The sequence below is a fragment of the Synechococcus sp. CCY9201 genome, assembly GCF_034931105.1.
In the GTDB taxonomy this organism is placed as follows: Bacteria; Cyanobacteriota; Cyanobacteriia; order PCC-6307; family Cyanobiaceae; genus CBW1002.
Genome location: NZ_JAYGIC010000082.1, coordinates 1 through 56,634, shown reverse-complemented (window position 1 = coordinate 56,634; position 56,634 = coordinate 1). Strand labels below are relative to the sequence as shown.

Annotated in this window: 51 protein-coding genes, 2 tRNA genes, 1 pseudogene and 1 riboswitch; of the genes and pseudogenes, 29 read left to right on the top strand and 25 right to left on the bottom strand. The window is 65.9% G+C overall.

Features of this window, described 5'->3' with window-relative positions:
• Positions 1–67: 67 nt before the first annotated feature.
• Positions 68–691 (bottom strand): annotated as a pseudogene (locus tag VB716_RS08170) (hypothetical protein); the annotation flags it as partial.
• A gap of 121 nt (positions 692–812) precedes the next feature.
• Between VB716_RS08170 and VB716_RS08165 the strand changes: the two are divergent.
• Positions 813–1,646, top strand: coding sequence for a tetratricopeptide repeat protein (locus tag VB716_RS08165; RefSeq protein WP_322758603.1), 834 nt, complete (start codon positions 813–815; stop codon positions 1,644–1,646).
• On the opposite strand, the gene VB716_RS08160 is transcribed toward VB716_RS08165, so the two are convergent.
• Positions 1,579–1,896, bottom strand: coding sequence for a hypothetical protein (locus VB716_RS08160; RefSeq protein ID WP_197156327.1), 318 nt, complete (start codon positions 1,894–1,896; stop codon positions 1,579–1,581). The two genes, VB716_RS08165 and VB716_RS08160, sit on opposite strands and share 68 nt — an antisense overlap.
• Positions 1,897–2,080: 184 nt before the next feature.
• Between VB716_RS08160 and xth the strand changes: the two genes are divergently transcribed.
• On the top strand, positions 2,081–2,914 hold the full coding sequence (xth, locus tag VB716_RS08155; protein ID WP_197156329.1) for an exodeoxyribonuclease III: 834 nt from the start codon (positions 2,081–2,083) through the stop codon (positions 2,912–2,914).
• Positions 2,915–2,923: 9 nt separating this feature from the next.
• Here xth and VB716_RS08150 read toward each other — a convergent pair whose 3' ends face one another.
• Positions 2,924–4,309 carry a 1-acyl-sn-glycerol-3-phosphate acyltransferase gene (locus tag VB716_RS08150; protein ID WP_322758602.1) on the bottom strand — a complete coding sequence of 462 codons (1,386 nt, stop codon included), beginning with the start codon at positions 4,307–4,309 and terminating at the stop codon, positions 2,924–2,926.
• Positions 4,310–4,373: 64 nt separating this feature from the next.
• Here VB716_RS08150 and kaiC point away from each other — a divergent pair, with 64 nt between their 5' ends.
• The gene (gene kaiC / locus VB716_RS08145; RefSeq protein WP_322758601.1) at positions 4,374–6,125 is read left to right on the top strand and encodes a circadian clock protein KaiC; all 1,752 of its coding nucleotides are present in this window, start codon (positions 4,374–4,376) and stop codon (positions 6,123–6,125) included.
• Positions 6,122–6,460: a circadian clock KaiB family protein gene (locus VB716_RS08140; RefSeq protein WP_197156335.1), complete on the top strand. Its 339-nt coding sequence runs from the start codon at positions 6,122–6,124 to the stop codon at positions 6,458–6,460. Before kaiC ends, VB716_RS08140 begins: the two co-directional genes overlap by 4 nt.
• 8 nt (positions 6,461–6,468) lie before the next feature.
• Here VB716_RS08140 and VB716_RS08135 read toward each other — a convergent pair whose 3' ends face one another.
• The 3 genes from VB716_RS08135 to VB716_RS08125 all read right to left on the bottom strand — a co-directional run bounded on the left by VB716_RS08135 (position 6,469) and on the right by VB716_RS08125 (position 8,072).
• Positions 6,469–6,933 carry a DUF427 domain-containing protein gene (locus tag VB716_RS08135; protein ID WP_197156337.1) on the bottom strand — a complete coding sequence of 155 codons (465 nt, stop codon included), beginning with the start codon at positions 6,931–6,933 and terminating at the stop codon, positions 6,469–6,471.
• 10 nt (positions 6,934–6,943) lie between these two features.
• Positions 6,944–7,105: a hypothetical protein gene (locus tag VB716_RS08130; RefSeq protein WP_197156339.1), complete on the bottom strand. Its 162-nt coding sequence runs from the start codon at positions 7,103–7,105 to the stop codon at positions 6,944–6,946.
• Positions 7,106–7,403: 298 nt separating this feature from the next.
• Positions 7,404–8,072, bottom strand: a complete 669-nt coding sequence (locus VB716_RS08125; protein ID WP_197156341.1) for a TMEM165/GDT1 family protein — start codon at positions 8,070–8,072, stop codon at positions 7,404–7,406.
• A 39-nt stretch (positions 8,073–8,111) separates the two neighbouring features.
• Between VB716_RS08125 and VB716_RS08120 the strand changes: the two genes are divergently transcribed.
• On the top strand, positions 8,112–8,294 hold the full coding sequence (locus VB716_RS08120) for a hypothetical protein (RefSeq protein WP_197156343.1): 183 nt from the start codon (positions 8,112–8,114) through the stop codon (positions 8,292–8,294).
• A 54-nt stretch (positions 8,295–8,348) separates the two neighbouring features.
• On the opposite strand, the gene VB716_RS08115 is transcribed toward VB716_RS08120, so the two are convergent.
• From VB716_RS08115 to VB716_RS08075, 9 genes are all read right to left on the bottom strand, one after another.
• Positions 8,349–9,134, bottom strand: a complete 786-nt coding sequence (locus VB716_RS08115; RefSeq protein WP_323270201.1) for an ABC transporter ATP-binding protein — start codon at positions 9,132–9,134, stop codon at positions 8,349–8,351.
• Between the two features lie 27 nt (positions 9,135–9,161).
• A complete protein-coding gene (locus VB716_RS08110; protein WP_197156346.1) occupies positions 9,162–9,941 on the bottom strand; it encodes an ABC transporter permease in 780 nt (259 codons plus the stop codon).
• Positions 9,942–9,970: 29 nt separating this feature from the next.
• Positions 9,971–10,927, bottom strand: coding sequence for an ABC transporter substrate-binding protein (locus VB716_RS08105; protein ID WP_231597957.1), 957 nt, complete (start codon positions 10,925–10,927; stop codon positions 9,971–9,973).
• Between the two features lie 230 nt (positions 10,928–11,157).
• Positions 11,158–12,546, bottom strand: coding sequence for a type III glutamate--ammonia ligase (glnT, locus tag VB716_RS08100; protein WP_323270200.1), 1,389 nt, complete (start codon positions 12,544–12,546; stop codon positions 11,158–11,160).
• The gene (gene hypB, locus VB716_RS08095) at positions 12,546–13,289 is read right to left on the bottom strand and encodes a hydrogenase nickel incorporation protein HypB (RefSeq protein ID WP_323270199.1); all 744 of its coding nucleotides are present in this window, start codon (positions 13,287–13,289) and stop codon (positions 12,546–12,548) included. Before hypB ends, glnT (VB716_RS08100) begins: the two co-directional genes overlap by 1 nt.
• Positions 13,290–13,448: 159 nt before the next feature.
• Complete coding sequence (locus VB716_RS08090) at positions 13,449–13,916, bottom strand: hydrogenase maturation nickel metallochaperone HypA (RefSeq protein ID WP_323270198.1); 468 nt, start codon at positions 13,914–13,916, stop codon at positions 13,449–13,451.
• Positions 13,917–13,919: 3 nt separating this feature from the next.
• Positions 13,920–15,062 carry an agmatinase gene (gene speB, locus VB716_RS08085; protein WP_323270255.1) on the bottom strand — a complete coding sequence of 381 codons (1,143 nt, stop codon included), beginning with the start codon at positions 15,060–15,062 and terminating at the stop codon, positions 13,920–13,922.
• 91 nt (positions 15,063–15,153) lie between these two features.
• Positions 15,154–15,281, bottom strand: a riboswitch (guanidine-I (ykkC/yxkD leader).
• A 411-nt stretch (positions 15,282–15,692) separates the two neighbouring features.
• On the bottom strand, positions 15,693–16,832 hold the full coding sequence (locus tag VB716_RS08080; protein WP_416238093.1) for a DUF4912 domain-containing protein: 1,140 nt from the start codon (positions 16,830–16,832) through the stop codon (positions 15,693–15,695).
• Positions 16,833–16,961: 129 nt separating this feature from the next.
• Positions 16,962–17,534, bottom strand: a complete 573-nt coding sequence (locus tag VB716_RS08075; protein WP_197156359.1) for a rhomboid family intramembrane serine protease — start codon at positions 17,532–17,534, stop codon at positions 16,962–16,964.
• A gap of 189 nt (positions 17,535–17,723) precedes the next feature.
• Between VB716_RS08075 and VB716_RS08070 the strand changes: the two genes are divergently transcribed.
• The 4 genes from VB716_RS08070 to VB716_RS08055 all read left to right on the top strand — a co-directional run bounded on the left by VB716_RS08070 (position 17,724) and on the right by VB716_RS08055 (position 21,830).
• Positions 17,724–18,671, top strand: a complete 948-nt coding sequence (locus VB716_RS08070; protein WP_323270197.1) for a fatty acid desaturase — start codon at positions 17,724–17,726, stop codon at positions 18,669–18,671.
• Positions 18,668–19,708, top strand: coding sequence for an alpha/beta fold hydrolase (locus tag VB716_RS08065; protein WP_197156361.1), 1,041 nt, complete (start codon positions 18,668–18,670; stop codon positions 19,706–19,708). Before VB716_RS08070 ends, VB716_RS08065 begins: the two co-directional genes overlap by 4 nt.
• Before the next feature lie 63 nt (positions 19,709–19,771).
• Positions 19,772–21,013, top strand: a complete 1,242-nt coding sequence (glnT, locus tag VB716_RS08060; RefSeq protein ID WP_323270196.1) for a type III glutamate--ammonia ligase — start codon at positions 19,772–19,774, stop codon at positions 21,011–21,013.
• 70 nt (positions 21,014–21,083) lie between these two features.
• Complete coding sequence (locus VB716_RS08055; protein WP_197156365.1) at positions 21,084–21,830, top strand: hypothetical protein; 747 nt, start codon at positions 21,084–21,086, stop codon at positions 21,828–21,830.
• Between the two features lie 49 nt (positions 21,831–21,879).
• On the opposite strand, the gene polA is transcribed toward VB716_RS08055, so the two are convergent.
• Positions 21,880–24,873: a DNA polymerase I gene (polA, locus tag VB716_RS08050; RefSeq protein WP_323270195.1), complete on the bottom strand. Its 2,994-nt coding sequence runs from the start codon at positions 24,871–24,873 to the stop codon at positions 21,880–21,882.
• 213 nt (positions 24,874–25,086) lie between these two features.
• Between polA and VB716_RS08045 the strand changes: the two genes are divergently transcribed.
• Both VB716_RS08045 and VB716_RS08040 read left to right on the top strand, forming a co-directional pair.
• Positions 25,087–25,329 carry a hypothetical protein gene (locus VB716_RS08045; RefSeq protein WP_197156369.1) on the top strand — a complete coding sequence of 81 codons (243 nt, stop codon included), beginning with the start codon at positions 25,087–25,089 and terminating at the stop codon, positions 25,327–25,329.
• Between the two features lie 21 nt (positions 25,330–25,350).
• On the top strand, positions 25,351–26,631 hold the full coding sequence (locus VB716_RS08040) for a cation:proton antiporter (RefSeq protein WP_197156371.1): 1,281 nt from the start codon (positions 25,351–25,353) through the stop codon (positions 26,629–26,631).
• A 91-nt stretch (positions 26,632–26,722) separates the two neighbouring features.
• Here the strand turns inward: VB716_RS08040 and gltX are convergent, their stop codons facing one another.
• The 5 genes from gltX to VB716_RS08015 all read right to left on the bottom strand — a co-directional run bounded on the left by gltX (position 26,723) and on the right by VB716_RS08015 (position 30,222).
• Positions 26,723–28,240 (bottom strand): glutamate--tRNA ligase, encoded by a 1,518-nt coding sequence (gene gltX / locus VB716_RS08035; RefSeq protein WP_323270194.1) that lies wholly within the window; start codon positions 28,238–28,240, stop codon positions 26,723–26,725.
• Between the two features lie 28 nt (positions 28,241–28,268).
• A tRNA-Asp gene (locus VB716_RS08030) sits at positions 28,269–28,342 on the bottom strand.
• 732 nt (positions 28,343–29,074) lie between these two features.
• Positions 29,075–29,147 (bottom strand) — tRNA-Trp (locus VB716_RS08025).
• A gap of 34 nt (positions 29,148–29,181) precedes the next feature.
• Positions 29,182–29,598: a 50S ribosomal protein L19 gene (gene rplS, locus VB716_RS08020; RefSeq protein WP_197159339.1), complete on the bottom strand. Its 417-nt coding sequence runs from the start codon at positions 29,596–29,598 to the stop codon at positions 29,182–29,184.
• Positions 29,599–29,868: 270 nt separating this feature from the next.
• Positions 29,869–30,222, bottom strand: coding sequence for a peptidase (locus tag VB716_RS08015; RefSeq protein WP_197156376.1), 354 nt, complete (start codon positions 30,220–30,222; stop codon positions 29,869–29,871).
• A 65-nt stretch (positions 30,223–30,287) separates the two neighbouring features.
• On the opposite strand from VB716_RS08015, the gene map reads away from it, so the two are divergent.
• Positions 30,288–31,142 carry a type I methionyl aminopeptidase gene (gene map, locus VB716_RS08010; RefSeq protein ID WP_197156378.1) on the top strand — a complete coding sequence of 285 codons (855 nt, stop codon included), beginning with the start codon at positions 30,288–30,290 and terminating at the stop codon, positions 31,140–31,142.
• Positions 31,143–31,152: 10 nt separating this feature from the next.
• Here map and VB716_RS08005 read toward each other — a convergent pair whose 3' ends face one another.
• Positions 31,153–31,932, bottom strand: coding sequence for an NAD-dependent epimerase/dehydratase family protein (locus VB716_RS08005; protein ID WP_322758592.1), 780 nt, complete (start codon positions 31,930–31,932; stop codon positions 31,153–31,155).
• A 67-nt stretch (positions 31,933–31,999) separates the two neighbouring features.
• Here VB716_RS08005 and ebsA point away from each other — a divergent pair, with 67 nt between their 5' ends.
• From ebsA to VB716_RS07990, 3 genes are all read left to right on the top strand, one after another.
• Positions 32,000–32,380, top strand: coding sequence for a type IV pilus biogenesis protein EbsA (ebsA, locus tag VB716_RS08000; RefSeq protein WP_197170459.1), 381 nt, complete (start codon positions 32,000–32,002; stop codon positions 32,378–32,380).
• Between the two features lie 50 nt (positions 32,381–32,430).
• Positions 32,431–33,507 carry a phosphotransacetylase family protein gene (locus VB716_RS07995; RefSeq protein WP_197170460.1) on the top strand — a complete coding sequence of 359 codons (1,077 nt, stop codon included), beginning with the start codon at positions 32,431–32,433 and terminating at the stop codon, positions 33,505–33,507.
• A gap of 65 nt (positions 33,508–33,572) precedes the next feature.
• Positions 33,573–34,085 carry a DNA recombination-mediator protein A gene (locus VB716_RS07990; protein ID WP_197156386.1) on the top strand — a complete coding sequence of 171 codons (513 nt, stop codon included), beginning with the start codon at positions 33,573–33,575 and terminating at the stop codon, positions 34,083–34,085.
• 13 nt (positions 34,086–34,098) lie between these two features.
• Here VB716_RS07990 and VB716_RS07985 read toward each other — a convergent pair whose 3' ends face one another.
• Entirely contained in the window at positions 34,099–34,518 is a 420-nt protein-coding gene (locus VB716_RS07985; protein WP_231597958.1) for an NfeD family protein, read from the bottom strand.
• A 58-nt stretch (positions 34,519–34,576) separates the two neighbouring features.
• Here VB716_RS07985 and VB716_RS07980 point away from each other — a divergent pair, with 58 nt between their 5' ends.
• Positions 34,577–35,491: an SPFH domain-containing protein gene (locus VB716_RS07980; RefSeq protein ID WP_323270193.1), complete on the top strand. Its 915-nt coding sequence runs from the start codon at positions 34,577–34,579 to the stop codon at positions 35,489–35,491.
• Between the two features lie 27 nt (positions 35,492–35,518).
• Here VB716_RS07980 and VB716_RS07975 read toward each other — a convergent pair whose 3' ends face one another.
• Complete coding sequence (locus VB716_RS07975; protein WP_323270192.1) at positions 35,519–35,992, bottom strand: MAPEG family protein; 474 nt, start codon at positions 35,990–35,992, stop codon at positions 35,519–35,521.
• An 82-nt stretch (positions 35,993–36,074) separates the two neighbouring features.
• Positions 36,075–37,139 carry an AraC family transcriptional regulator gene (locus VB716_RS07970; protein ID WP_323270191.1) on the bottom strand — a complete coding sequence of 355 codons (1,065 nt, stop codon included), beginning with the start codon at positions 37,137–37,139 and terminating at the stop codon, positions 36,075–36,077.
• Between the two features lie 343 nt (positions 37,140–37,482).
• Here VB716_RS07970 and VB716_RS07965 point away from each other — a divergent pair, with 343 nt between their 5' ends.
• The 13 genes from VB716_RS07965 to VB716_RS07905 form a co-directional block, all read left to right on the top strand.
• Positions 37,483–40,380 (top strand): chemotaxis protein CheB, encoded by a 2,898-nt coding sequence (locus VB716_RS07965; RefSeq protein WP_323270190.1) that lies wholly within the window; start codon positions 37,483–37,485, stop codon positions 40,378–40,380.
• A gap of 286 nt (positions 40,381–40,666) precedes the next feature.
• Positions 40,667–41,542 carry a sigma-70 family RNA polymerase sigma factor gene (locus tag VB716_RS07960; protein WP_323270253.1) on the top strand — a complete coding sequence of 292 codons (876 nt, stop codon included), beginning with the start codon at positions 40,667–40,669 and terminating at the stop codon, positions 41,540–41,542.
• 3 nt (positions 41,543–41,545) lie between these two features.
• Positions 41,546–42,898: a diguanylate cyclase domain-containing protein gene (locus VB716_RS07955; protein WP_197156405.1), complete on the top strand. Its 1,353-nt coding sequence runs from the start codon at positions 41,546–41,548 to the stop codon at positions 42,896–42,898.
• Between the two features lie 47 nt (positions 42,899–42,945).
• Positions 42,946–43,434, top strand: a complete 489-nt coding sequence (locus VB716_RS07950; protein WP_197156407.1) for a YajQ family cyclic di-GMP-binding protein — start codon at positions 42,946–42,948, stop codon at positions 43,432–43,434.
• Positions 43,435–43,574: 140 nt separating this feature from the next.
• Positions 43,575–44,846, top strand: a complete 1,272-nt coding sequence (locus VB716_RS07945) for a radical SAM protein (RefSeq protein WP_323270189.1) — start codon at positions 43,575–43,577, stop codon at positions 44,844–44,846.
• Positions 44,837–45,856 (top strand): hypothetical protein, encoded by a 1,020-nt coding sequence (locus VB716_RS07940; RefSeq protein ID WP_323270188.1) that lies wholly within the window; start codon positions 44,837–44,839, stop codon positions 45,854–45,856. Before VB716_RS07945 ends, VB716_RS07940 begins: the two co-directional genes overlap by 10 nt.
• A 16-nt stretch (positions 45,857–45,872) precedes the next feature.
• Positions 45,873–46,370 (top strand): hypothetical protein, encoded by a 498-nt coding sequence (locus VB716_RS07935; RefSeq protein WP_323270187.1) that lies wholly within the window; start codon positions 45,873–45,875, stop codon positions 46,368–46,370.
• The gene (locus VB716_RS07930) at positions 46,367–47,329 is read left to right on the top strand and encodes a hypothetical protein (RefSeq protein WP_323270186.1); all 963 of its coding nucleotides are present in this window, start codon (positions 46,367–46,369) and stop codon (positions 47,327–47,329) included. Before VB716_RS07935 ends, VB716_RS07930 begins: the two co-directional genes overlap by 4 nt.
• Before the next feature lie 2 nt (positions 47,330–47,331).
• On the top strand, positions 47,332–50,091 hold the full coding sequence (locus VB716_RS07925) for a PEP/pyruvate-binding domain-containing protein (RefSeq protein ID WP_323270185.1): 2,760 nt from the start codon (positions 47,332–47,334) through the stop codon (positions 50,089–50,091).
• A gap of 11 nt (positions 50,092–50,102) precedes the next feature.
• Complete coding sequence (locus VB716_RS07920) at positions 50,103–51,293, top strand: DUF3419 family protein (protein ID WP_323270184.1); 1,191 nt, start codon at positions 50,103–50,105, stop codon at positions 51,291–51,293.
• Between the two features lie 76 nt (positions 51,294–51,369).
• The gene (locus tag VB716_RS07915; protein ID WP_323270183.1) at positions 51,370–52,344 is read left to right on the top strand and encodes a GNAT family N-acetyltransferase; all 975 of its coding nucleotides are present in this window, start codon (positions 51,370–51,372) and stop codon (positions 52,342–52,344) included.
• 5 nt (positions 52,345–52,349) lie between these two features.
• The gene (locus VB716_RS07910) at positions 52,350–56,345 is read left to right on the top strand and encodes a hydantoinase B/oxoprolinase family protein (RefSeq protein WP_323270182.1); all 3,996 of its coding nucleotides are present in this window, start codon (positions 52,350–52,352) and stop codon (positions 56,343–56,345) included.
• Positions 56,345–56,634: hypothetical protein (locus VB716_RS07905; protein ID WP_323270181.1), on the top strand; the 290-nt coding region annotated here is incomplete at its 3' end. The genes VB716_RS07910 and VB716_RS07905, both read left to right, overlap by 1 nt.

Below are 56,634 nucleotides of genomic sequence, written 5' to 3'. Positions count from 1 at the left end.
GGCCGCCGCGGCCTGTCTCGTTGCGTGCGGGCTCCTTGCGGGCAGCATCCTTACGGCCTCGTTCACCGCTGCCAGCTCCGCCACCACGACGCCCCTTGCCACCGCGGTTGCCACGCTGGTTCACCGGCCCGATCACCTCGATCTGCTCCACATGCAACTCCTGGCCACGCCGGCGCCCATCCAGGGACACGAAGTGCCGCAGATGCTGCAGGGGGACATCACCCTTGAGCTGGACCTTGAACGGGGTAGGGCGGCTGCCGTCCGGCTTGGGCAACACCCGAACCTTGACCACCAGATCGTTGGATTCGGGCTTGGTGAAGATCAGTTCACCGCGGATCGAGAAGTAGTCATCCCCCTCCGGCAGGCTGTCGGACAGAGGCTCATCAGCGGAGTGGGCCTCGCTGTCCAGGGTGCTCGGCTCCCACACCCCCACCAGTTGCAGGTGCAGGGTGCCTTCATCACGGGTGCGCGGGTAAACCACCCAGAGGTGGGGTTCGGCCAGATCGAGGTGGCGCCGCATCAGCGTCAGCAGCCGTCCGAGTACCACGGCCTCGAGTTCGCCACCATCATCGGTGAGCAGCCGGCCGCGGGTGAGCTGTTCAGGATCTTCCGGTTGGTAGACGCCCCGCACCACACCGATGGCCCGGTACTGCAAGGGCTCGGTGACCGGGGAAATGGGGTGTTGGCGCATCAGGGTTCGGGTGGGGGCCGGCCCGTGAGGGCCACCCGGTGCGGGTCAATGTAGCCAGCCAGTCCTGGCCCAGCCCGTTCCGGGCCAGGGCAGACTCGGAGTCGCTGCCACCAACGCGACGATGTCAAGCCGCAGCCAGGTTCTGCGCCCTAAAGGCCTGCTGGTGCTGCTGCTGGCCGTTCTGGCCGTGGCCGGAGGCTGGAGCATGGGGACGTGGCAGGCCAGGCGGCAGGGTGACGATCAGCCCCGCGATGCCTTGCTGCAGCAACTCAGCACCCTGGAGAATCGCCATGCCAAGGGGCAGTCCAGCGAAGCGGACCAGCAGCGGCTGCTGGAGCTGCTGGTCGCTCTGGATCGCCGGCCCGAGGCAATCGCCCTGCTCGAACCCATGGCCGATCGCCAGCCGGAGCGCTGGAGCCTGAGGCTGCTGCTGGCGGAACTGCGCCGCAACCAGAACGATCGGCCCGGCGCCGAGCGGGAGGTGCGTCAACTGCTGAACCTCAAGCCTGATCGAATCGAAGCCCTGCAGCTGATGACCCTGCTGCAGCTTGAGCAGGGTCAGGGCGATCAGGCCCAGGCCCAGCTGCAGGCCACCCTCGAACGCCTCAGCAAGCCCCAGGTGCGCCCCGAGGCGATGGGGGTGGGGCTGCTGCTGGCCGATCTGCTGCAGAAGCGAGGGAAGCCAGGCCAGGCCAGGGCCATCTATCTGCGGCTTGGAGCTGCCTTCCCCAGGGATGTGAGGCCCCTGCTGGCCCAGGCCCTGCTGCTGCAGGAAAAGGGTGAGACCAAGGGGGCCCAGGAGCTGCTCGCCCAGGCCCGACAGCTGCAGCCAGAGACGGTGGACCGGCGCCTCGACAAGGTTGCAGCCGCCTGGGGCCTGGCGCCCCTCAGGGGCTCGTCACCATCTGGCTCGCCCCAGAAGTCGGCGGACGCTGCTGAGCGTCAAAGTCCCTGAGGGCCTGATCCACCGCGTCTCCGGGCGGTGTGGCGTTGTCCATGGCCGTGCCCTTGCGGATCTTGTTCATCAGATCCAATGGGTTCGTGGTGTCGAGGATCGAATCGCCCCGGCCGCTGCCCGGGCCGTAATCGAGCAGATCCTTCTCCTGTCTGCTCATGCCGTAGGGCTGGTTCCAGCTCTGCTGCTGAGACTGGGCCAGGGCCGGGATGGACGGCGCCAGACTGAACAGCAGAGTGAGCAGGGCCAACCCGTTGCGGCAGACCGGAAGCCCAAGCCGGTTCAGGGAGGCCGGCGCAGCCGTGGTCCGATCTGGGAACGACCCGGCGATCCGTCGTGGGATCAGTTGGGTGCACATCGCCACGCTCCTCTCATGGCAGTTCATGTTAACGGCGATCTGCTAGTCCTCCGGTGGTCTTCGCTGTCGGCTCCCGATGCGCATCGCCACCTGGAACGTCAATTCGGTGCGCACCCGGCTGGACCAGGTGCTGGCCTGGCTGGAACAGGAGCGGCCTGAGGTGTTGTGCCTGCAGGAAACCAAGGTGGCCGACGATCTCTTCCCGCTGGCGGCCTTCGAAGAGCTTGGCTATGCCGTGGCGATCAGCGGGCAGAAGGCCTACAACGGCGTCGCCATCCTCAGCACCCTGCCGATCGAGGACGTTCAGGTGGGCTTCACCGCCCTGCTCCCCGACGATCCCGAAGCACGGGCACTGAGTGAGCAGAAGCGGATGATCAGCGCCTGGATCGATGGCGTGCGGATCCTCAACCTCTACGTCCCCAACGGCTCTGCGCTCAAGTCGGAGAAGTACCCCTACAAACTCGCCTGGCTCAGCTGCCTGCAGCGGTATCTGGACGTGCTGGCGCAGCAGGGGGAGCCCCTCTGCATTGTGGGCGACTTCAACATCGGACTGGAAGACCGCGACCTCCACGATCCGGGTCGCCTCACGGGCGGCATCATGGCCAGTGAGCCGGAACGCCAGGCCCTGCGCCGGGTGCTTGCCGAGAGGTTGGTGGATGCCTTTCGGCTGTTCGAACACGAGGCCGGCCACTGGAGCTGGTGGGACTACCGCAGCGGCGGCTGGGAGCGGGACCGGGGCTGGCGCATCGACCACATCTACCTGGACGAAGAGCTGCAAGCCCGCGCCACCGGTTGCGTGATCCACAAACAGCTTCGCGGGAACGTGCAACCCAGCGACCATGCACCCGTGGTGGTGAACCTCGCCTGGCCACCAGATGAGCAAGGGGATGACGACTCAGCTGCGGAATGACGGCTGATCTCAAGACCCTGCACTGCCGATCAGACCCTGAAGGGCTTGCTGCACGGCAGCCGTGAGTTCCTGCACGGCCTGGCGCCGGTCGCGGTGGTAGCTCTCCAGCCGCCCATCCAGGGACAAGGCGTCTCCCACCCTGACGGTCACACGCCGGGGCCCGAAGGAAGGCCGTCGAGGCAGAGGCTGGTCCTCAATCCAGGCGATCGCGTCTTCGAGGATCGTGACGACCTCCGCGAAGCGATCGAAGCAAGGCCGCTCCGCCACGTAGGCGCCACTGACACTGGCGAAGTACTCCACCAGGCGCATGTGCCCCATGCGGAGATCCGCTTCACGGGCTTCCCAGTCCGCCAGGCTGCGCTCCACCGGCAGGAGAGCGGTGAGATCGTCGCGGTAGATCCGCTCCCAGCCGGCCTGCTCGATCCGGCGACACCGTTCCTGCAGGGTGCCTCGAGGTGGCAGGCCGAACAGTGATTCGGCCACCGCCAGGGCCCGCTGACGCAGGGCCTCGATCCTCTCGGCCAGATGATCGGCCGGGGAGGAGGCGGGATCGCTGCCTTGCAACGATGCCGGCGGGACTGCCGGCAGATCATGGCGGCGGGCGTAGAGGCCTTCAAGCACCGCCAGCAACCGTTCCCCCAACCTCTGCAGGCGGTCGTAGCGAACCTCCGCATCCCCACTGCCGGACCCATCCGGCTCCAGCCCCAGATGCTGCATCAGCCGAGCCAGGCGCCGATCCAGAGACTCCCAGTTGGCCTCGACCCAGTGGTAGGCAATGGCCACGGGCACGATCTGCACCGCTTCGGACCGATGCCTGGCCGCCAGATCTCCAGCACACCAGAAGGCCAGCTGGGCCAGACCCGATTCCAGGGGCGCCATCTGGCCGGAGAGGTTGTTGTTGGCCCCCTCGGGAGCGACGGCGAGCGGGTGCGGCCCATCCAGCAGCACCGCCCTGGCTGCAGCCAGGGCAGGGCGATCGACCCGCCCCCGCCGGATCGGGATTCCTCCCAGAAGAGACAACAGCCAGCCCACCCCGGCACCCGCCCAGAGCGGAATGCCGCGGTCGTAGAGGAACTGGCTGTGCACAGGGGCCTGCAGCGACAGCCCCAGTCGCCGGGCGGCTGCCGGAACCGCCTGCCACAGCAGGTGGGCCATCACCAGGGGATCGGTGGTGCTGGGATGGCGAAAGCCGATCAACAGGCGGCAGCGACCGTTCTGCTGGGCCTCGATCAGGTGGGCCAGCGCCTCCACACCCTCGATGCGGCAATGCTGCAGACCACGACCGCGCAGCAGCAGCGGTAGCAGCAGCCCCAGGGCACGACGCAAGCGGGGGCTCTGACGCGGCGGCAGAAACCGAAGGGGCGGCTGAGCCGCCCGGATCGAGGAGCGGGGCATGGCGGAGACCGCGGCTGAACGCCAGCCTCGGGCAGGATTGGGTCCTGCACCGTGCTGGTGGCTCATGGATCCAGCCATAAGGTGCAGAGCACTTCAGCCACCTCCTCTGATTTCCCCCTTCCCCCTCTCCGAAGACGCGACGACGCCAAGGCTCCACAAGGCCCCCACCGGGATCGACGGTGTTGATGCCATCACCCGGGGCGGCCTGCCGCGGGGTCGTCCCACCCTGGTGACCGGAGGGGCCGGATCCGGCAAGACCCTCTTCGCCATGGAGTTCCTGGTGAAGGGTGCACGCGACTACGGCGAAGCAGGCGTGATGCTCAGCTTTGAGGAATCGCGTCAGAACATCCTCGAGAACATGGCCTCGCTGGGATTCGGCCTGCCTGCTCTGATTGAGGCCGGCCAGATCCTGATCGAACCCTGCCTGATCCAACCCTCGGAGATGGTGCAAGCCGGGAGCTTCGATCTCGACGGCCTCTTCCTGAGGCTGGAGCGGGCCGTGGAGCGGATCGGGGCTCAGCGGGTAGCGATTGACACGATCGAACTGCTGCTGGGGGCGTTCGGCGATGATTTCACCGTGCGCAGTGAGCTCGACCGATTGTTCAGTTGGCTCAAGGAGCGTCAGCTCACCACGGTGCTCACCGGGGAGCGGGGCCGGGGCGATTCCCTGACCCGCTTTGGCCTGGAAGAGTATGTGTCCGATTGCGTGGTGGTGCTGGATCACCGTGTCGCGAATCAGATCTCCACCCGCCGTTTGCGCGTAATGAAATATCGGGGCTCGGAACATGGCACGAACGAATACCCATTCCTGATCACGGAACGTGGCTTTCTTGTGCTGCCGATCACCTCCCTGGGACTGGAATATGAGGCCAGCAATGAGCTGGTTTCCAGCGGTGTAGCGCGCCTCGATCACATGCTGGGCGGAGGTATTTACCGTGGCAGCACCGTGCTGATCAGCGGCAGTGCCGGCACCGGCAAGACCACCCTGGCGAATTATTTCCTTGATGCCGCCTGCCGGCGTGGCGAGCGGGCGCTGTTGATGTCGTTTGAGGAATCCCCTGCACAGCTGATCCGCAACATGCGCTCAGTCGGGGTCGATCTACATCCGTGGATCACCGCGGGCCTGCTCAGAATTGCCTGCCATCGTCCCACCAGTTTCGGCCTTGAAGAGCATCTCGGTCGATTGGAGCAGCAACTGGTGGATCACCAGCCCACTGTGGCCGTGATCGATGCCATGGCCAGTGTTGCCCATGTGGGCGCCAACGATGAGGTGGCCGCCATGGTGACCCGGGAGATCGACCTGCTCAAGAGCCGCCAGATCACCTTCATGTTCACCACCCTGATCCAACCCGGTATGGAGGCCTCGAGTGCCATCGGGGTCTCCTCCCTTACCGATACCTGGCTGGAACTGCGCAACGTGGAGCACGATGGCGAACGCAACCGGCTGCTCTATGTGATCAAGAGCCGGGGCATGGCCCACTCCAATCAGGTGCGGGAGTTCCTGCTCACCGATCAGGGCCCGGAGCTGCTGGATGTGGAGGTGGGACCCCTGGGGGTGATCACCGGCTCAGGCCGCCAGATTGAGCAGGCGCGCCGCGCCGCAACCATCGCCAGCCGCGACGCTGATATCGAGCGACGCCGACGAACCCTGTCCAGCCGTCGGGCAGCGGTGGAGGCCCAGATCCTCGCCCTGCAGACAGAGATTGAATCGGAGACAGCTGATTTTGAAGCCGAACTGCGAGATGAGCAGCAACGGGAGAGTGCTTTGCAAGCCAACAATGCTTCGGTGGTGCAGAAGCGGGAGGAGAGGGCATGACAGAGACAGTGCAACGTCATTGGCAACTGACCCTGTATGTGAAGCGAGGTTCACTCCGCTCGAGCCAGGCGATCACCACGATCCGACGCATCTGCACAACAGACCTCGCCGGCCGCGTGGAGCTCAGGGTCGTGGATATCGAGCTTCACCCAGAAGCACTCGAGCAGGATCACATCCTGGCGATTCCCACCCTCGTGAAACGCCTGCCAAAGCCACTGCGCCGGATCGTCGGTGATCTCACCAAGGAAGATGTGGTGCGGGCCGCACTCGACATCACACCCATCGAGAACTTGCTGAGCGAAGAAGACGACTTCCTGAACCAGGCGATCGAATGAGTTCAGGCTCAGATCAGTTCCGGATGCAGCGGATCCCCCTTGAAGGGTCCGATCAGATCCGGTGTGATCCAGCCGCCATAGAAGCCGCCGGGCTGGGGTTGCACGAGCTGACCCTCCACCCAGCACCCATCCATGAGAGCGGGATAGAGGGCGAACCAGCCAGCCAAGGCAGCAAACGCTGCCGTGGGGTTGGCGTAGCACCAGACTGCCCGCTCGAGCCGCGCATCAGAAGCCACCAGATCGAAATAGCGAGCCACCCCCTTCCATTCACAGAAGCTGGAGCCAGGGGCAGGCTGCAGCATCGCGTGATTGACGGCCTCGGGGGGCAGGTAATAGGTGGGTGGATGGAAGGTCTCAAGCACCCGCAGGCTGAGGTGCGTCTCAGCCAGCACCATGCCCAGAGCCTCCACGCGGATGTGCCGCTGACATGGCTCTAGCCGAGGTGGACGAGGGTAGGCGTCAACCCGCTCCATCCAGGCTCACTCAGGTCACGATCAGGGCGATGCCGAGCACGGAAACCATCACGGCAATGGCTCCGACTGCCCAATAGGCATGCATCTGGGCATCGGCGCCGGTTTCGCCGGCCACCATGGCCACCTCATCGGCGTAGAGGTTGTCATGGTTTTCCATGTCATGGGTGTGCATGGCGTTCCCCGTGCGGATATCTGGAACCTAATCAGCCGATTCCGGGTTGTCCACGGACCGCCACATCCCCAGCCAGTACCCGGAAAAGGCGCGCTGTTGGATCCAGGCCAGGTTGCATCCGAGAGAGAAAGAAAAACCACAACGCGTTGGTTTTCCACAAAACGCAGCAGCTTTCCCCAGAAAACGGACTGTTTTCCACAGTTCAGACCGAACATGGGTTGGCTGATCGACTGGCTAGCGCAGGGCCTGTGGAAAACATGAGCCACCGCAACAGTGCACAGAGCAACACCCCCGACCCTCAGCTGTCGGCCATCACTCCGATCGCCTGGCGCAGCGAAACGAGACCGAACGCCAGAAACAGGCCCCCGCTGAGCCGATAGAGCAGTCGCTCCTGAATGCGCTGGCCGATCCACTTGCCGGCCAGGATCGCCAGGGCCGTGACAAGGGCATGGCCCAGCAGAGTGCCGGCCACCAGGCCCACCAAGGTGAAGGCCGGAGCTGCGGCCAGCAGGATGGTGGCAATCTGGGTCCGATCTCCGAGTTCGGCCAGAAACACCAGGCTGAAGGCTTCCCAGATCACACCTCCGGGCTTATCGGCCTCCCCTCGCCCCTCCGCCTGCTGCACGAGAGCGGCCGCTTCCTCCTCCTCGTCCGATCCGTCATCTGCCGGCAGGCGTTGCGCATCCAGCAGGAGCTTGGCGCCGAAGCCCAGAAAGAGCAGGGCAGCCAACCAGGGCATCAACGCAGCCGGCAGCAGTTCGCGCAAGCCGTAGCCCACGCCTAGCGACAGAAGCGTCACAGCACTGAGCGCGGCAAAAGCACCGAGGAACACAGTGCGACCGCTGTGACGCGCCGCCAGCAGCAGGGCGACAAAAAAGGTCTTATCCCCGACTTCTGCCAGGGTGATCGCCGTCAACCCCGATCCAAAAGCCGCCAGGCCGGGATCGCTGAAGAAAGGGGTGCTCATGGCGCCATCTTCCCCCATGGCAATCGATAGGATCGGCTCATGCAAACCCCCGATTCCCCTTCCATCCCGGAGCCTCGTCGTCAGTCCCTGGTGGATTCGTTGCGGCAGCGTTATCAGGCGGCCCTGCAGCATGGCGATGACGCCACCCGGCAGGATCTGTTCCGCGAAGCGGCCTATCTTGGAATTCTGCCGGAACACTTCCAGGACCCCAGCCCTTCCTAGGATTTATCTGGTCAAACCCGTCGCTGACCTGCTGCCTCCAGACTGCGATGGAACTCACGTCGCAGACACCGCTGCGGGCGCTGCGGCGTCCAGTTGTCGCAGGCTGCGAGCCAGCTCTTCGCGCAGCTCCAGGAAGCGCGGCGTGACGCGCAGATGGGCGAGATCCCTGCGGTCCAGATCAGCCTCCACCGTCTGAACAAGCCGTCCGGGTCGGGGCGCCATGATGTGAACCCGCTGGGCCAGCAGCAGGGCCTCTTCCAGATCGTGAGTGATCAGGAGAGCCGTCAGGCCGGTGCGCCGCCAGAGATCGTGCAGGAACTCCTGCATCGACTCACGAATCTGCAGGTCCAGGGCACCGAACGGTTCATCCAGCAAGAGCACCTTGGGGTCTGCCGCCAGGGCCCTGGCAATAGCAACACGCTGCTGCATGCCCCCCGAAAGTTCGCGCGGCAGCCTGCGGGCCGCATCGGCCAGTCCCACCACCTCCAGAAAATATGCGGTGCGCTCCTTGACTTCCGAGGCCGGCAGCCCCTGTAACCGCATGCCGAAAGCCACATTGGCAGCGGCACTCATCCAGGGATAGAGGCTGTACTTCTGGAACACCATGCCGCGGTCGTGACCGGGCCCCCGCACCGGCTGCCCATCCACAAGAATCCTGCCGGTGCTGGCAGGCTCGAGACCTGCCACCAGCCGCATCATGGTGGATTTTCCTGAGCCTGAGCTGCCCACCAGGGCCACGAATTCACCGGAATGAAGATCAAAAGAGATGTTGTCCAGCACAAGCTTGGCGGCTGATCCGTGACCGAACCACTTGCTGACGCCGCAGACCGAGAGATGCATGGGGAAAGAGACGATGCAGCGAAAGGTTCAGTTCGCCCAGGCACAGGAGCGTTTCATGACAAAGCGAAAGCCGAGATCGATTGCAAGACCGATCAGGCCGATGACAATGAGACCAACGAAGATCTCATCCGTTCGCAGAAAGCGCTGGGCCAGGCTAATGCGTTTTCCAAGGCCTTCGTTCGCCGCAACCAATTCGGCCACGATCACGAGGTTCCAGGCTGCCGCCATATTGATGCGATAAGCATCGAGAACCTGAGGTGCAATGCAGGGCGTCACCACCTTCAGAAGGATCTGACTGGATCTTCCCCCCAGGGTGCGCGCCGTTTCAATTAGCTCGATTGGAACGAACTTCACAGCATCCATGATCATCAGGGTATTGAAGAACAGGGTGCCAATAAAGATCAACAGGATTTTGGGTAACTCACCCAGGCCGAAGTAGATAATCAGCAACGGAATGAAGGCCGGCGCCGGCATGTATCGGATCAGTCCCAGCAATGGCTCCAGCAACTGGCAGATCACCCGGCTGCTGCCCATGGCGATCCCCAGGGGCAGGGCCACGATTGCCGAAAGTGCAAATCCGCCGATCACCCGCCCAATACTGGCCATGGCATCGTTGAACAGGATGCCCTCGCGAGCCTGAGCGGAACCGGCCGCCCACACCGCAGCAGGGCTTGGCAGAAACAAGGGATCCACCACGCCGCTGGAAGCGATCAGATACCAAGCCAGCAGAACCACCAGGAGACCGGAGACTCCGAGAAGCCAGGGTTGATCAAGGGCCCGTTGGATGCGGCGCAGTGGGGTGCTCATCGCGTCAGCGGCGGTTGGGGGAGAGGACGTCAGGGAGTGGCGTCGACAAACCTGGAGTCGAGCAGTCCGTCGAGCTTGGGAGGCGTCTTGGCCAAGCCCACCTCCTGGAGGAAGAGGCTGATCTGGTCTGCCGCGAAGGGAAGAGAGGCCATCGTGTTGCCGGGCTTGAAGGCCTCCCGGTTCTGCTCCAGGGTGAGAATCGTGGTTCCGGCGTCGTAGGCCTTGTACTCCTCTTCGCTCACACCGGCACGCTTGGCCAGAATCGCCAGCGTGGGTCCGGGTTCCGCCTTCATCGTGGCAAGCGTGGCAAACCAGGCATCGACGATTTTCTGGACCTTCTCAGGATTTTTTGCCACGAACTCCGTGCGGCAGACCAGATGGTCGCTGATGGCGCCAGGGAAGTCCTTGGAGGAGAACAGGGTGGTGCTGCCCTCACGCTTGAGGGCCTGGGTCGTGAAAGGAGCAAAGACACCGACCGCGTCCACCTGGCCGGCGACAAAGGCTGCGGCGGCGGCACCGGTTTCCAGAGGAACAAAGGTGATGTCGCTGGAGGAAAGGCCCGCCTTCTTGAGGCCGAGAAGCAGCAGATAGTGATCGACGGTGCCCTCCTCCGCGGCTACCTTCCTGCCCTTGAGATCGGCCACGCTGGTGATGCCTGGAGCCACGATGATCTGATCGTTGCCCGTTGAGTTGTCGTTGGTGAGCACCACCTGCAGATCGGCGCCACCAGCGATCGAACTGATCGTGTCACCGAGCGTCTGGCTGTTGCAATCGAGCTGGCCGGCATTCAGCGCGTTGATCGAGTCGAGATACCCGTCGAACCACTGCAGCGTCACGGGCACACCGGCGGCGGTGAACAACCCCTTCTCATCCGTCACCTGCCAGGGAATCCAACCCGGCCAAGCGCTGAAGCCGATCCGAACAGGCACCTCGGTACCGGTGGGCTTCTGGCAAGCCGCCAGCAGGCCGCTGCCAAGCGCAGCCATCAGGATCAAGGACAGACTAAGGAGGCGCCCCCTGCGGGCACCGCGACCAGCAGAGCTGTGGGGGCGAAGTGGGAAACGAAGACGCATGGGGGATCAAATAATCAGGGAACAGGTGACCAGGAGTGGGGTGACGTCAGGAGCTGGCCGGCTCGATCGTCTGGAGATTGACAGGGACGGTGATGTCACAAGTCATTGGGTTCAGCCGGTGTGATGGAAACGTGGAGGAGTGCTCAGAAGAACTCGAGATAGCGCTGCCGTTCCCACTCGGAAATGGAACCGTGATAATCGGCCCATTCCTGACGTTTGTAGGTCACAAAGGCGTCGAACATGGCATCACCGAATACAGAGCGGCATAATGGATCGGCTGCAAAAGAATCAATCGCTTCCTCCAAGGTCCTTGGCAGCAGGGTCAGGCCTCGACGCTGCCGTTCTTCTGGGCTGAGGGTGTAGGCGTTGTCGAGGTTGGGTGGGCCAGGATCGAGCTGCTTTCGGATTCCCTCCAGCCCTGCCGCCAGCATCAGTGCCGATCCCAGATAGGGATTGCAGGAGATATCTGCAGCGCGGCATTCCAGCCGCGATCCCGCCGATGGAATCCGCAGCATATTGGTGCGATTGTTGTTGCCATAGCTGATGAACACCGGCGCCCAGGTGAAGCCCGACATGCTCCCCTGCATCACCAACCGCTTGTAGCTGTTCACAGTGGGGGCGATCACCGCACAGATCGCAGGCGCATGGCGCAGTACGCCGGCGATGAACTGACGGGCCAGCTGGCTGATGCCACCATCCTCACCAGCCTCAGGCGCGAACAGATTGCTGCCGCTGTTCAGATCCGCCAGCGACATATTGTAGTGGGCGCCGCTACCGGTTCGGTTCGCGAACGGCTTCGGCATGAAGCTGGCGATCAGGCCATGGCGCTGGGCGATCTCCTTGGCCATCAGGCGAAAGAAGATCAGCCGATCCGCCATGGTGAGCACATCGGCATAGGCGAAATCCACCTCGAACTGGCCATTGCCATCTTCGTGATCGAAGGAGTACACGCCCCAGCCGAGGCTGTTCATGGCCTGCACCAGCTCATCGAGCCAGTCGAGGTTGTCGAGCAGGCCGATCAGGTCGTAGCAGGGTTTATCGAGGGTGTCTCGGTGGCTGGCAGGTTCCAGGGTGCCGTCCGCACTGCGGCGCAGCACAAAGAACTCCGTTTCAATGCCCAGCTGAAAGCGAAACCCCATCGCCGCAGCCTGCTGACGCACGCGGCCCAGGATCGAACGGCTGCAGGCCTCGAAGGGTTGACCATGCAGATGCAGATCACTGGCCAGCCAGGCCACATCAGGCCGCCAGGGCAACACCGTGGTGCTGGCAGGATCAGGAATGGCAGCCACTTCATCGTCGCTGACGTCCTGAGGCACACCATCCAGGGCGGCTCCGGTGAACAGCTCCGATCCCGCCAGCATGTCGGGGAGATGGTCGATCGGCACCGCCTTGGCCTTGCCGATCCCGTGCAGATCCACGAAGCTCGCCAGGGCGTAGCGAACCCCACGCCGCTGCAGGTGGTCCCGCAGGGCGGCAGGATCGCTGGGAAGCGAGCCAGGGGTGACCTGGGGCTGGGTCAATGACGACACCATCAAGCCCCCATGAGTGCGGCGGCACTGGCCTGATCGGACCGCACCCTGGGAGAGAGGGTTGTGGATGAGGTTGTGGCATCGCGTTGCCGTTGCAGCCAGTCGTGCCAGGCAGCGAAGCCGATGCCACTGATGGCCGAGAGCTGGAAGACGTCCGCGCGGGGATTGACCTGATGGATATGGGCTTCGATCCGCTCCACGTCCACAGGCAGATAGGGCAACAGATCCACCTTGGTGATCAACACACAATCCGCTTCGCGGAACATCACCGGATACTTGAGCGGTTTGTCATCGCCTTCGGTGACACTGAGCAGGGCCACCTTGCGGTGCTCGCCCACCTCGAATTCAGCCGGGCAGACCAGATTGCCCACGTTCTCCACCCAGAGCAGATCCAGATCAGCCGGGTCAAGGCGCTGACGCAGCAGCGTTAAACCTCCACTCACCATCGCCGCATCCAGATGGCAGGCGCGGCCGGTGGTGATCGGCACCACAGGCACACCCACCGCCTCCAGTCGCTCAGCGTCGAGCTGGGTGGTCATGTCACCCTCCAGCACGGCCATCTGCCAGCGGCTGGCCAGATCGGCGAGGCTGCGCTCCAGCAAGGCGGTCTTGCCGGCACCGGGGCTGCTCATCACGTTGAGGCACAGCAGATTCCAGGCGTCAAAATGGGCGCGGTTGTGCTCCGCCTGGTGCTGATTGGCAGCCAACAGGTTGAGTCCAAGGCTGTCCTCAAGGGGCATGTGCATGGGGGTCAGCAAGAATGAAGAACGGGATCGATCAGTGGTCGCCCTGGAAACCGGGAGTTCAGGTTCACCGGGGAGTGCTCACCGGGGAGAGGGCTCCGAGCCGAGCGACAAAAGGCTGGAGCGGAGGATTTCTGCAGACGGCGGGCTCGGACTGAGGCTTCAGGCCACAGGGCAGGGCTCCGGCACGATCGCTTCGGCCTGTTGCCGAGGGCTTGACCGCAGGCTTGGGCTGGCCGTGCCGTCAGGAGCTGATTGGGCTGGATGAGCCGCATCAGGGAAGCCGTAATCGATGGAGCGGATCTTCAGTTCCCGACCACTGAGGATCTCCTCCATCGGGTGGTTGCAGCAGGGGGACTGGTAGGCCTGCTGCGGATTCGGGCTGTAGGTGGCCTGGCAGACCACACAGCGTGCCTGCAGGGGAATGCGCTCGATCCGTAACTCTGAGCCCGCCAACCACGTCGTCTGAACCGCCGCGGCATAGGTGAACCTCAGGGCATCCGGCTCGACGCAGGTGAAATCACCCACCTGAAGATGCACCACCTCCACCACAGGAACGCGGGGAGCGTGCTGAAGCTTCCACTCCTGCAGCGAGAGCAACAGGCACTTGGTCATATCGACTTCATGCATGGCTCACCTCCAGGCCTGATCCACATGCATGTTGCAGTCCGGGGAGATCCAGGTTGGCTTCTCGCGGCGTGGCAACTGACCACTCACCACCAGGTGAGCCATGGTGTCGCAGATCACCCGGGTGGCCATCAGGGAGGTCATGTCGCTGATGTCATAGGGAGGGGAGACTTCAACGATTTCAAGGCCGCAGACCGGCACATTGCGCACGATCAGTTCGAGCAGTTTCAGGGCCTCGCGCGGCAGCAAGCCACCGGGCTCCGGCCAGCCTGTGCCGGGCACGAAGCCGGCATCGATGCAATCAATGTCGAAGGAGATGTAGACACAGTCCGTGCCGTCAGTGGCCCGCTCGATCGCAAACTTGGCCGCCGCCTCGAGCCCCATCTCGGTGATGTCGGTGACGGTGAGCACATTGGTGCCGCGCTCACGGCAGACCTTCACGCCTTCCCGAGGCACCTGCCAGCCACCGATACCGAGCTGCACCAGGTTCCTGGCCGGGGCATTGGCCATGTTGGTGGCATGAAACCAGGGGCAGGTATGCATCCGCTCATCCAGATCGATCTCCTGCGTATCGACATGGCGATCGAAATGGATGATGCCCACTTTCTTGTCGCCCAGATGGCGGCAGACACCACGCACGGTCGGGAAGCCGATTGAATGGTCGCCACCGAGGATGATCGGGAAGGCGCCACTGGCAAAGACGTGGGCAACGCCCTTGGAGATCTGATCGAAGCTTTTCTCGTTGTTGGCGGGAATGGTGAAGATGTCACCCACGTCGCAGAGCTTGATCGACTCGCGCAGATCCACCCCCATTTCGTAGTTGTAGGGGGTGTAGAGGGCCGAGATGCGGCGGATGCCCTGCGGACCGAAGCGGGTTCCGGGGCGGTAGGTGGTGCCCGAGTCGTGCGGCACTCCCACGATCGCCACATCGAACTCACCTACCCGGTGCACGTCCTCCAGGTAAGGAGCCTTCATGAAGGTATTGATGCCCGCAAAATGGGGCAGCTCACCGCGCGAGAAGGTGGAGATGCGCCGATCGACGATGCTCTCGGCCGCCTCAAGACCCCAGGCGTGGGCCTGATCCACTTCCATCTGCCAGCCCGTCAGCGGCAGGGCCGCTTCCTTCTCTAGAGCCTGCCGCCCTTGCATGCCCAAAGATGGATTGCCGCCGGAGCGCCGGTCAAAGGCAGCGCTGGCGCCACTGGAATCAGTCATGGCACGGGAGTGATTGGGCGTTGCGGTCTCCCGGGCTTTTCTCCCTCCGTGCCGCCGCCGGTGGCGTTCTCCCAGGGGACAACAGCACCAGCGGTGAACCCCTCTCGGACCAGTCATCCCTGAAAAGGGATCGGAACCCTAGGGGCATCTTCCGCAGATTCATCGTGACCGAGGTCGTCGACCGGCAAGGTTCGTTTCGCTACCGAGTGGTGTCGATCGTCAAGGATCACGAAGGCTGTGAAATCGGGGTTTTCCCCTGTTCTGGGCAGTTTTCCCCCATTTTCCGGGGTTTTTCCACAGGTTTCCGCGTGAGACGCAGCCATTGATGGCCGATCCGTAGGCGACTTGGGGGAAAGGCCCCACCCCTTGACCGCTGGCCCCTCGGAGCTCCCCATTCGCAGGTCTGGCCAACCGGTGAGGGGCCAGGCGGAAGGTCCCTCTCCATACCGGAGTGCAACGGATGCAAAAAACCCCCAGGACCGGATGGAGGGCCCTGGGGTTGTTGGTCGGAGTCACCGGCTGAAGCGGTGGATCCATCCTGTCATCAGCGGCAACGCTGCGGAATCAGAACCACTCCATAGCAGCCATGTCCTTGGGATTGGTGTGCTCCTCGGGGGTGTTGCGCTCGAACTGCAGGGTGATGTGGCGGCGCTGCTCGCCATCGGCTGCCACGGCTTCGATCGCGTACAGCTGCTGGCCATCGCGGAAGGGAACCTGGAGGCGGAAGGTGCCATCTGCCGAGAGGGGCACCGTTTCGCCTCCAATGCTGAGCGTCGCGGCCGGGTCGGTGGCGCCATAGACGATCAGTTCGGCGTCAGCCACCAGCCAGAAGCTGCGCTGACGCGCCATCACCCCACCCACGCCAGAGGCCTGCCGGCCGCTAGCCCAGGGTCCGGCACCGGAATCGGTTAGGCCAGCGCGACCAGCCCCATGGAGATCATCGGTGCTGTCCTGAAAGATTTCCGATCCCACACGACGCACCTGGCGCATGGACTGCTGATAGAACCGCTCATGCTGGCCCGTTGGTGCTGCCGGCATGCTCGGCTCAACACTCGCATCGGCCATGGGCAGAACCCCGAGCTCGAAGGGGACAAAAGCATCGGCCACCTCCATGCTGGGTTCCGCGGCAGGCATACGTGCCACTGAGGAGAAGGCCAACGAGAGCCAGCCACCAGCGGAGAGACGGGCGCCAAGCTCGACGCGGTAATCACGATCCGGCATCGGCACCGGCAGGAACCACTCGCTGCTCCTGGATTCGACCACCACTTCCTGAAGGGCATGGGGATGGGCGGTGCCGCCGGAGAGACCTGTCACATCAGCCACGCGCAGGCAGAGACTGGTGGCGCCTGAGGCGGCCATCCGTTCGCGATCCTCCTGGGAGATGGTCCAGAAGCAATAGGCCCAGGAGGGATCGCGTGGCAAGAACACCACCTGCGTCTGCATCGCCTCCACAGACACCGGAACCACCGGTTCAGGACTGACGCCATCGGTGGGTTCAGAGATGGAGACAGGCATCGGGGCGGCAGACCCAGCCTCTGGACTGCTTTCGCCGTAGGGAATCTGGGTTCGCTTACCAATCGCCTGAACCAAGCCCTCTTTGGTGGCAAGGCTGTAGCGAGGCAACCCCAGGCTGCTGGCGAGTTGACGAAGCTGTCGAATCGTGAGGTTGGAGAGATTGGCTACGGCTTTACCCAGGGACTCCATCGGCTTCGTTCAGATTTGTGACATCCATCGTCGGGGAATCCCGCCGTTTTCGGATCGCGTTGTCAGCAGATCGCCACCGGATCCGGGATCGCGATCCCAGCACGAGCCACCGCACGACCGGCGCTCGCCTCAATCCCGGTGCACCGCCAGGGCAGCCAGCACGCCTCCGGCAAATCCCGAGGCGTGACCGATCCAGCTGACTCCAGGCGGGGTCAGAAAGGGCAGGAGGGTCGGGATCAGGCCCCCGTAGCCCACCAAGGCAACCAACGTGATCAGGATCGAGAGCGGGCGCCGCTCCAGCACACCAATCAGGAGAAGATAACCGAGCAAGCCATACACAACTCCAGACAATCCGTGGCTGCCGATTGGCCAGAACAGCCACACCGGGATGGCGGTGAGGTAGACGCCGATCCATACCGCGAGATAATCACGATGACTTTTGGCCAGCACCAGCCAGGACAGCGGCAGGAACCAGACGGAGTTGCTGATCAGGTGAGCGAAACCGCTGTGGCTGAAGGGGGCGGTGAGCACCCCGAGAAATGATCCACCGCGCACCATCGGCAGATTCCAGGTTCCGCCGAAGAAGATCTGATCGATCAATTCCTGGGTCCAGGGAATCGCCAGAATCAACAGGGGCAGCACTGCCGTCGTTCCAGCCCGGGCCAAGGCCCGATCCAGGCGTTGAGAGAGGCTGTCGGCCATGCACAGAAGGATGGGAGGTTCAGTCTGAACCCGCCAGCCGTTCTCCTGTCGACACGATGATGGGCTCAGCCTGCCTGTTCGAGCGTGCCCACCCGCGCCGGCCAACCGTTCCCGAGCGAATCTCCGACCCTTGGCAGCACGCCGGGGATGGCTCCATCGGCCCTGCCCCCCGACCCCCCCGCTGGTGAGATGGCCGCCGAGCCTGGCGATCAGCCGTTGCTGCTGAGCAGTGAGCAGCTCGCCGTCTTCAATCGCCGCCGCGATGACGAGGGCTGGGCTCAGCTGATCGGCCATCTCACCCTGCTGGGGCTGGGCGCGGCGCTGTGGATCACACCAACCGCCCTGATCCCCGCTGCTTCGCCACCGCTGCTTCTGGTGGTGAAGCTGGTAGGGGTGCTGCTGCTGGGCTGGGCCCTGGCCTTCGGCTTCTGCGCCATGCATGAATGCGGCCATCGCACCGCCTTCGCCAGCCGTTCGATCAACGATACGGTGGCCTGGTGGATGGGCGTTCTGAGCTTCTACAACGCTGATTTCTACCGCCGCTATCACCAGTGGCACCACCGCTTCACCCACCAGATCGGGCTGGATCCGGAGCTGGAGGACGCACCACCGAGCACCCTGCCGGCCTACCTGCTGGAGCTGAGCGGACTGCCCTGGTGGCTCGGCAAGATTCAGGGCCATTGGCGCGCGCTCCGGGGCGACTTCGCCGGCGCCCCCTACATCCCCCCGGAGGCCACCGCCGCGGTCGCCCGTTCGGTGCGCCTCCAATTTGCGGTCTACGCCGCTGTTCTGTTGGTCTCGATTCCGCTGGGTAGGCCGCTGCTGCTGTTCGACTGGCTCCTGCCTCTGGCGGTGGGCCAGCCGCTGCTGCGGTTTGTGCTCCTCGCCGAACACGGGGGCTGCAGCACCAGCGCCGATGGGTTGCGCAATACCCGCACCACCCTCACCCTGGCGCCGCTGCGCTGGCTGATGTGGAACATGCCGTTCCATACGGAACACCATCTCTACCCGTCCCTTCCTTTCCACGCCCTGCCCCAGGCCCACGACCAGCTGGCCCCCCAACTGGTCCATTGCTCCCCGGGTTATCTGGCGGTGCATCGCGGCTTCCTGGGCAACCTGGCGGCTCTGGCCCTGTGAGCAGCGGCGACCCGGGCAGCAACCTCGATCAAACCTTCGAGCTCGGTGATGTTTCGCTGGCCTGCGGCCGCATCCTTCCCCAGGCCCAGCTGCGCTACCGGGTCTACGGAACCCTGGCCGCTGATCGCTCCAATCTGGTGCTCTATCCCAGTTCCTACGGAGCCCGGCCAGACGACATCGACTGGGTGGTGGGACCGATCCTCGACCCCGAGCACTGGTGCATCGTGCTGGTGAACCAGTTCGGCAACGGCGTGTCGAGCAGTCCCAGCAACAGCGACCTCGGCTTGCCGGAGAACGGCTGGTTGCTGGATCACCGCGACAACCTGCGGGCCCAGGTGCGGTTGCTGGAAGAGGTGTTCAAGGTGGAGCGACCGGCCCTGGTCTACGGCTGGTCGATGGGGGCCCAGCAGGCCTATCACTGGGGAGTGCTGGAACCGCAGCGGGCTCAGCGCCTCTGCTGTCTCTGTGGCACAGCCCGCACCACCCCCCACAATCGTCTCTTCCTGCTCAGCCTGCGCCAGGCTCTCACCGCTGATCCCTGCTGGAACGGCACGGGCTTTGAGGGGGTTCCAGAGGCGGGGCTGCGCACCTTTGCACTGATCTATGCCAGCTGGGCCGCCAGCCAGCCCTTCTACCGGGCGGAGCCCTACCGGCGGCAGGGCTACGCCAGCGTGGAGGAGTACGTGGAGCAGGCCTGGTTGCCGGCCTACCGGCGCCACGATCCCCACGACCTGCTCACCATGCTGGATGTGTGGCTGGCCAACGACGTGGCCGCCGCGGCAGGTTGCGGCGATGATCTCGCGGCAGCCCTGGGCCGGATCACGGCCGACACCCTGGTGATGGCCGGCAGTCACGACCTCTATTTCACGCCGGACGACTGTGCCGCCGAGGCCCGCCTGATCCCCGGGGCGCAGTTCCGCCGGATCGAGTCGGTGCTGGGCCACCGGGCCGGAAACCCGCGCGATGCTCCGGAGGTGCAGGCCGTGATCCGAGCGGCACTGGACACGCTGCTCGCCGACGCGCTGACGAACGACTGATCCCCGTTCGCCTTTCTCCACTCACCCCGACTTCGACCCACCTCTTCACCGTTGAGCCCCCGCATGACCGACCTGGCTCGCTACGCCGCCGACCACAACCTGCGTCATGTCCTGTTCTCCTTCTGCGATCTGTTCGGGGTGCAACGGGCCAAGCTGGTGCCGGCCACGGCGGCGGCGGCGATGGCCGACAGCGGTGCCGGCTTCGCGGGCTTTGCTGCCTGGCTGCACATGAGCCCGGCCGATCCGGATGTGCTGGCCATCCCGGATCCCGCCAGCTTGATGGTGCTGCCCTGGCAGCCGACTGTGGCCTGGGTCGCCACCGATCTGGTGGTGGAGGGAATCCCGCTGGAGCAATCGCCACGGCGGGTGCTGCAGCGCCAGCTGGAACGGGCGGCGGCCCAGGGTCTGCATTTCCGCACCGGCGTGGAACCTGAGTTCTTCCTGCTCGACCCGGAACGGGGAGTGATCGCCGATCGCCACGATCAGCAGAGCAAACCCTGCTACGACCAACTTGCCCTGATGCGCAACTATCCGCTGATCAGTGAACTGCTCGATGGCATGGAAACCCTGGGCTGGGGCCCGTACCAGGCCGACCACGAAGATGCCAACGGTCAGTTCGAGATCAACTGGACCTTCGCCGATGCCCTGATCACGGCGGACCGCCACGCCTTCTTCCGAGTGATGGCCCAGGCGGTGGCGGAGCGCTACGGCCGCTGGGTGAGCTTCGCCCCCAAGCCGGTCGCCGAGCTCACCGGCAACGGTGCCCATCTCCATTGCTCCCTCTGGGACGATCAGGGTCGCAACCTGTTCCACGATGGTGCGGGGCCCCTGGGCCTGTCGAAGCTGGCGTATCACTTTCTGGGCGGGTTGCTGGCCCATGCGCCCGCCCTCTGCGCCCTCACCAATCCCATCTCTGCCAGCTATCGGCGGCTGGCCCGCACCAACACCGCCTCCGGCTCCAACTGGTCGCCGGGCTGGATCAGCTACGGCGGCAACAACCGCACCCACATGGTGCGGATTCCAGACGATCAACGGCTGGAGCTGCGCCTGCCCGATGGTGCCACCAATCCATATCTGCTGCAGGCCGGGGCGCTGGCCGCCGGCCTGGATGGCATCGCGCGCCAGCTCGATCCCGGCCCGCGCAGCGATGCCGACACCGATGCCACCCCACCGTCCGCCGATCAGGCGGCACGCCTGCCATCCAGCCTGGCCGAAGCCCGTGATGCCTTCCGGCAGGACAGGATCCTGCGTGAGGCGCTCGGTGAAGCGTTCTGCACGGCGTACGAGGCCCTGCAACCGGCCTGATCCGTTCCGGTTGGCAAGCAGGGCCGCCATGCTTCAGGCTTGAGACCAAGGCAATGCAGGCCTGAGGCCCATGGCGACGACGACCCCACACACAGCCACTCCCTCCGGAGCTGATCCCGCACCACCCCGCCTTCAGGCCTGGCGTCTGGGGGCTGTTCCGCTGCTGGCGCTGCTGCTGCCCCTGGAACTGGCTCTGCAGCCGGGAGGCGTTGCAGCGGTGGAGGCCCAACCGGGTGGTGGTGCCGCTGCGCCGGCTCCCGCCGCCACTGAACCAGCCCCCGCCTCAGACAACGGCGAGGCACCTGGAGCCCGCGAAAAGGCATTGCTGGAGAAAATCCGCAGTCTCAAGGCACCCCGCTGGCGTGTCTTTGGCGCCTGCCGCTACGACTGGGCCGGCTGGCGGCTGGCCGAGGGCAATGTGCGCACTACGGGCGTTTCGTGCGGCGACCCGCCTGTGACCGGCAGCGTGGCCGTTCATTGTGACACCCTCAAACTTACCCGCCGGGTGGGTGAGAGCCCCTGGGAGACCTGGCGGCTGCCCTTCTCCCGCGGCGAATCCACCACCCTGGGCGGTGAGGACGAAATGATGGCCAACCTCTGCGCCAACGTCACCCCGGCCTCAACCCCAGCCACCCCGCCCCCGGCTGGCCAGTCAGCCGGGACGGACAATGCGGCCCCCAGGTCAGCAGCACCGAAGACGACGACCCCGAAGCCTGCGGTGCCGAAGACTGCTGCCCCGAAAACCTCCACACCGCAGCCAGCAGCACCGAAAGCGGCGCCCCCCAAAACCTCAGCACCAAAACCAGCGGCACCCTGAGCAACGCTCACGTCAACCCAGACATGCGAGCGAAGCACGGGCATTGGCCCTACTTCGCCTCCATCCAGTTGGGTCCCACACCGGTCTCCACCCTCAGCGGAACCGAGAGCCTCACGGCCCCTTCCATTGTGCGACGGGTCAGTGCCAGCACCTCCTCCACCGCCTCCGGGGCACTTTCGAGCACCAGTTCATCGTGAACCTGCAGCAGAAGCCGAGCCGCCAGGGAGCGGCTCTGCAGCTCTCTCTGCAATTGAATCATCGCCAGCTTGATGATGTCTGCCGAAGAGCCCTGAATCGGTGCGTTGGCAGCCGCCCGCAACTGCTGGGCTTCCAGACCGCCACGATGGGCCACCGCGAGGTCGATCGAAAGCGGATCCTTGCCGAGCAAGCGCCCCAGCCCATGGGGATCAAAGGCGAAGGGCCGTCGGCGGCCCAGGATCGTTTCCACATAGCCACGGGAGAGAGCCAGCCGTTCCTGCAACTCCAGGAAGGCGAACACCTTCGGGTAGCGCTGCTTGTACTTGCTCAGGAACTCCTTGGCGACGGCCTGGCTGACGCCGGTCTCGCGCGCGAATCGCTGGGCACCCATGCCGTAGATCACCCCGAAGTTGATCGTCTTGCCGAGGCGGCGCTCTTCAGGAGTGACCTCCTCCTTCTCGAGCAGCAACCTGGCGGTGAGGGCATGCACATCGTCGCCACTGCGGTAGGCCTGCAGCAGCACCTCCTCGCCCGAGAGGTGGGTGAGGATGCGCAGCTCGATCTGGGAGTAATCGGCGCTGATCAGCTGCCAGCCCTCCTGGGGCAGAAACGCCTTGCGAATCCGGCGACTGAACTCGGTGCGGATTGGGATGTTCTGCAGGTTGGGATTGCTGCTCGAGAGCCGCCCGGTGGCGGTCACGGCCTGGTTGAAATCCGTATGTACCCGACCGGTTTCAGGCTCAACCAGGGCCGGGAGCGCATCCACGTAGGTGCTCTTGAGCTTGCTGAGGGTGCGGTGCTCCAGCACAAGCGGTACGACCGGATGGGCATCTTCCAGCTTTTCCAGAACGGCTGCGTCGGTGCTCCAGCCGGTTTTGGTCCTCCGCGATTTCTTGCGGTCAAGACCCAGGGTGTCGAACAGCAGCTCACCCAGCTGTTTGGGTGACGCGAGGTTGAACTCAACGCCTGCGGCTTGCTTCGCTCGCTGCTCCAGGCTGGCCAGAGCGTCGGCGAGCTCCTGACTCAGGCTGCTCAGATAGGTGCTGTCAATGCGGATGCCTGTGGCTTCCATCAGCGCCAGCACAGGTTCGAGCGGGAGCTCCACCTGTTCCAACAGCGTGGGCAGAGCCTCCCCGAGCTCGCTCAGCTGCTGCTTCAGCAGCCCGGTGAGCCTCCAGGTCAAGTGCACATCCATGCCGCAGTAGGAGGCAGCTGCCTCGATCGGCACCGCGGCGAAAGTGGCACCTTTCGGCACCAGCGCCGAAAATCCGATTGGGTTGAAGCCGAAGTTGCGCTGGGCCAGGGCCTCGAGACCGTGTTTGGCATTGGCATCGCGGAGATAATCCGCCAGGAGCGTGTCCATCACCACCCCGGCCAGAGGCAGGCCGTGCCGCAGCAACACCAGCCGGTCGTATTTGGCGTTCTGCAGGGTCTTGGGATGCTGGGCACTGGCAAGCCAGGGAGCCAGCGCCCTGAGCACCTGATCCAGTGGCAGCTGGGTCATGGGGAGCGGTGAAGCCTCCTGCAGCGCCGCAGGATCCGGAGGCTCGTGGCCGATCGGGATGTAAGCGACATCCTCCAGGCCATTCCCCCAGCAGAACCCGATCCCCACCAGTTCAGCCTGGAAGGGATTGAGGCTGGTGGTTTCGGTATCAAGGGCGATGGGGGCCGAAGAATCCGTGGCAGCCATCAGCCGGACGATCAGCCTCTCCAGCTGCTCGTTGCTGTGAATCAGCTCGGGCTTGAGAGCTGGCGGGGCGGATGTTTCCTCCCCAGCACCCGAAGTCACCCCAGCCCCAGTGGTCGCGGCCGGGGATGAACTGACCTCGGCCGCGGGGGTGACCGCTGCAACGGCAGCCATTGCCCCGGAGGCCGTTGTCGCGGCCGTGGCTTCCACCGCCACCGAAGCAGGGTTCGGTGCATCGGCCGAGAAAACGAGGCTGAAGCTGGGGGCCTGGCGCATCAGGCTGAACAGCTCCAACTCCTCAAGGGCACCGGCCAAAGCCTCCCCATTCACCTGACCCAGCCGCAGGCGCGGCTCCCTGGGCAAGGGAATGTCCACAAGGATCTCCGCCAACATGCGGGAGCGATAGGCGTTCTCCTTGTCGGCGCTGAGCTTGCCCTTCAAAGCCCCCTTGATCGCGCCCTTGCTGGCTTTGGCGCCCTCAAGCGCTTCAAGGGCTGCATAGACGCCATCGAGATCACCGTTCTCGCGGAGCAGGGTGATCGCAGTCTTGGGACCCACGCCCTTCACGCCGGGAATGTTGTCGGAGCTGTCGCCGGTGAGAGCCTTGAGATCCACTACCTCCTCCGGCGGCACACCGAGCTTGGCGATCACACCCTCGCGGCGGATCTCCACAGGACCCGAATTCTTCACGTAAGGACCGCCGCCCATGTACAGCACGGCGATATCCCGCTGGTCATCCACCAGTTGGAACAGATCGCGATCGCCCGAAAGGATGCGCACACGCCAGCCGGCATCCGCCCCGCGATTGGCCAGGGTGCCGAGCACGTCATCGGCCTCGAACCCCGGGGCCATGCAGATGGGGAGGTCGAGCGGGCCCGCGAGGATGTCCTGCAGGTTGGCCAGGTCTTCGAAAAAGTGCTCCGGGGCTTCATCCCGGTGGGCCTTGTAGGCCTCATCCGCCTCATGACGAAAGGTGGGGCCGGCCGTGTCAAAGGCAATCACCACCCCTTGGGGCGACAGACCACGGGCGTTGTCAAGAAGAGCCTTGAGAAAGCCGTAGGTCACGCTGGTGGGCACGCCGGCCTTGGTCGCCAGGCCGCCGTCACCTCCCTTGGCGAAGGCATAGAAACTGCGGAAAGCGAGGGAATGGCCATCCACCAACAGCAGAAGTGGCCTCTTGCTACCGGGAGGGGAGACAACCTCGTCGGTCGCGCACGGCTGCGATGCAGCGGGATGGCCCTTCTCGATCAACGATGCCATGCCGCCATGCCGGTCGGACCCTGCAGATCACTCCAGCCTGCCAGAGGAGGGCAAGCCCTTCCCGGTCCTTTGCGGCATCCTGGGTCCGAACCGCAGCTGCGACTCGCCGCCATGGCCCGCACCGCCCGCCGCTATGACATTCATCTGTTACTTGTCGGCGGCCAACGCGAAGTCATCCACTTCGCCACGCTGGAGGCCTTTCAGCAATGGTACGGCGAAGTTCTCACCGCATCCGCACCGGAAGCCTTTGTGAATGTGCCGATCAGGGATCTGGAGGGTGAATACCTGGTGGTGCGCCCCAGTGCTGTGATCGGCATCCGGGTCGAGCCCCAGTTCGGATCGGTGGATGACTGAGCTCCACCGGAGGCTTCCCGCATGACTCCGGAGAAGCTGACTTTGCTGTGGGGCATCACGGTGTTCTCCGGAGCCGTGGCCCAGACCCTCGCCCTGCTCACCGGTCTGCCGGGGGTTGTGTTGCTGCTCTCTGCAGGCCTGCTGATCGGCCGCTCGGGGCTGGGATTGGTCGAACCGCTCGATCTGGGAATCGGCCTCGAGACCGTGGTGGGCCTGCTGGTGAGCCTGGTGCTCTTCGACGGCGGCATCAACCTGCGTCTGCCCGGCGATGCCCTCAAGTGGCTCGTGGTGCGCATCGTGCTGGTGCGTCTGGTGCTGGCCCTGGTGGGAGGCCTGCTGGCGGCCCATTGGCTGGCTGGCCTGAGCTGGCAACTGGCCAGTGTCTTCAGCGCCATCGTTTTGGCCACCGGGCCCACGGTGGTCACCCCGCTGGTGCGGCAGATCGGCCTGATGCCCCCCCTGGGGGAGGTGCTGGAGGGTGAGGGGCTGGTGCTCGAACCGATCGGTGCGGTGCTGGCGCTGCTCCTGCTCGAGCTGGTGCTGGGCGATCTGCAGGGCTGGCGATCCGTGGCCACCGGTCTGCTGCTGCGCCTCGGGGTGGGGCTGGTGGTGGGCCTGGTGTGTGGAGCCCTGCTGGCTGAAGCCCTGAGGCGCCTGCCCTCCAGCTCCCGGGCCGGCCTGCGGCTGCAGCTCACCCTGGGGGTGCTGTTCCTGATGTATTCCTCCTGTGAACACTGGTTGCCTGAATCGGGCCTGCCGGCTGCTGTAGCGGCTGGAGTGGTGGTGGGGCGCCGCCCCGATACCAATGCGGAGGAACTCGACGGGCTGATTCGTCAGCTGGCCCAGTTGGCGATCACGATGCTGTTTCCGCTGCTGGCGGCCGATGTCAGCTGGGCGGAGCTGAGCCCGCTCGGCTGGGGCGGGGTGGCCTGCGTGCTGGCCCTGATGGTGGTGGTGCGTCCGGTGGCAATTGGCCTGGCCACCTGGGGCATGGGGTACACCCTGCCCCAGCGCACCCTGCTCAGCTGGCTGGCACCACGAGGGATCGTCACCGCAGCCGTGGCCAGCCTGTTCGCCATTCGTCTCGAGGAGGCGGGTGTGGTTGGGGCAGGCCGGCTGCAGGGGTTGGTCTTCCTCACGATCCTGATGACCGTCGGGCTGCAGGGACTCAGTGCCCGGCTGCTGGCCCAACGGCTGCAGCTGATCAGTCCCGTCGATCCCGAGGCCGACTGCCCTGAGGCCGGCGACCCCCGGAGCGGCAACGCAGACGCCGGCAAAGCCACCGCAGAAGCCTCAGCCTGAGGCCAGTCGATGCAACCCCTGCTCAGGGGGTGAAGAAGGTTCCATCAGGTGGCCAGCTAGCTGATCGGGGCTCAGCGGATGGCCGTGGGCCTCACAGGCAGCGCTCGATGCGCTGAAGATCCTCGCCGTCATGGTGCAGCAGCAACCAGGTGCTGAGCAGGTCTGGGCCCTGGAGGCTGCCCAAGAGGGCAGCCCGCAGACTTTTCATCAGGACTCCCTTCTTGACATCGGCCGCCTTGCAGGCAGCGCCCAGCAGCTGCTGGGCCTGCTCCGCCTCCAGCGGGGCCTCGACACCATGGCCGCGCAGCGACTCCAGCAGGGCAGCCAAGGCTGCCTGGGCTGGGGCGGAGCCGATCTGGTCGCGCGCAGCTGGATCCAGCTCCGGCCGCTCGAAGAAGGGTTTGGCTTGGTCCACACCATCGGCGAGCAAGGTGAGGGAGGGGCCGATCAACTCGCAAAGCGCCTGTTGCCAGGATTGACTCTGTGACGCTGCAATCTGTGCTGGCTTGATTGGATCTGACTCGATCGGGTCTGACGACTGGATCGGATCAGCCTCGATCTGGGCAGATGGAATCCAGCCTTGCTCGGCCCAGAGCGGCAGGAGCTGCTCTCTCAGTTCGCTGGGAGGCAGGGCATGCAGGATCTGGCCGTTCAGCCAGTTCAGCTTGTCCCAGTCAAAGCGGGCGCCAGCTTTGTTGACGCGCTCGAAATCGAACACGGCGGCAGCTTCGCTGAGGGTGAACCGTTCCCCCATGCCTTCCGGCGGCGACCAGCCCAGCAGGGTCATGTAATTGGCGAGGGCGACAGCGTCATACCCCATGCCGCGGAAGTCGCTGATCGAGGTGACACCATCGCGCTTGGAGAGCTTGCGGCCCTCCTTGTTGAGGATCAGCGGCGTGTGGGCGAAGACCGGCTGGGGCAACCCCAGGGCGTCGTAAAGCAGCAGCTGCTTGGCCGTGTTGGCGATGTGGTCTTCGCCGCGGATCACGTGGGTGATCGCCATGGCGGCATCGTCTACCACCACCACCAGGTTGTAGAGCGGGTCCCCGATCCGATCGGCCGGGGCCCTGCGGGCGACCACCATGTCTCCGCCGAGGTCACTGCCGGCCCAGCGCATCGGACCGCGCACCAGATCCGTCCAGCTGATCGTGGCATCGTCATCGATGCGGAAGCGGATCACCGCCTCCCGGCCTTCGGCAATGAAGGCCGCCTCCTGTTCGGGGCTGAGATCGCGGTGGCGATTGTCGTAGCGGGGGGCCTTGCTGGCCGCCGCCTGCTGCTCCCGCATCGCCGTCAGCTCGGCCTCGGTGGCGTAGCAGCGATAGGCATGGCCGCTGGCCAGCAACTGCTCGATCGCCATCCGATGCTCCGCCAGACGGGTGCTCTGAATCACCGGATCCCCGTCCCAGTCCAGACCCAGCCAGGCCAGGCCCTCCAGGATGTTGTCGGTGTACTCCTGCCGGCTGCGCTCCTTGTCAGTGTCCTCGATGCGCAGCAGAAACTGGCCACCTTGGCGCCGGGCGAAGAGCCAGTTGAACACGGCTGTCCGCGCAGTGCCGATGTGCAGCGTGCCGGTAGGACTGGGAGCCAGACGAACCCGTACCGTCACCTTCGGCGATCTCCGGATGAATCAAAAACGGGACTGACGGGGCTCGAACCCGCAACTTCCGCCGTGACAGGGCGGTGCTCTAACCGATTGAACTACAGTCCCAGCCGGGCCAGAAGCACGACCAGTGGCAACCTACAACAGCAACAATCTTCGAAGAGATCCGCTGGATCAAAGTCCTTTGGATTGAAACCCGAAGATCAAACCTGAACGCGGTGGCCGTGGCGGCGGACGTTACCGCCCTCCGACCCAATGAGTATCGGCGTTCACCCGTCCATTCGTCAACCGATTGCAGCGCCGCAGGCCGGCAGCCAAACCGGCCGCGGATCAGGCCTGGCGGCACCCTTGCGGAGACCTGGAAAGGGAAAGATCGGGCGTGGTCCACGGCCATCCAACCAGCACCACAAAACCGCCAAAAGACCGAGTCCGTGAGGAATCGGCCATGGCGGCATGGCTGAGGAAGGATGACAACCTCAGCAGCAGAAATCCTGAAGGCGAGAAGCAGATGAAGTTTGAAAGTGATGATCAGAAAGAATCAAGGCGAATGCCGTGAAGACTCACAACTTTCAACCAAGCTACATCTCTACACCACCATCAAGGCTTGGCTCGGTCAGGGCCTGAAACCGGCCGGCTCAATCAGGCGCACCTGATTACCACGGGCTGTGAATTCACGACCTTGATCACTCTGGACAACCACACGGCCACCCGACTTGACACGGATCACACGAGCACGAACCCAGCCGAGGGCAGCTGACTCAAGCACCTTCACCACATCGCCGGGCTGTAGATCCAACTCCATGTTCTGGATGACGAAACGGCATGGGGGGGGACATCGAACGCGCCGTGGAGGACTTGAACCCCCGACATCAGGTTTTGGAGACCTGCGTTCTACCAACTGAACTAACGGCGCAAGGCGATGTCCCCGTTGAAACGAGGGCTGAACCTCAGCGATCGAAGCGCTGCTTCACACGGGTGGCCTTGCCCACCCGGTCTCGCAGATAGAACAGCTTCGCACGACGAACCTTACCGCGGCGCTCCACCTTGATGGAGGCGACCTGGGGGCTGTGGAGCATAAAGACCCGCTCCACACCGACGCCCTGGAAGATCCGGCGCACGGTGATCGTGGAGTTGAGGCCACCGTGGCGCTTCGCGATCACAACCCCCTCGTAGGGCTGGACACGCTCCTTGTTGCCCTCGCGGATGCGGACACCCACCTTGACAGTGTCGCCCACATAGATGTCGGGGAGATCGCTCTTGAGCTGCTCAGCCTCAAAGGCGCGGATCAGATCCTGGGGGCTGAGCCGGCCGGTGGAGGCGCCAGCCGCGGCAGCGGGGGTGGCCACGGCGCTGGTTTCCGCCACGTCGGCTGTCGCTTCAGCCTGGTTCTCTGCGGTCTCTGTCACTGCGGTCTCAGTCACGGGCTGGTCGGTGTTCGGGGGTGGTCCGGAGGTTGGGGGATGGCGGAAGGTCCGTGGGGCACTCTCGCAGCCTGAAACCGCGAGTCCTCTGAATGGCAGTCCGGAGCCTGCGATTCAAAGGGTGCCGTAGCGGGAGCCATCCAGCTCCGCGACACCTGGCCAAACAAGGAGATTACCTTCTCACGTGTCGGCCTCGGGCCTCCCCCCCTGGCATCAGCCCTGAGCAACGCCCTGACGCAGCTTCTGCCATTGGCGCCGCAGGCGCTGGAAGGCCATGGCCGAACCACTGAGCAGCATCGAGACCAGCCCCAGGCCATTCAGCACCACGTAAACGGTTTCACCATGGGGACCGAACCACTGGCGCAGCCATTCGCCCTCGTGCAGCACCATCAGCAGGTGAGCCCGATCCCGATCCCAGCCGGCCCAGTCGCGCAGGACGCGGTAGGCCACCCCACTGGCCACCGTGAGCAGCAGTGGCGCCAGCACGACCGGGGCCAGGCTGCCGTGCCACTGGCGCAGACGCACCACCAGGGAGGGGCGTGGGGCCGCCGGGTTCCTTCCCGCCATCGTTACTCCACGGCAGTGACATCCCCGCCATTGATAACTTGCAACCACGCCTCGTGCATGGCCCGATGAATCTGTTCGCCGATCTGCTGGCCAGCACCACGGCCGCCACCACCAATGGGGTCACCCAGACCGGGCCTCGGATTCAGAAGAGTCGCCGCGGGGTTGAGATCAAATCGGCGCGCGAGGTGGAGACCATGCGCAAGGCCAGCCGCATCGTGGCCACGGTGCTGCGCGAGATCATCGAGCTGGTGGAGCCGGGTATGACCACCACCGATCTCGACCGCCATGCCGAGACCCGCATCCGTGCCATGGGGGCGGTGCCCAGCTTCAAGGGCTACCACGGCTTTCCAGCCAGCATCTGCGCCAGCATCAACAACGAGGTGGTGCATGGCATCCCCAGCCCCAAGCGGGTGATCAAGCCCGGCGACCTGGTCAAGGTGGACACCGGTGCCTACTTCGACGGCTACCACGGCGACAGCTGCGTCACCATCTGCGTCGGTGAGGGAGTCAGCGAAGCAGCCGAGCGCCTGTCCCGCGTTGCGCAGGAATCGTTGATGCAGGGGCTGGCGCGCATCAAGGCCGGCAACACCCTGCTGGACATCGCCGGTGCCGTGCAGGATCACGTCGAAGCGCATGGCTATGCGGTGGTGGAGGACTACACCGGCCATGGCGTCGGGCGCAACCTGCACGAGGAGCCCTCGGTGTTCAACTACCGCACCCGCGATCTGCCCAACATGAAGCTGCGGGCGGGCATGACCCTGGCGGTGGAGCCGATCCTCAATGCCGGCAGCAAGGATTGCCGCACCCTGCGCGACCGCTGGACGGTGGTGACCGTCGACGGGAGCCTCTCAGCCCAGTGGGAGCACACCATCGTGGTGACCAGCGACGGCTGTGAGATCCTCACCGACCGCGACTTCTGAAGCAGGCCGTTCAGGGCTGCGCTGGGGCCCCTGAGCGACCACTGAACAACCTGAAGTACAGCCAGCGGCTCAAGGTCGTCAACGGCATCAGGACATAGGTCAGAGGATTGGGCGTCACAATGATCAGCCCCAGATCCCAGTCCGCCTGGCGCAGGATCTCCCGGGCGACAAAGCCGCTGCTCATCAGCCCGATCGGATTGAGGGCCGAGCGGAACGGCCCGAGAACCAGGCGGCGGAGCCGCAGACCTGAGCCTGGCTTGCCGGCCAGATCCAGGGCCCGCAGGCTGAGCACCTGCCCGAGAAGGCGCTTGCTGATCTCGTAGAGAGGGCTGAGGGCCGGCTGGATCTCCGCTTCCGAGGTGTTGAGCCACACCTCGGGGCGGTGTCGCCCCTGCCGTTCAACCGCGCTGCGCCGCTCGGCAACCTGGGCAAACAGCTCCAGCAGACGCCAGCTGCTCAGGGCATTGACCTCCAGAGAGGTGGCGACTGCGGCACTGTCACGGGCACCGTAGAGATTCACACCATGATTGAGCACGAGCACATCCACGCTCTCCAGCACTGGACTCAGTTCCTCCTCCTGCCCCACCTGCCAGGTGACCTGACGTAAGGGAATCGCCTCGCCGGCCTCGTCCTGGAGCTTCAGCATCGTGGTGCCGTGGGTCAGGGCCACCAGTTCGGCGCCGCGGCAGTGCCAGGCCTTCAGCAGGGCCTTCCCGAGGGCGCCGCTGGCGCCTGTGATGGCCACCGTGGGGCGGCTGCGGAGCGGAAGGTCGGCAGACGGGCCACTCATGGTCTGGCGCGGGGCAGGGATTTCGCGCCAGCATGGATCGCAGCACGATCGGATCCCTTCAAGGCTGATGCCCACCCCCCTGCTGGACGCAGCACTTCTGCCGTTGTTCGCCCCCTACTGCGGCGGACTCGGGCGTCAGTCACTGATCGAGGAGGCACTGCGACAGCTGGCTCTGGGGCAATTTCAAGGCAAGCGGCCTCTGCGCGGCGGCGGCACCCATCCCTTCGTGCTCCGCTGGCAGGCGGAGCCGGCCCCTCTGGAACCGGCCCGCTGCACACTCACATTCACTGAGCAATTCAGTCCCGATGGGCAGCCGATCACCTACTCCTTCAACATCCCCACCCATCAGCTGCTGTCGTTGCTGATGGAACGGGAGGGTGAGGTGCTGCCGGCCAATTTCTGGCGCTGGCTGCTGATCGGGCAGGGCACTCCGTCAGGAACCGCCTGAAGCACGATGACTAAATTGACCACCAATCCTCTGGTCAGCGAGGCCATTTCATGCCCACCCCCCTGCTGATCGGCTCCTGTGAACCCTTCAGCGGCAAATCGGCCGTGGTTCTGGGGCTGGCCAGGCAGCTGCTGCACCTGGGGGCGGTCATCCGCTTCGGCAAGCCCCTGGCCACCACCCCCGAACCGGGAGCCACGGGGATCGATGCCGACGTCCGCTTCATTGCCCAAACCCTGCACCTCGACGACGACCATCTGCTGCCATCGCTGGCTGTCCTCGATCCGGACAATGCCCGCGACCGGCTGATGCGCGGCGATCTCTCCAGTGATCCGGCCCTGGAGCAGCTGCACCAGACCCTGATCGGATTCGGAGACGGCCTGGCCCTTCTGGAAGCCGCCGGCAGCCTGAGCGAAGGGATGCTGTATGGCCTGAGCCTGCCCCAGCTTGCGGAAGGGCTTGATGCTTCCGTGGTGCTTGTGCATCTCTGGGCCGACAGCAGCAGCGTCGATCCGCTGCTGCAGGCCAGGGAGCTGCTCGGCGAGCGCTTGGCCGGCGTTGTGCTGAACGCCGTGTCCCTGGAGGCGGTGGCGCGGGTCCGCGAAGACGTGCAACCGGCCCTGGAGCGTCTGGGCATGCCGGTCTACGGGGTGATGCCGCGCAGTCCGCTGCTGCGCAGCGTCACCGTGGAGGAGCTGGGCCGGCGCCTGGAAGCCGACGTGCTCTGCTGCCGCGATCGCCTCGACCTGCTGGTGGAAACACTCTCGATCGGAGCGATGAACGTGAATTCCGCCATGGAATTCTTTCGGCGTCGCCGCAATATGGCCGTGGTGACAGGGGCAGACCGCACCGACATCCAGCTGGCGGCGCTGGAGGCCAGCACCCAGTGCCTCATCTTGACCGGGGCCGGAGATCCCCTGCCGCAGCTGATCAACCGTGCCGAGGAACTGGAGGTGCCTCTGCTCAAGGTAGAGCATGACACCCTCACCACCGTGGAAGTGATCGAGCGAGCATTCGGACATGTGCGGTTGCATGAGTCCGTCAAGGCCACCTATGCCGTGCGCCTCGTGGAAGAGCACTGCGATTTCAGCCAGCTGTTCGAGAGACTGCAATTGCCAGCGGCGTTGTAGCCGGATCCCGGAACCCTCCGGAACGCTGCTAGTTTCACCCCAACCACTGCGGCGATTAGCACCTGGTGACCCGGTCCCTTGATCTGCCGGCCATGGACCGGATCGACACGCTGGCCCAGGAGCTGGCCATGCTCCAGGACCGCAGCAAGCGGCGTATCGCCATCCTCGGCAGCCGCCATGTGCCTGTGGTCTCGGTGCACCTGGTGGAGGTGGTAGCCCGCTCCCTGGCCCAGGAGGGTCACAACCTGATCACCTCTGGAGCCCAGGGTGTCAACGCCGCCGTGATCCGCAGCGTGCTGGAGGTGGATGCTTCCCGCCTCACGGTGCTGCTGCCCCAGAGTCTCGATCGCCAGCCCGTCGAATCACGCGAGCAACTGGATCGGGTGCTGCACTTGGTCGAGAAGCCCGAGCACGATGAGCTGCCCCTGCCGATGGCGAGCAGTCTCTGCAACCAGGACATCATCACCCGCTGCGATCAGCTGATCTGCTACGCCTTCCACGACAGCGAAACCCTGCTGGCCAGCTGCCGGGTCGCCGAGGACATGGGCAAGGTGGTGAGCCTGTTGTTCTTCGACTGAGGAGCCTTCCGGTTCAGCGCGGCAGGATCTGCAGCCGATTGCCCTCGCGGCCCATCACGGTCACCTGTTGGCCCGCCTCAAGGAGCCGCTCCGGCTCGAGGCTCTCAGCTGCCCAGCTCTGACCGTTCCAGCGCACCCGCCCCTGGCCCTGCCGGTCAAAGCCAGTGATCACCTCGGCAGTCTCCTGCCCCGCCTGTTGTGGCAGGGCCCGCCTACGCCGCTGGTGCGACCACCGCCACAGCAGGGTGTATCCAGCTCCGGCCAGAATCGCAGCCAGCAGGCCCTGCAAGGCAGGAGCCAGGGGCACCAGGGCGGTGATGATCGAGAGGAGCAGGGCCACCACGGCCCCCACCAGCCAACCGTCGAATTCGGCGCCGACCAGCTCCAGCAGCAGCAGGCCGCCGGCAATGGCAAGCCAGATCAGAGAGGCCAAGGGCGGGTTGTCGCTGCTCTCATCCTGCCTAGGTTGGAGCCACTGCGGCAGCGACCCGATGGAAGCCTTGCTCTCCCTTCCCGCCATGGCCCTGCTGGCGGTCCTCGGCATCAGCAGCGTCAAGATCACCAGCGGCGGCCGCTCGATGCTGGTGGAACGCCTGGGCAAGTACGACCGCCAGCTCACGCCGGGCCTCTCCTTCGTGATGCCGATGGTGGAGAAGGTGGTGAGCCACGAATCGCTCAAGGAGCGGGTGCTGGACATCCCGCCGCAGCAGTGCATCACCCGCGACAACGTCTCGATCGAGGTGGATGCGGTGGTGTATTGGCAACTGCTCGAGCATGCCCGCGCCTACTACGGCGTCGACAACCTCCAGGCGGCCATGGTCAACCTGGTGCTGACCCAGATCCGCGCTGAGATGGGCAAGCTCGACCTCGACCAGACCTTCACCACCCGCCAGGAGGTGAACGAGGCGCTGCTCAAGGAACTCGATACCGCCACCGATCCCTGGGGCGTCAAGGTGACCCGGGTCGAGATGCGCGACATCGTGCCCTCCCAGGGGGTGCAGCAGGCGATGGAGAAACAGATGACCGCCGAGCGGGAAAAGCGGGCGGCGATCCTGCGCTCCGAGGGGGAGCGAGAAGCCCAGCTCAACGGCGCCAAGGGCCGCGCCGATGCCCTCGTGCTCGACGCCGAAGCGAAGAAGACGGCGCTGGTGATGGAGGCCGAAGCCCAGGCGAATCAGCAGAAAGTGCTGGCTGCGGCCCGGGCCGCAGCAGCCATGGAACTGGCCCGGGTGATCGAGACCCATCCAGCCGCAGCCGAAAGCCTGCGGCTGTTGCTGGCCAAGGATTGGATGGCCATGGGGCAGGAAATGGCCCGGGCCGAAGGCGGCTCGGTGTTGATGGTGGATCCCCAGAGCCCCGCCTCCCTGCTCGCCGCCCTCAAGGACCTGCAAGATCACAAGAGCTGATCACCCATGGGGCGGACTCCCGCCCGATCAGCCGGCCAGCACCCCCTGGAGGCCGGCCAGATACAGCAGCGCGGTGCAGAGCAGGCCGCTGATCCAGCAGAGGCTGCGCAGGGGCGGCAGATCGGCGAGGTAGGCGCCGATGTATAGCAAGCGCGCAGCCGGATGCAGCCAGGCCGCCAGGGCGATCCAGGGGACGGCCGCCTGTACCGACGGGGCGTGGATCAGGCAGAGCAGGCAGGCCGGCGCATGCAGGCCGAAGGCCTCAAAGCTGTTCTGATGGGCCCACTGGGCCCGCTTCCCCCAGGCCGGCAACCGCTCGAACATCGCCCGCGGCGCCGAGAGATCCGCCAGGCTGAAATCGGCCTGGCTGCGGCCGGCAGCGAGGGGAATCAGGCTGGCGATCACCACGGCACCCGCCAGCACCAGCGACCAGGCGAAGGCGGCGCCCGGCGCAGCAGCCGAAAGCGGAGGGAGCAGCAGGGCAAGCGCGAAGGGCGGCATCAGCTGAGGGCCTGAGAAACGAAAGCCGTTCTAAGCCTCGACTCCTTTCACCTTCCCAAGGCAGGGCAGACGCCCAGGAGCTTCAGCGCGACTCCGGCGGGCGGGTGGCCCGGGCCTCCCGCATCAACTGCGAGGGCTTGACATGGAACCGCTGCTGAAAATCGACGCTGAACAGGCTGAGCGAGCGATAGCCGCACTGGGTGGCGATCTGAGCCACCGAATCACCAGGCGCAGGATTCTGCAGACAACGGCGCGCCTGATCCAACCGCTGGTTGCGGATCCACTGGGTTGCCGTACATCCCAACCGCTCCTTGAAGGCATATTGCAGAGCGCGCCTGGAGTAATGGCTATACGACTCCAGCATCGTGAGATTGAGCGGCTGGGCAAGGTTGAACTTGATATAGTCGAGCAACTCATCAAACGTATCGCGGCCCTGCCGATCCTTCTGGTTGAGCCGATCCAGAGGGCTGTCCAGAAGCAAGTCCGGCAGCATTATCGCCGCCATCAGCCGGTAGATCCGTTCATCCACCTGCAGGCGTTCAATCAACACCGGACTGGCATCAACCAGCTGATTGACCAGGCTGATCTCCTGGCGAACCAGGGCCTGAAGCGGTGGCCCGTCGCTGTCGGCGGAGAGCTTCCTGCACTGACTCTGCTGCATCAAGTCCTTCCAGGCCGCTGGACAATGCTGAAGCCCTCCCATGACCATGGCCGTCCTCAGGAGTCGTTCCGGCCGCAGGTGACACAGCAGGGCGCTGACCGCTGTGGTGTCGCAGCAATAGGCGGCGCCATTGAGAATCAGGCAGTCATCCGCCTGACAGGACCACTCATGGGACTCCTGGCGGACCCGTTGCTCCCCTCCATAGCCCAGCACAACGGTGAGTCCATCGTGCTCCTGCGTTTGCAGATGACAGGGGGGAAGGATGCCAGCCACCAGCGCAACGCCACCGAACGACGACTCGAATCCGTAGTGCCACCACGGCACGGAAGCGGAGGCGGCTTCGAGCTGCTGCAGTGGCACCACCGTGCTGATCAACTCGGCACTGCGGGCGATGTCCTCAATCCGCAGCAACCTGGCCTGAAAGGGATTGGTAAGACCGGCGGCCTGGGGGTGCGGCTCGAATGGGTGCGGGATCGAGGTGGCCACGCTAAGGGCTGACCAGCGCAATTCCGCAGGCTGATCGGATGGCAGATCGGCTGATCGCGAGTTGGTTCATCGATGCCACCGCCGTTTTCGACAGTCAGAAAACGCTAATGGATCGAAGCCAAAGGACCGACCGTCCGCTGAACAGCAACTTGCACATCACCAACGATTTTGCATGGTTCTGATAAAAACTGGTGGCAGTGCCGCTGGCCCCTGGATCCTGGCCTCTTTCGCCAGCCGATGCATCACCGATCCAGAGATCTAGGCTGAAGTTGATCAGCGGCTCTCCTTTGCACATGGCGTGCTCCTCCAGCGCGGTGCGCCAAGAATGAGAACCTTCCAGGGCATGACGATCACCCGGGTGGTAGGCATCGGAACCTCGGCCGGGGGCCTGGCGGCCTTGACGGATCTGGTCAGCCAGCTGACGGCCGGCGGACGACAGGCCTATGTGGTGGCTCAGCACCTTGATCCCGACCACCACAGCCACCTGCTCGAGCTGCTGGCCCGGACCAGCCGTTTGCCCGTGGTCCTGGCTCGCGATGGGGCACCGCTGCAGCCCGATGTGATCGCCATCGTTCCGCCCAACCACGACGTCACGGTCGTGGCGAACCGCCTCAGTCTTCAGGCGCCGGCTCCTCGCTACGGTCCAGCCCCCAGCATCGACCTGCTGTTGGCCTCGATCGCCAGGGAGTGGGGTGCCAACGGAGTGGCCGTGGTGCTGTCCGGCACCGGCAGCGATGGCGCCTTCGGGCTGCGCTCGGTCAAGGAAGCGGGCGGACTCACCCTGGCCCAGAGCCCGGCAGAGGCGAAGTTCGGCGCCATGCCGCGGGCAGCCATCACCCTCGGCGGCGCTGTGCTGGTGCTGGAGGCGGGCGCGATCGGGCAGCATCTGGCCGGACTGAACAGCCTCACCCCAGCGGCAGCCGAGGAGGCCCCAGCGCCTGGCTCCGGCCTGCCGGCCACCCCGATCGGCTTGTCCGCGCTGATCGAGCCCTTGCAGCGCGCCACCGGTCTGGATGCGTCCCATTACACCGAGGCGTCGCTGCGCCGCCAGGTGGAACGACGCATGGCGACCCACCAGCTCAGCGACCTGGAGGCCTACATGCCCCTGCTGGAGGGTGACCCTGAAGAGGCCCAGGCACTGGCCCAGACCCTGCTGGCGTCAGGTACCTCCTTCTTTCGCGATCCCCAGGCCTTTTCGGCCCTGAGACGGCTCCTGCTCGATGGCCTCTCCAGGCGCCCGGCACCGCATTTCCTGCGCGTCTGGGTGCCGGGCTGCGCCAGCGGCGAAGAGGCCTATTCGATCGCCATGTTGATCAGTGAGCTGCTCGGCCATCCCCACGATCTGGCTGCCCAGCTGAAGATCTTCGCCACGGATCTCAGTGAGCAGAGCCTGTCGATCGCCCGCCTCGGAGTGTATCCAGATGCCGCAGTGGCTGGGATTCCAGCGGAATTACGCCAGCGCTTCCTGATGGATCGGGGAGCCGAACACGTGATCTGTGAATCATTGCGGACCTGCATGGTCTTCGCCCGCCACGACATGGGCAAGGACCCACCATTTCCGCGGCTCGATCTGATCGCCTGCCGCAACACGCTGATCGATTTCACCGCACCCGTTCAGGAACGGGTGCTGGCCCTGTTCAGTTTTGCCCTGGTGCCCGGAGGACTGTTGTTCCTCGGCCATGCGGACGCCCTCGGAAGCCGCATCAGCGGTTTCCATGTGGCTGATGGGGAACAGAACCTGTACCACCGCTCCGGCGACACGCTCGCGCGCCAGCCCCTGCCGCCTGGTCCTGCCGCGGGCCGGCAGGGGCTCGCTGCAGCTCCGACCCGTTCGATCACCGTGCTGCGAGAGACCATCCCCGAGCAGCACATGGCCCTGCTTGAGGTGCTGATCCGTGCCTTCTGCCAGCCCAGCCTCGTGCTGGATGAACGGCACGATCTGGTGGAAGTGATCGGCGACATCACCCCCTACTGCCGCCTGCCGGAAGGGCGACTCACGACAGCCGCCCAATCGTTTCTCCGGCCCGAACTGCGCAGCGAGGCCAGGGCCCTGTTTCTGCTGACCCCCGCCGTCAACACCACCGCACGCAGTACCGCCGTACATCTGGAAGACCTCGACCAGTGGGTGCGGCTGGAGCTTCGCTGCCTGACGGTGGATGGCCGTTCCATCCTGCTGCTCAGCTTTGTGCCGCAGGGGGAGAAGGAGGCCGGCCTCACCACAACGGCACCACCGGGGGAACGGGATGCCGCCTTCGATCGCGAAATCCAGCGCCTTGAGCGTGAACTGCTGAGCAGTCAGGAGACCCTGCAGCGCTCCTTGATGGAACTGGAGCAGGCGAATGCTGATCTGGAGTCCTTTTCCGAGGAGCTGCAGGCCTCGTCCGAGGAGCTGCAGTCGTCCAACGAGGAGCTGGAGGCCTCCAACGAGGAGATGCAGGTCACCAACCAGGAACTGGCGACGCTGAACCAGACGCTGAGCTGCCGCGGCGAACAGCTGGAGCGGCTCAACGCTGATCTGGAAAACATCCAGAGTTCGCTCAGCCAGGGCATGGTGATCGTCGATCGCCAACTCTGTGTCACCCGCTTCACCCCTCTGGCGGTGCGGGTCTTCGCCTTGATGGCCAGCGATCTCGGCAAGCCGTTGCTGCGCATTCCCACCACCCTGCCGCTGCCGCAGCTGCCGGAGGCCCTGGAGGCGGTGCTGCAGGGCGAACCGCGGCAAAGCCTCGAGGCCAGCAGTGAAGATGTCTCCTACCTGATTCAGGTGCTGCCCTACCAGGATCTGGAAGGTCGACGCCGCGGCGCCATCGTCACCCTCACCGATGTGTCCGAGCTGATGGAGATGAGCCGGGCGGCGGAGGCGGCCCTCAACGAGTTCTCCAGCCTCACTGATGCCCTCGATGCGGTGGTCTGGAAGTGGAATCAGGGCATGAGCGAGCTTCTCTACGTGAGCCAGCGCATCCACTCCCTGACGGGCTGGTCCCCCGCCGAACTCTGTGAACATCCAGAGCGGTTCGTCAAGGCGATCGTGCCGGATGATCGTGGCCGCGTGGAGGCGGCCCGCGACTGGACCCAGGGTCGCTGGACCGTGCGCTACCGCCTCACCACCCGCTCAGGCCGGCCGCTCTGGGTGGTTGAGGCGGGCCGGGTCGTCAAGGACGGCGACGATCGTTTCGTGGTGGGCACGCTCACCGAGGTGACGCCTGGCCTCGGCCTCGGGGAGCGAGCGGAGGCGGCCTAACAAGGCCTGCAAGCCCTACAAGACCTGAAGCATGGAGTACAGGAAACGGCGGCAAGCGTCGAGATAACTATCGAAGAGGTGCTTGTTTGACGTAAAGGTGCAGCCCACGCCAAACAGATGTATCTATCGGCACTTCCGGCGTAATGTGAAACCAAAAGCAGGTGATCCATTCACCGGCTTTCCATACCGGAGGGGCACGTTTCCAACCCGAAAGACCCATGGACTCTGGCCGACTGAAAGAGGGGCGCAAGACGCCGTAAAGCCTGATTGTTCATCTTTCCTTCCAATGTCATACTCTCCGTTGCCTCTTGATTCAGGGTCCGATGGACTCACGGAATATTTGTATTTATTGCGACGAGTTCCGCTGCTCACGGCATCAGAGGAACTTCACCTGGCCGCCATCGTGCAGCAATGGCTGAAGGATCCCCAGCCCACGAAAGCTCTGCGTTGCAGTGCGGAGAGAGCCAGAAACCGGATGGTGTCCGCCAATCTCAGGCTGGTAGTGATGATTGCACGCCGATACAGCAGTCGTCTCGATGGCCTTCATCTGGAAATGCTTGATTTGCTGCAGGCCGGCAACCTGGGCTTGATTGAGGCCGTGGAGCGATTTGATCCGAAACGAGGCTATAAGTTTTCTACCTACGCCTTCTGGTGGATTCGCAAAGCGATCGGCAATTGCTTGAGGGAATCGGGCTCTCCCATCCGCATCCCGGTCCCGATGATCACCCTGGTCAGCCGCGCCCATAGGCTGCAGGCCCGCTCCGATCGGAGCCTCACAACCCGCGAGCTGGCTGCTGCGCTTGATGTGGAGGAGGAGCGGCTGGAGGCCTCGCTTCGTGCCGTTCGGCACAGCCGCATGACCTCCCTGCATCAGCCGATTGCCGGCGCAACAGACGATCTCTGCCTCATCGATGCGATTGCCGATGAGCGTGTTCCGGTGCTGGAAGAGGATTACCGGTGGTTGCGGGAACAGGTGGATGCACTGGATCACCGGGAGCGCCGTCTTCTGAGCTTGCGATATGCCGAACCGGATGGTCGCTCCCTGAGCTCCACCGCAGAGATGATGGGGCTGACCAAAGGTGTGGTTCAGAATCTGGAGCGGCAGACCTTTCGGAAGCTGCGCCGTTGTCTGGCGCCGGTTCTTGATCCCTGCACGGCCTGAGCCATGACTGCGCAACTGGGTCCTGCCAATGCTGCCAGGATCATTCAAGTCGATGTCGATCAGCCCTACCGCGCCATCGTCGAGCAGATGGGCCATGGCGTGCTCACCCTCTCCAGTTCCGGTGCGGTGCACTACGCCAATCAGGCTCTGGCAGACCTGATCGGCCATGCCCGTGAGACCCTTTGCGGGCAACCCTTCACCGCGCTGACGCCCTCCAGCCAATGGCCCACGGTCGATCGCCTGCGGCAGGTGTCTCCAGGCCGCACCGAACAGGCCGAGCTGGTGCTGCTGCATCGCAACGGGGAGCCCGTTCTCACCCTGATGAGCAGCAGCGGCCTCCGCAATGGTGACCTCGAGACCCAGTGTCTGGTTGCCACCGATCTGAGCGGCCTGGCTCCAGTACACCTCGATCGGGGCAGTGAGACCTACCGACACCGACTGTTGACCGAGGCGCTCTCGGCGTTTCTGGTGGAAATCGACGCAGACCGCTGCATCCGCTGGATCACCCCCTCGGTGCGATCCCTGCTCGGCTGGACCTCCCATCAACTGCTGGGTGGCAGCCTCGCTGAACTCCTGCCGGACGTCGATCTCCTGCCGGACTTCAATCCCGCCCAGGCCTTCGCCCTCTGCCCGGATCAGCAGAGTGTGCTGCGCCTTCGGGCCAGCGATGGCACCGACCGATGGATGCGCTGCCTCTGCTGGCCCCTGGCCGGCGAGGGACGTGCCTGCTGTGGCTGGATTCTTGCCTTTCAGGATGGGGCCGCCGCAGAGCGGATCAACGGCGACAGCTCCCATCGACGGGCACCACAGGGGGAGGCCGGCATCGGCAGCGATCGCCTCACAGGCCTGATGAACCGCACGGCTCTCGTGCAACGGTTGAGCCAGCTGGATCATTCCCGCTGGCGCCGCTGCCAGCCCGTGGGGCTGGCCTGCTGGGATCTCGATGCGTTCAGGCTCCTGAACCAGAGCTATGGCCGCGAGGCCGGCGATCAGGTGCTGCGCTCCCTTGCCGATCGCCTGCGCCGGCTGGTGCTGCCCAGCGATCTGATGGCCCGTCTGGGCGGCGATCAGCTGGTGGCGGTCTTCGCCGGCATGGGCAGCCTCGAGGAAGTGGTGCAACTGGCCGAATCGATCCGCAGGGTTCTGGCACTGCCGCTGCCGGTGAGCGGCCACTGGATCCGGCCACGGCTCAGCGTGGGGGTGACCCTCGAGCAGCCGGGCGACTGCCCCGAAGATCTGCTCAGCCGCACCTGCCGAGCCCTGCGCCAGGCCAAGTCCCAGGGCGGGAATCGGGGCTTTCCCGTGGCAGTGCCGCCGCTGCAGGCTGCCCATCCGGATCTGGCCAGCTGCTGCTGAGCCGCCAGACACATACGATTTGCTTCAGGCCTTCACTCTCTGCGCGAATGAGCTCCTACTCCTTCGATGTCGTGTCCGATTTCGATCGCCAGGAGCTGGTGAACGCCATAGATCAGGTGCGCCGCGAGGTGATCCAGCGCTACGACCTCAAGGACTCCGGCACCGAAATCGAGCTGGAGGAGACCAGCCTGGTGATCACCACCGCCAGCGAGATGACCCTGCAGGCGGTGGAAGACGTGCTGCGCCAGAAGGCGACCAAACGGGATCTTTCGCTCAAGATCTTCGATTTCCAGACTCCCGAACCGGCCGGTGGCAACCGGGTGCGGCAAGTGGTGACCCTCCGCAAGGGTCTGAGCCCGGAGCTGGCCAAATCGCTGAGCAAGAAAGTGCGTGACACCATCAAGAAGGTCACTGTGGCGATCCAGGGCGAAAGCCTGCGGATCACCGGCAAGAACAAGGATGACCTGCAGCAGGTGATCGCTCTGCTCAGGAGCGAAGATCTGGAGGTGCCGCTCCAGTTCGAGAACTACCGCTGAACTGAAACCGCTGAACTGAAAACACTGAGCCCAGGCCGCGCCAGGACCCTGAGGCGCCAGCGGCTTTCTTAAGATAATCGTTAGAAACGTCCAGGCGCAGACGGGCCCCATACCTTGAAGAGTCGGAACGTTGCGGCACGATGCGCGGACTCGCCCTGCTGCGGAAGTTACGGCTGAGCTGGTTCCTGCTCAGCCATGGCCTGGGCAGTGCCCATGATTTTGTGGATGTGCTCTACCGCATCTATTTGAATCACAGCAAGATCATCCATTTTCGTGATGGATTTCCTGTTTATTCCCTCTCCACCCCGGCACTGTTCAGCCGCCCGGCCCATCACTTCATTGCCCGCACGCTCTACCGCGGCATCCAGAATCGCAACATCCCCAATCTGATGAGTCTCGCCGTCACCGACGGCTGCAACGCTCGCTGCAGCCACTGCAGCTTTTATCAGGGCGTCGAGGAAGCCGGGCGCCCGCTGCTGAGCCTTGAGCAGACCCGGGAGCTGATCCGTCAGGCCCAGGAGCTGGGCGTTTCGATCATCAACCTGGTGGGCGGTGAACCGCTGCAGCGACCCGATCTGAGCGAGATCATCCGCAGCGTCGACAAGGATCTCTCCACCGTGCTGCTGTTCACCAATGGCTGGCATCTGGCGGAGCAGGCGGTGGCCCTACGCCGCGCCGGCCTCGACAGCGTCTACGTGAGCCTTGATGCCGCCGATGCGGCTCGCCATGACCAGCGCCGGGGCCTGCCGGGGCTGTTCGTGCGGGCCCTGCAGGGGCTGCGGGCGGCGTGCCGGCAGGGATTGTCGGTGGGCATCTCGGCCACCCTCACCCCGGAGGACTATGCCGCCGGCGAACTGGAGCGGCTGGTGGAGCTGGCCCGCCGGGTCGGTGCCCACGAAGTGCTGGTCTTCGATGCGCTGCCCAGCGGTCGGTTGCAGCACCGCGATGATCTGGTGGATCGCGAGGGCCATGCCGGTGGCGACGACTGGGTGGAGCGGATGATCCGCTCGGCCGATGGCTGGAATGCGGATCCGCGCTATCCCGGCGTGGTGTTTTCGGCTTACATCAGCAGCCACCGCAGTGTGGGCTGCGCCTGCGGCACGAGTTACTTCTATCTATCCCCCTATGGCGATGTGATGTCGTGTGATTTCAACCACGCCATCTTCGGCAATGCCGTGCAGGAACCGCTCTGGCGGGTCTGGCAGCGCCTCAGCGACGATCCAGATTTCCAGCGGGCCAAGTGGGGCGGCTGCAAGGTGAAGGATTCCGGGTTTCGCGCCAAACCCACCGTGCGGGGCGGGGCGGCCACCACTGTTCCATCGATTGCTCCATCACTTGTTCCATCGGTTGCTCCCTCGCCAGATCAGACCGTGTCTGCCGGAAGTGCCGCTGAGCCTTCACCATGGCCCTGACCCCCCTGCTGCTCACTGCCTGTGCGGTGGATCGCAGCCTCACCGGTGCCTCCTTCAGCTTTGTGGCCGCCGTGATCCTGCTCGGCCTGGCGGCGCTTGCCTGGCTGGCACGCTTCCGGGATCGGATACCGAGCCGGCTGGGTCTGATGGCCGTGGGGGTGCTGATCTTCGAGCTGTTCACGGCGCCGATGTGGCACAACGCCCACCTGGGCCGCTGGGCCTATCTCTACCAGGATGTCAGCTGGGTTCTGACCTTCGGTTGGAGCGTCTTTTTCCTGCTGGTGGTGGAGATCATCGACCAACTCCGGCCCCGCTGGCGAGCCTGGCGGCGCTTCACCGTGCAGCTGCTGCTGATCACGCTGCTCACCCTGCCCCTGGAAATTCTGGTGGTGCACCTGGGCATCCGCAGCTATGCGCCCGAAGTGCTGGATGCCGTGGTGGGGGGCTTCGTAGCTGGGGTGCCGCTGCAGCTGCTGTTCTACGTGCCCGTGTTCACCTCCCTGGTGCTGTGCTTCTACAAGTACTGGTGCCTGGTGCTGGAAGATCCATTGCTGCTGCCGATGCGGCGGATTCACTGGGGTCGCGGCCTGGGCCTGACCCTGGTGGCGGTGCTGCTGTTTGAAGTGATGGTGGAGCCCATGGTCGACAACCGTGGATTTCCGGCCTGGTCGATGCTCTATCGCGACATCAGTGTGTTGATGAGCGGCCTCTGGATCCTGGTGATCGCCATTACCGCCGCCGTTGTGTCGTCTTCCTTTGCGCACCGTCCGATCGCCCAGAGATTCGTGCTGGCGCTGATGGTGGCCACCTCCATCGCCCTGCCGATCGAATACACCCTCTGGAGCCTGGGGATCCGGGTTTATGGAGCCAGCGCCGTGGCGAACTTCTCGGGATTCACGATTCCGCTGCTGGGGGCTCCGATTGAAATCGCCTTTGCGATTCCCTGTTATCTGGCCCTGATCATCTGCTTCGTTCGCTACTGGGACATCGTGATCGACAACCATCTCTGAACGGCTTGATGCATCCATGACCTCCGCCTCTCCGCCACCGCCGTCACCGCCGTCACTGCCGGGCACCCCATCCCAGCCCCCCGCACCCAGGCGGAAAGCCCCATCGCTACAAGCCGTGCTGTGGCTGCTGCTGCTGGGCCTGCCGGTGCTGCTGATCGGCCTGGTGGTGATGACAGGATCCGTGGGCAATGCCGCAGCACTTCTGTTCGTTTCGGTGGTCTGCACGGCCGGAATCGGCGGGGTGTTCTGGCTTGCCCTGGCCCTGCTGATCGGCTGGATGCTGAATTTGATCCTGCCCGGCCCACTGCGGCGGCCCCTGACCTTGCCCGCGACGGGCAGCGACCCGGTGGTGACGCGGCTCACCACCTATGCCGGCCGTGCCCGGCAGCAGGGCATGGCACCGGAGCGGATCCGTCAGGATCTGGCCCGTGCCGGTTGGAATCCAGTGCAGATCGAGGCGGCCCTGGCCGATTCCCGCCCCGCCGATTCCCACCCAACCGAAACCCAGCCATGACCGGGGTGATCCGATCCCCCCTGGCGCGGCGGTTGTGGCAATACCAGCGGGAGCGTTTTCCCCTGCTGAAGCATGGACCACTGATCCTGGTGTTCAGCGGCGCGGCCGTGGGCTACGGCGCCGCCCTGCAGGCCAGGGCCGCGAGTGTTCCGGCGCTGCTGGCGGGATCGGTGGTGGCCCTGCTGCTGTTTCTGCAGATGCGCATTGCCGATGAATTCAAGGACCTGGACGACGACCGTCGCTGGCGGCCCTACCGGGCGGTGCCGCGCGGGCTGGTGAGCCTGCGGGAGCTGGCCGGGGTGGGGGTAGTGGCTGCGGCCGTGCAGCTGGCCCTGGTGCTGGCGATCGCGCCCACGGCTCTGGGGGCTCTGGCCGTGCTCTGGGGCTACCTGCTGCTGATGTGCGCCGAATTCGGCTGTCGCCGCTGGCTGAAGGCCCACCTGGTGGTCTACGTCTTGAGCCACATGGTGATCGTGCCGCTGCTGGCCCTTCTGCTGATCGGGCTGCAGAGCGGTGCCGTCCAGGGCGGGGCTTTGCCGCCGGTCCCTCTGCTGCTCTATCTGATCACCGCCTATCTGGCCGGACTGGTGATCGAACTCGGTCGCAAGATCCGGGCACCGATCGCCGAAGAGCCGGGGGTCGAGACCTGGAGCGCCCTCTGGGGCCTGCGGCCGGCTCTGACCCTGTGGTGGTGCTGCCTGCTGGCCTCCGGCGGGGCGGCGCTGCTGGCGGCGATGGCTGTCGGCGGTGGCGTGATGGAGATCCAGGCTGGTGCCCTGGTGGCGCTGGTGCTGGTGCCGCTCCTGGTGGTGCTTTGGTTGCGGCTGCGCCGGCTACCGGCCCTGCTTGAAGGTGCCGCTGAGGGGGGCGCCGAACCCCTGGCCCTGGCGACGGCCCTGTGGATCCTGGCCCTCTACCTCAGCCTGGGCTGGCCTGGATGGCTGGTGGGACGGGGTTGAGCATGGAGGTGCATGGCCGCGAGGCCTGGTGGATCCCCCTGGAGCAAGGGCCTGAGGTCACCCCGGAACGGGAGGAGGAGCTGGCAAAACGGCTGGGCGGCAAGGCGGCTGCCCTGCGCCGGCTGGCAGGCCTGGGCCATCCCGTGGGGCCGGCGCTTGTGATCCTGCCGGAGGCCTTCGCCCTGGCCCTGGAACCCGACCACCCCTGCCCCCGCCGCCTGCCCGACTGGCTGGAGGCCGACATGCGCCGGGCCGTGCAGAGTCAGTTGCCCAGCGGAGGTCGGCTGGCGGTGCGGTCTTCTGCGCCTCAGGAAGACGGACGACAGCGCAGCTTTGCGGGGCAATACACCTCCGTGCTGGAGGTGGAGCCAGACGACCTCGCTCGAGCGGTGCTGGCGGTGTGGGCCTCGGCGTTCGAGCCGTCGGTGCGGGCCTACAGCTCGGCAGCAGCCTCCACCCCAGCCCCCTTCACAGCGCCAGCCGTGCTGGTGCAACCGATGCTCCGCCCGCTGGTGGCCGGGGTGGCGTTCAGCGCCGATCCCCTCACCGGCCAGCGGGGCGTGACCGTGATCCAGGCGGTGGCGGGCGTGGCCGCCGATCTGCTGGCGGGAACGGCCGAAGGCGACCTGTACCACCTCAGCTGGGACGACCGGGTCCTGGAGAGTCGCCCCCTCCAGGCCGGCCGCCCCCTGCTGGACAGGGCCCGTCTGCTGGCGGTGCATCACCTGGTACGCCAGGTCGCCCGCGACTGCGGCACCCCCCAGGACGTGGAATGGGCCCTGGAGGCTCCGGAGCACCCAGGGGGGCCGGAGCGCCTCTGGCTGCTGCAGGCCCGACCGATCACCACCCTCGCGCGGGTCGCCGATCCCGACGGTGTCGTGGCGCTGTGGGACAACAGCAACATCGTGGAGAGCTACAGCGGCGTCACCACCCCGCTCACCTTCTCCTTCGCCCGCAAGGCCTACACGGAGGTCTACACCCAGTTCTGTCTGTTCATGGGGGTGCCCGCCAGCCGCGTGCGCCGGCATCGGCGGGTGTTCGCCACCATGATCGGCTTCCTGGAGGGGCGGATCTACTACAACCTCCACAGCTGGTACCGGGTGTTGTCGCTGCTGCCGGGGTATGGGCTCAATGCCGCCTTCCTCGAGCAGATGCTGGGGGTGCAGCAACCACTGGAGACCCGTCAACGGGAGCGGCTGCGGCTGGAGCCACCGGTCCCTCCCCTGCGGGATCTGCTGCGGCTGGTGAGGGCGAGCGGCTCCCTGCTGGGCAACTACCTCACTCTGGAGCGGCGGCGGCGCAACTTTCTGGCCCGGCTGGATCGGGTGCTGCCCGCTGCCCACGAGGCCACGGCGCTGGCGGAAGCCCGGCCGGATCAGCTGGTGGAGCGCTACCGCGCCATCGAAGCGGAGTTGCTCAACCGCTGGGATGCACCCCTGATCAACGACTTCTACGCCATGGTGCTGCACGGCGTACTGGGCCGCCTGCTGGAACGCTGGGGCCTCGATGCGGGCGGGGGCCTGCGCAATGCCTGGATCAGCGAGATCGGATCGGTGATCAGCAGCGAACCGCCCCGTCGCATCGCCGCGATGGCGGCGCTGGTGGTGGAACTGGGCGTGGAGCAGCCTGCTCTGGTGGCCCTGCTGCGGCGCGGCTCCCTGCCGGCCATCCGCCGCGCCCTGGCCAGCGTGCCCGAGCTGGAGGCAGCGTTGAACGATTACCTCGCCGTGTTCGGCGATCGCTGCCTGGAGGAACTCAAGCTCGAGAGCCTCACCCTCCGCGACGATCCCCTGCCCCTGCTGCGCACCCTCGGGGCCGCTGCTGCTGCTGCGGCCGCGATGACGGCGCGAAGCCAACAGGGAACTTCCTCGGGACCGGCCGCTCCACGGGACCAGACTCCGGCTCAAGGCCTGGCCAGGGCTCAGGTTCAGGCCACGGCTCAAGCCACGGACTCGGCACCTCTGCAGTCCGCACGGGTGTTGCGCGGGCCCCAGCGCTGGCTGCTGTTCGAATTACGTCGTCAGCTGCGGCGGCTGGTGGCGAACCGGGAGAACCTGCGCTTCGAGCGCACCCGCGTGTTCGGCCTGGCCCGGCGCCTGCTGCTGGAGCTGGGCCGTCGCCTGGCCGCCCTCGATCGTCTCGACCGCGCCGAGGATGTGTTTTTCCTGGAGGTGGACGAGGTGATGGCGGTGGTGGAGGGCAATGGCACCACCACAGACCTGCGCGGCCTCGTGGCCCTGCGCCGCGCCGAATGGCAGCGGCACGGCCGTCAGCCGCCCCTGCCGCGGCGCTTTGAAACCCGGGGCCTGCCGACGCTCGACCTGCCGCCGCCTCCGAAGCCAGCCTCTCCCCTCAGCGATCCCGGGGATTCGGCCGCAGAACAGGTGGCCGCATCCACCGCTGAATCCGTCTGGCAAGGCACGGCCTGTTCCCCCGGGCGCGTGCGGGGCAAGGTGGCACTGGTGAGCAATCCGCGGGCCTGGCTGGAGGAGCCGGGGGCCACCGCCAACGAACCGCGCATCCTGGTAGCCGCCTGCACCGATCCGGGCTGGGTGCTGCTCTTCCCCCAGGCCTGCGCCCTGCTGGTGGAGCGGGGCAGCGTGCTCTCCCATGTGGCGATCGTGGCGCGGGAACTGGGGCTGCCCATGGTCACCGAGCTGGCCGGCCTCAGCTCCCTGCTGCAGAACGACGACTGGCTGGAGATCGATGGCGGCAGCGGACTGGTCCGCCGCTGCGCTGGCCCCGAAGCCGGCACCTGGTGATGGGGCCAAGGATGTCCCACCTGCTCTATGGCCAGTGCTGGGAGGATGCCGATCGGCTGGTGGAGGCCCTGGCGCCCCTGCAGGGCAGCCGGGTGCTGTCGATCGCCTCGGGCGGCGAGAACAGCCTGGCCCTGCTCGCCGAAGGGGCCAGCCAGGTGGTCGCCATCGACCGCCATCCCGCCCAGATCGCCCTGCTCGCCCTCAAGGCTGCGGCCTACGGCTGCCTGGATCCGGGCGACCTGCTGGTGTTTCTGGGGGCCTGGGAACAGTCTGAGGAGCCAGCGGCCGGAGGGCTGTCACTCGCGGGCCCGCAGTCGTCTTCACCAGCCGTGGGCCTGCATCGGCTGGAGCTCTACCGGCGCTGCCGCGAGCAGCTTGATGCCGCCTCCCTGCGGTTCTGGGACCGGCAGCCGCAGCTGATCGCAGCGGGGGTGCTGCAGGCCGGACGGTTTGAGCGCTACCTGGCCCGTTTCCGCCGCTGGATCGTGCCCCGCCTGGCGGATCCCGACGGCTGGCAGGCGCTGCTGGAGGGGCTGAATGCTGAGGAACGCAGCGCCTGGTTCCAGCGCCGCTGGCAGAGCCGCGGCCAGCGGCTGCTGCTCCATCTGGTGTTCTCGCGTCTCCTGCTGGGCGGACTGGGCACCAGCCCGCAGCAGGTGCTCTACGGCAAGGGCTCCCAGAGCCGGCAGCTGGTGGAGCGCCTGCGCCATGCCCTGATCGCCCTGGATCCCGCCGAGAATCCCTACCTGCACTGGATCCTGAGGGGCCGCTTCGGGGCCCATCTGCCCCGGGCCCTGCGGCCTGAGGTGGTGCCGCTGGTGCGCCGCAACCTGGCGGCGCTCCGCCTGCAGACCACCTCTCTGGAGGCGTACCTGGCCTCGACCCACCCGTCCGAGCGCTTCGATCGGTTCAACCTCAGCAACCTCTTCGACTACCAGTCGCCACTTGCCACGGCGGAGCTGTTGGGCGCCCTGCGCCGCCGTTCGGCCCCAGGTGGCCGCCTGGTCTGCTGGAACCGCCACGCCGACCGCGACTGCCGCCTGGCGCCGCCGGCAAGCTGGCAGGACCAGGCGGACCTGGCAGCGGAGCTGCACCGGCGCGACCGGGTCTTCTTCTACAAGCGCCTGGTGGTGGCGGACGCCAGGATGGACTGGAGCCTGGCCGGGGAGGTCTGCGATCAACGCCGCCGTTCTGCCGCTTGATCCAGGCTCGGCTGCAGCGGCCGGCACCCATCCCCTGGCCGGCAGCCCTCTGCTGGCCGGCGATGAGGCCTGGAGGGTGGTGGTGGATGGGCGGGAGCGGGCCCGCTGCACCCTCTGGTGGAACCACACGCCGACCATCGCCGGTGGGCGGCTGGGAACGATCGGCGCCCTGTCTGGCCGTGGTCCGAGCGCGTTCCAACCCACCGGCGGCGATGCTGTCGCCGCCGATCTCTCCACCGATTTCGCAACCGATCTCACCGCCGCCCGCACCCTGCTCGATCACGCCTGCCAGCGCCTGGAGACGCAGGGCTGCACCCAGGTGCTGGCCCCGATGAACGGCAGCAGCTGGCAGCCCTACCGCTGCCGCGAGCCGATCAGTCCGGCAGCTGCAGCACCTGACCCGCTGGCGGGTTTCGCGGGCGAGCCCCTGCCCGGCCCCGAATGGATCGCGCCCCTGAGCCGCTGCGGTTTCCGCGTGCAACAGCGCTACCACTCCTTTCTCTGCAACGACCTCACCCAGCGGCGGCGGCGCGGCAGGCCCACCCGCCTGGAGACCCTGCGGATCTGCAGAGCCTCGGAGCTCGACGCGACGGCCGGGCTGGCCAAGGTCCAGGCTCTGCTGCCCCAGGTCCACGGCCTGCTGCATCGGGCCTTCCAGCGGCAACCCTGGTTTCTGCCGCTGCCCCTGGACACCTTCTGCCGGCTCCAGCTCCAGAGCGGCGGCCTGGCCAGCATCGATCCCCACAGCAGCCTGCTGGCCTTCGCCGGCGAGCAGCTTGTGGGTCTGCTGCTGGCCCATCCCGCCGATGCCAGCGGCACCACCCTGGTGATCCGCACCCTGGCGGTGCTGCCGGGCCGCCCCTGGGCAGGGCTGGGGAGGCTGCTGCTGGAGCAGGCCCACGCCGCGGCCCAGCAGCGGGGCTTCCGGCAGGTGGTGCATGCCCTGATGCTGGAGAACGGAGCCGGGCAGGCCCTGAGCCGGCACTACGCTCGCCCCCTGAGGAGTTACGTGCTGCTGGGCCGCCGCCTCGGCCCCGGCCCGGGGGAGTGATCGGCATGACGCATCAGCCCGCCTCCGGCTGGCGGTTCTGGATCGACCGGGGTGGCACCTTCACCGATGTGGTGGGCCGCGATCCCCAGGGCCAGCTGCACGTCTCCAAGGTGCTGTCGGTGCAGCCCCACCGCCGGGGCGATCCCGCCGTGCGGGCCCTGAGGCAGATGGCAGAGCTGGCGGAGCAGGCGCCCATCCCCGCCGGCTTGATCGAGGAGGTGCGTCTGGGCACCACCGTGGCCACCAATGCCCTGCTGGAGCGCTGCGGCCAGCCGGCGGTGCTGCTGATCAACCAGGGCCTCAGCGACCTGCCCTGGATCGGAGATCAGCACCGGCCGGATCTGTTCGCGCTGCGGATCGTACGGCCCGAGCCCCTGCTGGAGCGGGTGATCGCCGTGGAGGGTCGGCTCACGGCATCGGGAGCGGAGCTGCGCCCCCTGCAGCTGGATGGACGCCTGGAAGCGGAGCTGCGTGCCGCCTTGGCCGAGGGCATCCGCGGCTGTGCCGTGGCCCTGCTCCACAGCGTGCGCAATCCCGACCACGAAAGGCGGCTGGGGGCCTGGCTGGAGCAGCTCGGCTTCGATCCGGTGGTGCTCTCCCATCGGCTCAGTCCACAGCCCCGGCTGCTGCCTCGCTGCCAGACCAGCCTGGCCGAGGCCAGCATCGCCCCGGTGCTGGGCAGCTATCTGGCCCAGGTGGAGGCGGCCCTGGGCACGGCCACGCGCCTGCGGGTGATGCAGTCGAGCGGGGGCCTGGCCGCGCCACGCCAGCTCCATGCCAAGGACACGATCCTCTCCGGCCCCGCCGGCGGCATGGTGGGTGCCGTGCGCGTGGCCGAGGCGGCGGGGCTGGGATCGAGCCCGATCGTGGGTTTCGACATGGGCGGCACCTCCACCGATGTGTTCCACTTCGATCCCGGCCGTGGCGCCCTGGCCTGGGACCGGAGCGCCGAGACCGAGATCGGCGGCCTGCTGCTGCAGGCGCCCCGGCTGCCGATCCACACGGTGGCCTCCGGTGGCGGGTCGGTGCTCCACTACGACGGCGAGCGGCTGCAGGTGGGGCCCCGCTCGGCGGGCGCCGATCCGGGTCCGGCCTGTTACCGCAACGGCGGCCCCCTCACGGTGACCGACGCCAACCTGCTGCTCGGTCGCCTGCAGGCGACGCACTTTCCGGCGGTGTTCGGCGTCGATGGCGACCAGCCCCCCGATCGGGGCGTGGTCGAGCAGGGGTTTGCGGCTCTGGCGGCCGCCATGGGCGCCGCCTGCATGGGTACGGCCTACACGGCGGAAGCGGTGGCCGAGGGCGCGCTGGCGGTGGCGATCGAGCGGATGGCTGAGGCGATCCGGCGGATCTCGATCCAACGCGGCCACGACATCCGTCAGGCGGTGCTGGTCTGCTACGGCGGCGCCGGCGGTCAGCATGCCTGCCGCCTGGCGGAAGCTCTGGGGGTGCGCCGGGTGCTGCTGCACCCCCTCGCCGGCGTGTTGTCGGCCTATGGCATCGGGCTGGCCGAACAACGGCAGTTGTTGCAGCGGAACCTGCGCCAACCCCTCGATGCCGCCCTGCTCGAGGCACTGCCCGGCCACGCGGAGCAGCTGCTGGCCCAGGGCCGGGCCCGGCTCGAGGCCGCTGGCGATTCCCTCGTGGATCTGGCGGTGGAGGTGCAGCTGGAGCTGCGGCTGCCGGGCAGTGAGCAGGGGCTGCGGCTGAGCTGGCCCAACGACCTGGCCGGGCTGCGGCGCGGCTTCATCGCCGCCCACCAACGGCGCTTCGGCTATGTGCCCGGGAGCTCGGCAGCCTCGACAACACCCCTGGAAGAGCGGGCGGAGGAGGCGAACGCCCCTGATCTGCCCCTGCCTGAACTGCCCCTGATGCCTGAACTGCCCCTGATGGTGGAGCTGCTGGAGCTGGAGGTGGTGAGTGGTCGGGGTTCAGCGAAGCCGGCCAGCGCCGGGCCTGTGGACCGAGATCGAAGCAGCCCAGGCCAGCCTTCAGGCCGGTCCGAAGCCGAGACCAAGTCAGAAACCAAGTTCGAGACCAAGTCCAAAACCAAGTCTGAGATCAAGTCCCAGTCCGGATCCGCGTTCGGGCCCTGGTCCGGGTCTGAGCCAGCAACGCAGCCCCATCCACAACCCGATAAGGACGCAGACACCGCACGGCTGTATCTGCCGGCCCAGGGCTGGTGCCGGGTGCCGCTGCTGCAACGCCACCAGTTGAAGGGCGGCGGTGACCTGAACGGCCCGGCCCTGATCGCCGAGACCACCGGCATGGTGGTGCTCGAACCCGGCTGGTCAGCCCGAGCCCTGGCCGGAGGCGAGCTGCTGCTGCAGGCGATCGCGTCCGCCTCGCCAGCATCCAGCGGTTCAGCAGCCGAGCCCGCCCATCCGGCAGCCCCCACGGCGAAAACCGAGCTCAGGGCAGCTGCCGATCCGGTGCGGCTGGAGCTCTACAACCACCGCTTCGCCGCCATCGCCGAGCAGATGGGGGTGCGCCTGCAGCAGACCAGCCAGTCGGTGAACATCCGCGAGCGGCTCGATTTCTCCTGCGCCCTGTTTGATCACCAGGGGCGGCTGGTGGCCAACGCCCCCCACATCCCGGTGCATCTGGGCTCGATGGGCGCCAGCGTGCTCAGCCTGCTGCGGGCCGTGGCCGCGGGTCGCCTGCCGCCCCTGCGCCCCGGCGATGCGATCGCCAGCAACGACCCCTACGACGGCGGCACCCACCTGCCGGACATCACCGTGGTGACGCCGGTGTTCGCCGGGGCAGCGGGCGGTGCCGCGCCGGTCCTGTTCGTGGCCTGCCGCGGCCACCACGCCGATGTGGGCGGCATCACGCCGGGATCGATGCCGCCCATCAGCCGCAGCATCGGCGAGGAGGGCTTGCTCCTGAGGAACGTGCCGCTGCTGGCCGGCGGCCACTTTGATCGAGCGGCCTGGGAGGAGCGGCTGGGCAGTGCCACACCACCGGTGCGCAACCCCGGTCAGCTGCTGGCCGATCTGCAGGCCCAGGTGGCGGCGAATCAGCTGGGGGTGCGGGAGCTGCAGAGCCTGATCGAGCGGGAGGGGCTGCAGGAGGTGCAGGCCTACCTGGGGCATGTGCAGGCCAACGCCGCGGCGGCGGTGCGCCGCCTGCTGGAGAGCCTGCAGGGCGGACAGCACAGGGTCGAACTCGATCACGGCGGCCAGATTCAGGTGGCGGTTCGGGTCGATCGGCAGGCCCGCCGGGCCGTAGTGGATTTCAGCGGCACCTCCCCCCAGCAGCCCGACAATGCCAACGCGCCCCTGGCCGTGACCCGGGCCGTGGTGCTCTACGTGTTCCGCTGCCTGGTGGGGGAGGAGATTCCGCTCAACGAGGGTTGCTTCGAGCCCCTGGAGATCGTGGTGCCACCGGGATGCCTGCTCCATCCGCAGCCGCCCGCGGCGGTGGTGGCCGGCAATGTGGAAACCTCCCAGGCGGTGGCCAATGCCCTGTTCGGCGCCCTGGGCGTGATGGCAGCAGCGCAGGGAACGATGAACAACCTCAGCTTCGGCAACGACCGCTGCCAGTACTACGAAACCATCTGTGGCGGCACCGGTGCCGGCATCGATCGTCAGGGGCGGGGCTTCGCCGGAGCGGCGGCGGTGCAGAGCCACATGACCAACTCGCGCCTCACCGATCCGGAAATCCTGGAAGACCGCTACCCGGTGCTGCTGGAGCGCTTTGCGATCCGCCGCGGCAGCGGGGGTGCCGGCCACTGGCCCGGCGGGGATGGGGTGGTGCGCGACCTGCGCTTCCTGGAGCCGATGACCGTGTCGCTGCTGAGCGGCTCGCGGCGGGTGCCACCCTTCGGCCTGGCGGGCGGACAGCCGGGCCTGTGCGGCACCGATCGGTTGCGGCGCGCCGATGGGAGCCTGGAGGCCGTGGCCGGTTGCGCTGAGCTTGCCGTGGAGCCCGGCGATCGGCTGGTGGTGGAAACTCCGGGCGGCGGCGGCTTTGGCGCCATGGAGCAGGGAGACGTCTGATGCACCGCTCACCCGGGCCCTCCCCCCATCACCATCTCCGAGAGGGCAACCGCCGAGCCCAGCTCCGAGGCGGCATTCGCCCTTCGACTGGCGTTCTGGCAGCGGCAGGCGTCCTGGCCCTTCTGGGCCAGCCAATCGGCTCGGCCTCAGCCCTTGAACAATCGACTCGGCTCGCCGCTGCCGTTCCGGGCCCGCCCCAGCCGGCCGCCGCCGATCTGCAGGAGCGACGGCAGCGCTTCTATCCGCTCTGGTCGCCGCGGGGGGTGGTGGCCAGCCAGGACCGCCTCGC

Bases quoted from the DNA above. Each gene is read 5' to 3' on its own strand.
- VB716_RS07950 (WP_197156407.1), top strand. From the start codon at position 42,946: ATGAGCTCCTACTCCTTCGATGTCGTGTCCGATTTCGATCGCCAGGAG.
- hypB (WP_323270199.1), bottom strand. From the start codon at position 13,289: ATGCACATGCCCCTTGAGGACAGCCTTGGACTCAACCTGTTGGCTGCC.
- glnT (WP_323270200.1), bottom strand. From the start codon at position 12,546: ATGGTGTCGTCATTGACCCAGCCCCAGGTCACCCCTGGCTCGCTTCCC.
- xth (WP_197156329.1), top strand. From the start codon at position 2,081: ATGCGCATCGCCACCTGGAACGTCAATTCGGTGCGCACCCGGCTGGAC.
- kaiC (WP_322758601.1), top strand. From the start codon at position 4,374: ATGGATCCAGCCATAAGGTGCAGAGCACTTCAGCCACCTCCTCTGATT.
- VB716_RS07935 (WP_323270187.1), top strand. From the start codon at position 45,873: ATGACCTCCGCCTCTCCGCCACCGCCGTCACCGCCGTCACTGCCGGGC.
- VB716_RS07960 (WP_323270253.1), top strand. From the start codon at position 40,667: ATGTCATACTCTCCGTTGCCTCTTGATTCAGGGTCCGATGGACTCACG.
- VB716_RS07940 (WP_323270188.1), top strand. From the start codon at position 44,837: ATGGCCCTGACCCCCCTGCTGCTCACTGCCTGTGCGGTGGATCGCAGC.
- VB716_RS08150 (WP_322758602.1), bottom strand. From the start codon at position 4,309: ATGCCCCGCTCCTCGATCCGGGCGGCTCAGCCGCCCCTTCGGTTTCTG.
- glnT (WP_323270196.1), top strand. From the start codon at position 19,772: ATGACCGACCTGGCTCGCTACGCCGCCGACCACAACCTGCGTCATGTC.
- VB716_RS08040 (WP_197156371.1), top strand. From the start codon at position 25,351: ATGACTCCGGAGAAGCTGACTTTGCTGTGGGGCATCACGGTGTTCTCC.
- VB716_RS08075 (WP_197156359.1), bottom strand. From the start codon at position 17,534: ATGGCCGACAGCCTCTCTCAACGCCTGGATCGGGCCTTGGCCCGGGCT.
- VB716_RS08115 (WP_323270201.1), bottom strand. From the start codon at position 9,134: ATGCATCTCTCGGTCTGCGGCGTCAGCAAGTGGTTCGGTCACGGATCA.
- VB716_RS07925 (WP_323270185.1), top strand. From the start codon at position 47,332: ATGGAGGTGCATGGCCGCGAGGCCTGGTGGATCCCCCTGGAGCAAGGG.
- VB716_RS08135 (WP_197156337.1), bottom strand. From the start codon at position 6,933: ATGGAGCGGGTTGACGCCTACCCTCGTCCACCTCGGCTAGAGCCATGT.
- VB716_RS08055 (WP_197156365.1), top strand. From the start codon at position 21,084: ATGGCGACGACGACCCCACACACAGCCACTCCCTCCGGAGCTGATCCC.
- VB716_RS08130 (WP_197156339.1), bottom strand. From the start codon at position 7,105: ATGCACACCCATGACATGGAAAACCATGACAACCTCTACGCCGATGAG.
- VB716_RS07975 (WP_323270192.1), bottom strand. From the start codon at position 35,992: ATGCCGCCCTTCGCGCTTGCCCTGCTGCTCCCTCCGCTTTCGGCTGCT.
- VB716_RS08080 (WP_416238093.1), bottom strand. From the start codon at position 16,832: ATGGAGTCCCTGGGTAAAGCCGTAGCCAATCTCTCCAACCTCACGATT.
- VB716_RS07965 (WP_323270190.1), top strand. From the start codon at position 37,483: ATGACGATCACCCGGGTGGTAGGCATCGGAACCTCGGCCGGGGGCCTG.
- VB716_RS08140 (WP_197156335.1), top strand. From the start codon at position 6,122: ATGACAGAGACAGTGCAACGTCATTGGCAACTGACCCTGTATGTGAAG.
- speB (WP_323270255.1), bottom strand. From the start codon at position 15,062: ATGCAAGGGCGGCAGGCTCTAGAGAAGGAAGCGGCCCTGCCGCTGACG.
- VB716_RS08125 (WP_197156341.1), bottom strand. From the start codon at position 8,072: ATGAGCACCCCTTTCTTCAGCGATCCCGGCCTGGCGGCTTTTGGATCG.
- VB716_RS08110 (WP_197156346.1), bottom strand. From the start codon at position 9,941: ATGAGCACCCCACTGCGCCGCATCCAACGGGCCCTTGATCAACCCTGG.
- map (WP_197156378.1), top strand. From the start codon at position 30,288: ATGAATCTGTTCGCCGATCTGCTGGCCAGCACCACGGCCGCCACCACC.
- VB716_RS07930 (WP_323270186.1), top strand. From the start codon at position 46,367: ATGACCGGGGTGATCCGATCCCCCCTGGCGCGGCGGTTGTGGCAATAC.
- VB716_RS07955 (WP_197156405.1), top strand. From the start codon at position 41,546: ATGACTGCGCAACTGGGTCCTGCCAATGCTGCCAGGATCATTCAAGTC.
- VB716_RS08045 (WP_197156369.1), top strand. From the start codon at position 25,087: ATGGCCCGCACCGCCCGCCGCTATGACATTCATCTGTTACTTGTCGGC.
- VB716_RS08005 (WP_322758592.1), bottom strand. From the start codon at position 31,932: ATGAGTGGCCCGTCTGCCGACCTTCCGCTCCGCAGCCGCCCCACGGTG.
- VB716_RS07910 (WP_323270182.1), top strand. From the start codon at position 52,350: ATGACGCATCAGCCCGCCTCCGGCTGGCGGTTCTGGATCGACCGGGGT.
- VB716_RS08070 (WP_323270197.1), top strand. From the start codon at position 17,724: ATGGCCGCCGAGCCTGGCGATCAGCCGTTGCTGCTGAGCAGTGAGCAG.
- VB716_RS08105 (WP_231597957.1), bottom strand. From the start codon at position 10,927: ATGGCTGCGCTTGGCAGCGGCCTGCTGGCGGCTTGCCAGAAGCCCACC.
- VB716_RS08165 (WP_322758603.1), top strand. From the start codon at position 813: ATGTCAAGCCGCAGCCAGGTTCTGCGCCCTAAAGGCCTGCTGGTGCTG.
- VB716_RS08090 (WP_323270198.1), bottom strand. From the start codon at position 13,916: ATGCATGAAGTCGATATGACCAAGTGCCTGTTGCTCTCGCTGCAGGAG.
- VB716_RS08015 (WP_197156376.1), bottom strand. From the start codon at position 30,222: ATGGCGGGAAGGAACCCGGCGGCCCCACGCCCCTCCCTGGTGGTGCGT.
- VB716_RS07945 (WP_323270189.1), top strand. From the start codon at position 43,575: ATGCGCGGACTCGCCCTGCTGCGGAAGTTACGGCTGAGCTGGTTCCTG.
- VB716_RS08120 (WP_197156343.1), top strand. From the start codon at position 8,112: ATGCAAACCCCCGATTCCCCTTCCATCCCGGAGCCTCGTCGTCAGTCC.
- VB716_RS07980 (WP_323270193.1), top strand. From the start codon at position 34,577: ATGGAAGCCTTGCTCTCCCTTCCCGCCATGGCCCTGCTGGCGGTCCTC.
- ebsA (WP_197170459.1), top strand. From the start codon at position 32,000: ATGCCCACCCCCCTGCTGGACGCAGCACTTCTGCCGTTGTTCGCCCCC.
- VB716_RS07995 (WP_197170460.1), top strand. From the start codon at position 32,431: ATGCCCACCCCCCTGCTGATCGGCTCCTGTGAACCCTTCAGCGGCAAA.
- VB716_RS07920 (WP_323270184.1), top strand. From the start codon at position 50,103: ATGTCCCACCTGCTCTATGGCCAGTGCTGGGAGGATGCCGATCGGCTG.